Below are 57,671 nucleotides of genomic sequence, written 5' to 3'. Positions count from 1 at the left end.
ACGAGCGAATGTCCGCGTCAGTCCTTCGGCAGCAAATCGATGATGCCTTGGGGCGCAATAGCTTCGAATGCTTCATACCAACCGAATCAGAGCAGGTACTCTGGCCCGTTTCGCCGGGGCAGATGCGCAATTGGCTGAAGTTGATGAGAGTGCATCAATGGACGAAAAATTTTCTGATATTCGTTCCGATGGTGACTGCTCAACGGATCGACCCGAATTCCCTCCTTTACGCGATACTGGCCTTCGTCTCGTTCTCGCTTATCGCCTCCGGCGCGTATATCATCAATGATCTTGTCGATATCGACGCTGATCGAGCGCATGTCCACAAGAAGCACAGACCTCTTGCCGCAGGCACGCTATCAGCGTCGCGCGCGCTGATTGTTGCTGCGCTGCTGACTATGACGGCTATCAGCCTCGCCATCTCGGTCTCAATGCATTTTGCGGCGGTAATCGCCTTGTATCTGCTGGTTACGACGGCCTATTCGCTCGTGCTCAAGCGCAAAATGCTTGTCGACGTGATCGTGCTGGCTGGACTCTACACAATTCGAGTAGTAGGCGGCGCTGTCGCAATCGTTGTTCCCCTATCGGAATGGCTGCTCGGATTCTCGATGTTTGTCTTTGTGGCGCTCGCGTTGGTGAAACGTTACGTGGAATTGACGGCTAGGATCGAGGCCGATTTGCCGGAGATGTCGAATAGGAACTACCGTAAGTCGGATTTGGGCGCTGTCGCTGCGCTGATGGCAGCGGCGTCGTTCAACGCGGTCACGGTGTTTGCTCTCTACATTTCGTCGGATACAGTCCACCATCTTTATCGGCATGCCCACTATCTCTGGTTAATTTGTCCGATTCTCATCTATTGGTTCGGCCGACTCCTTATGCTGGCGCACCGACGGGAGTTGGATGATGACCCGATATTGTTCGCCCTCAGGGACAAAAACAGTCTGCTCGCATTCGTGATGATTTGTGGAATTCTGATTAGCGCGATCTGAGGAGCTCACTGACTCGATTGGACGGTCGTTGGGCGGAGTTGGCTGCTTACAGGATTTGATTCGCGGTAAGTGATAGATCGCATGCCGCTTTACGTGACGTGTCGAGAATTCGGAAGCGACCTCATGGACAATTTTGTCGTTGCCAAACCTCCGCGTGCCCTTCCGCGAAAGGAGAGACGCGAACGACGTCTCGGCGATCTTGCAACAAAGGATGATTTCGTAGCCCGAGGAACTTGGTTCGCCGTGACATTGGGTATCTCCACGGTGCTGGGTGTCCAGATCGCTCTCGTTTTCATTGTCACCGGCGGGCATTTCGCATACAGCCTTGAGGCCCCCTACACGCACCTTGCCCTTGCCGACCAGATTGCACTTGGAAATTACGGACTCTTCGCCGGAGAACATTCGGCGCCCAGTTCGACGATCATTTTTCCCTTTCTGCTGTCTGCGTTGCGCTTTCTGGGCCTGGGCGCACTCCTTCCGCTTCTCGTCAACGTTGCATCGACGGTGGCTACAGGTGTTCTTGCCGTACGCCTCGCCAAGGAGTGCCAGATACCGCTGGCGCGCCTTTCGACCCAGTACTTGTTTGTATTGGCGGCCGTTATTGCCGTCGCACTCAACCTGCCAGGCTTGGCGCTGACCGGTCTTGAACATTCGCTGCATGTCGCAATGTCTGTCGCCTATCTGCTCGGTCTGGTGCGATTCGTGAGATATGGCCGCTGCGATTGGTGGTGGTTTGTCTGTATCATTGTTCAACCGATCATACGCTTTGAGGCGGCGGGGATGCTGGTCGCAGACACACTGATTTTCATCGCGTTCCGTCGCTATGGCTATGCGTTGGCAATCCTGGCAATTGGTGTGCTGTTGGTTGCGGGTTATTCCGCATTTTTGCATTTGCTCGGTCTGCCCCTGTTACCAAGTTCGATTTTGGCCCGTTCGGATTGGTCTAGTGCAGCGGTCGCCGATCACAGCGGTTTGGTGGCAGTCGGCGTTGCTCTGGCCAAGAACGTCTACTCCAATCTGAACAGTTTTGGAGCTGCGCAGATCCTTGCGGGAATTGCTCTTGGCGTAGTTTGGCTGGGAGGGGTAATGCGGGAACTTCAATGTCGCCCGATCACGAAATCGGACCAGGTCAAGCTGGCGACGCTTGCCTTCATTACCTTCGTTTCGCTAGCGCAAATAACGGGCGGCAAGCTAGGCTGGGTTCCACACCGTTACGAAATTTACGTGCTTGTTCTCAATGTGTGCGGCCTCGCCATTATCTTCGGCGAGGCGCTCTCTAAGTGGTGCACGAATGCGTCCTGGCGAGGCGTGGCGATCTTCTGCGCAGCTCTCACGATGATCTTTGCCGGATATGCCACGCAGTTTGCCTTCGCGATTCACTTGGCGCGCAGCGAATATCTTGGCGGCGCCCAACTCCACAGATTCGTCACGGATTTCTACCGCAAGCCTGTCGCCGTTAACCAACTTGGCTACGTCAACTACGGCAATTCCCAATATGTGCTGGATCTGTCCGGCCTGGGCTCCGAGTCCGCACGTATAGCGCGCATGACGGAGCACTCACTTGACTGGATGGATGTTCTCATGGAACGTCACGGAATTGGACTTGCGATCATGACACCTGGGATGGTTCCTCAGCATTGGATTAAGATCGCGACCTTGTCACGCAACGGGAGCAGTACCGAGAATTCCGACAGCGGCTTCGTTTTCTTTGCGCGTAAGGCAGACGATGTCGCTGAGATCGTCCAGGCTCTCGACAAGTTCGAGAGCACCTTGCCTAAGGGGGTGCAGCTAAAGCGCGACTATCCTCGGACGGGATAAAGGTCATCGTCGCGGGAGGTCGGATTAGGAATCGAAAGGAACGAGCATCTGGCGCTCTCCGTTATCCCGCATTGCGCCGCGAAGACCATCAAACGTCTCGCGCGCGGGCCCCAATTGAAAAATTCCGCTCAGGGTATTGCGAAGAACTCGATGTGAGTAGATCGGGTCCGATACACCTCGCTATCCGGGCCTCGACGAGGCGTGCGGACACTTCGCCTCTGGGCCGATTCCGATGAAAAAGGCGGCAGTAGTCCTGATGTATTGGCGCCAGCGCCGATGGGGCCCACCGGCCGTTATGCGGGTTTGAGTGATTGCGTCGGGATCAGCTTGGCCATCTTACGAAGGTTCCGGGCGGTGGCTGCGAGGGTGAACTCATCACGAGCACCTTTTGGACCTCGTCAACTTAGACGGTCGAGCTTGAGAATGCGCTTGAGGTGCGCGAACAGCATCTCGATCTTTTTGCGGAGCCGACGCGAGGTGCCTCCTTCCCACGACCTTGCGATCTGGCGGACCATGTCGCGAGCGCCCTCTTAGATTGAGCCCGGCACCCTCCGTGAGGGCTGCTTGGGCAACACCGGGACTTCAGTGCGCACCGATCGCAATCGCGCTTGCTGGCCATGTAAAGCATCGTGGCGCCATCGTTCACCAGCGCTCCGGTCGTGGTGAGTACCTTGCCGCCAGGACAGCGATACACGCCACCTGCGTGGTCATAGGTGAAGTCCTCGCGCGAGAATATCCCATCTGTGCGGACCGACTTGTCGAACACTGTGACGTGTGGCTCGATGCCGTGCTCGTATAGACCAACCATCCGAGATCTCGGCCGAGCCATAGCCGCAGTCGCCGAGACGAATGATCTGCACGTAAAATCCACGGCCGTTCCGACAAATGGGTCGATAAACCTGCGTTGAAACCGCAATGGCTTTTCTCCTTCGGAATGACGGCCTCTCGATCGACGAGCACGACGGGCTAGCCACTCGCCAATGCGGCGAGCGGAATACATGGGTCCAAGTCAATGGTCCGCTGCATCGCGAAACAACGCCTCGCTCGGACAAATCCAAACCATGGGCCCGCGACACCGATTCTAGCGACCAGCAGGGAGGCTAGCGCCTCCTTGCGCGCCCCTGGGCCATCGGTAACGACGCCGAGTGATTGTGGCGTCTGCAAAACGCAGCAATTGCTCTACAAGTGCAGCAATCGCTCTGGAGCGACGTAACACCGGGTTCGCTAGACCGTTGCGGTGTCAAACTCAAGATCCCGCCATGTCCCGAACGGCAGCGCCACGGCCGCGTCGATCGTCAACGCCCTGAAAGCGGTAGCCGGTGATCCACCGGAGGTACGTGCGAGCTTTGCCAAGGGCCAATGCGTCCATGGCGCTTATATCCCCTCGGATCAGGCAGAGGAGATTACTAAATCCCAGAGCTTCACAAGACCATCGCGCGTACTGGCCCGCTTCTCGGTCGGCGGCGGCAATCCCGGAGTGGTGAATACCGACGAGCGCGCGCTGCGCGGCTTCAGCTTCAGGCTCGGGAACGTTGATCATCGGTCCGACATTCTCACGCAGAGCGCTCCGGTGCACTATGCGAGGACGCTCGACCAGATGCTGGCGCTCCTCAACGCGAGCATTCCGGGAGCGGACGGCAGGCCGGATATGGAGAGAATCAGCGCATTTGCCGCCGCCAATCCCGAAACGCTGCACCAGGCCAATTACATCGCCACGCGTCCGGTGCCGGCGAGCTTTGCTGGAACAACCTATTGGGGCGTGCACGCCTTTCCCACGACGAATTCGATGGGGGAGACGCGGTTCATCAAGTTCAAGGTCACGCCGGTCGGCGGAGACTTCGCGCTGGCGGAGGACGAGGCCAGGACGAAGTCTGCGGATTTCCTGCACGAAGATCTCCAACATCGGATCGCCGCAGGCGATGCCCGCTTCAGCGTGATGGCGCTGCTCGATCGTCCCCGGGATCCCACTATGGACGTGACCATCCGTTGGCCGGACGAAGAACGACGAGAAGCAGTGCGGCTCGGAACGATCGTCATCACAGCTATCGAGCCAAACGATGCGTGCGACGCCTTCTTTTTCGATCCGGCAAATCTCGCCGAAGGCATCAGTCATCCGCCTGACGAGATCTTCGCGGGGCGCAGCGCCGCCTATGCCATCTCGTTTGCGAGGCGTCGTTGATCAGGTGAGTTCCCACTGATGGCCGCGGACTATGTCTCGCCTTCCGGCGTCCCAAGTGTTTCGCGGCGCCACACGGCTGGGCTGACACCGAGGGCTGCCGAGAACACCCGCGTAAAATGGCTTTGATTGGCGAACCCGACCGATAGTGCAATCTCGGCCAGCGGCAACTCGGGCACCGTCATCAACTGCTTGGCCGCCTTCACGCGCTGACGAAGCAGCCATTGGTGCGGCGGCAAACCAGTTGAGACCCGAAATGCACGTGAAAAATGGCTGACCGAGAGGCCGAACTCGGCCGCGATCTGCTGCAACGAAAGCTGCCCGCCGAGGTCGGATTCGAGTTTTTCGCAGGCGCGTTTCACTTGCCAAGCAGCGAGACCGCCGCGACTCGATACGGTGATGGGCTGCAGCCCGCCATAGGCCTGGGCGATGTGCGCGCTGAACGCGAGCATCATGTGGTCGATGAAAAGCTGGTTGACCTCGGCCGGCCGACTGAGCGCTTGCAACAGCGATGCTCCGATATGACGCATGACCTTGTCGTCATGGCCGAAGCCGAACTGACAGGCGAGGTCGCCAACACGCCGTGTACGGGATTCCTTGGCGACGGCGTCAAGCGCTGAACGCGGAAGATAAAACTGGAGGGAATGGAACGGCTTGTCGATGACAAAGCCCGGATCGCTCCTGAGGTCGTAGAGATACGTTGTACCGGCTCTGACATCCGCCTTAGTGACGCACTTGCCGTGATCCCAGAGTTCGCAGTCCGGGTAATTGTGAAGCTTAAGGCTGACGAGATAGGCCTCATCGGCCACCGAGCCCGAAAGGCCCGGCACGGGGTTATCGTCCTGGGTTTCCGTAACGGCGAGGTCGACGCCACGCATCGAACGCGTGATCAGCGAGGGCGGTGCATCCCTCAGGCGCAACTGCTGCCTAACCCTTTGTCCGAAGGTGCTCGCCTGTGCCATAGGCGCGGTCCCTTAGGTTTCGCTTCCCGTTGCACCATACGCTTGGCGGCGCCACGCGCCCGGGCTGACCCCGACCGCGGCCGAGAATACCCGCGTGAAGTGGCTTTGATTGGCAAACCCGACCGAAATTGCGATTTCGGCCAGGGGCAGATCGCGGACAGTCATCAACTGCTTGGCCGCTTTGACGCGCTGATTGAGCAGCCATTGATGCGGCGGCAGTCCGGTGGAGATTCGAAACGCGCGCGAGAAATGACTGACCGAGAGGTCAAACTCGGCCGCGATTTGTTGCAATGAAATCGTCCCGCCGAGGTCAGACTCGAGCCTTTCACAGGCTCGCTTCACCTGCCACGGCGCAAGACCGCCGCGAGCCAACTCGCCACTTCGCCTCAGCCCGCCATAGGTCTGGGCGACATGCGCGGTGAACGCAAGCATCATGTGATCGATGAAGAGCTGGTTGGCCTCGACCGGCCGACGCAGCCCCTCCAGCAACGACGCTCCGACATGACGGACGACCGCGTCGTCGTGTCCGACGCCGGGCTGATAGTCAAGTTCGCCGACGCGTGGCGCGCCGCTCTGTCTGGCGATATCGTCGAGTGCCGAGCGCGGCAAATAGAAAAAGACCGAATGGAACGGCTTATCTATGACGTAGCGTGGATCGCGCTTGAGATCATAAAGATACGTCGCACCGGCGCGGATGTCCGTCTTGACGATGCTCCGCCCGCGTTCCCAGCATTCGCAGTCCGGGTAGTCGCGAAATTTAAGACTGACAAGATAGGCATCCTCAGATGGAAACGAGCCCGAAAGATCGCGCACGGGATCGTCATTCCGGGTTTCGGTGACCGCGAGTTCGGCGCTGCGCAGGGAGCGCGTGATCAGCGAGGGCGCGTCCTTCAAGTACAAGGGTCGCCCGAGCCTTTCTCCGTAGACGCCCGCTTGTGTCATCTGAGGTCAGTCTTATCAGTGGAGTTGGATTGGGCGGGCTATCCTCGCGCCCGCAAGATCGCAGGACAGTATCGGAGGTGGATGGCTACCGTCCAGACTCGCTCGTGGAACGAGTGGCTGTGTTAGCCGCAGCCCGATCAATTCGCAACAGAACGATTTTCACAGTGATTCCAACGTAGTTTCGCTTTTTCGGCGAGGCTTCTCCAAATCACAGCTCGGTTCCATCGTGCGTTTGTGAATGCTAATGGCGCTTCCCCCCCGCATTGACCACGCCGTCAGCCGTGTACAGCGCTCGCCGAGGCTTTGAGCAGAATCCGGCAAAGCACCGCCGGTTTGGGAAAGAACCCGTAGTTCTCCGCGCCTAGAACACGCGCCGAAAGCTCGCGGCGCCCAGGCGCATCGATACAGGCTATACCAAGCGTCGGCTTCGCGCAGCCCGCAAGTCACGCCTGGCGACGCGAGTACTGGCCCCAACGCGAGTACCCCCTCATGAGCAAGCCGATCTCGCACGATCCTCTGCAGACTCCGCCGGCTACGCCCGTCGCGCGCCAAAACGACTTGCCGGTCTCCGACCGTCGCGCCGCCGACGCAGAGATGGCGCGTGTGCTCCACACCACGCCATTTCGCATGGCATTGGATGCCTCCGGCGCCGGGATAGCTCACTGGAAGCATGAACCATTGCACGACGTCGTCGAACCCATGAGCCACCATGTCGTCATGGCTTACAACGGCGTGACGCAGCACATGGAGCGGCGGTCGGGAAGATCGGTTGTGAGTGGAACGTTTCGTCCCGGGGTCGTGATCATCATTCCGGAAGGATCGAGCTCCCGATGGGATATCCCGAAGCCTGTTGATGTCGTGCAGCTTTATCTTCCTCACGCAACCCTGAAGCGCGTTGCCGACGAAGCCGCGACCGGCACGTCGACTGATCTCCTGGAGCGAACGGCACATCCCGACCCCATCACATCCCGATTGCTCCTTAGCGCGGCCGGCGTGCTGGAGAGCAATCGAGCACTGGATGCCCTGTTCAGGCATCAGCTGACAGACCTCCTGGCCACGCGCCTTCTGGCCGCCCACACCAGTTCGCCGACGACGCTGCAGCCGCCCGTGGGTGGGCTTTCGCCGAAGGTCCTGCACCGTGCGATCGAACGCTTGCGTTCGGACAGCGACGCGGATGTCTCCCTCGATGCCCTGGCTTCGGATGCCGGCCTGTCGCGTTTCCACTTCTGCCGCGCCTTCAAAGAGAGCACTGGGCTTTCGCCTCTTGCCTGGTTGCGGCAATACCGGCTCGAGCAGGCCATGAACCTGCTGCGCAACACCGACGCTTCGATCGTGTCGGTGGCGGTAGAGCTTGGCTATGCCTCCCAGACGGCTTTCGCCGCAGCGTTCAGGCGATTGACCGGGGAAACGCCGAGCGATTGGCGGCGACGCGTGCGCTAGCTCCTCCTGCAGTTGATGAAGTGCCTTCAGAAGCGAGGATAGCTCCATGAACAAGCCGATCCTGCACGATCCGCTGGAGGCTCTGCTCGTTGCCCCAGATGCGAGCCACAGCGACTCCCCGGTCGCCGAGCGACGCCGTGCCGACGTGGAGATGGCGCGCGTCCTCAAGACTGCACCGCTCCAGATGGCTTCCGACCCTTCCAACGGCGCCATCGCGCATTGGAAACATGGGGCTCTGCATGACGTGGTCGAGCCCATGACCGACCACGTGATCATGACTTACCCCACAGGCGTTCAGCGCCTGGAGCGGCGCACCGGGAAGTCGGTTGCGATTGGAACGGCGCGTTCCGGAGTTGTGACGATCATTCCGTCCGGTTCAAGCGCCAGATGGGATATTCCCGGCTTTGTCGATGTCATTCAATTCTATCTTCCACACGCGGCGCTCGAACGCATCGCCCGCGAGGCCAACGCGCCCGCTCCCGGCGATCTTCTCGAACGAACGGGGCATCCCGACCCCGTCGTATCCGGGTTGCTGATGAGTGCGGCGGAGGTGCTGGAGGGCAATGCAGCCCTGGATCTCCTGTTCAGGCAGCAACTGACCGATCTCCTGGCTACACGTATCCTGGCTGAGCACACCGGCGCGCCAACCACGTTCGAGCCGATCACGGGCGGGCTGTCTCCCCATGCTCTGCGACGCGCGGTCGAACGCCTGCGCTCGAACACCGATACTGACGTGTCGCTCGCTGCGCTCGCATCAGACGCCGGGCTCTCGCGCTTCCATTTCTGCCGCGCCTTCAAGGAAAGTACCGGGCTTTCGCCTCATGCCTGGCTGCGCCAGCAGCGGCTCGATCAAGCCATGAACATGCTGCGCGATACCGATGCGTCGATCGCGTCGGTGGCCGCACAGCTTGGTTATGCTTCCCAAACAGCGTTCGCCGCAGCGTTCAAGAAGTTGACCGGCGAAACGCCGAGCGATTGGCGACGGCGCATGCGGTAGCAGCAATCTCTATGCAGGCACCGCAATCGCGCTGGCGCAGCTGGAGCTCCGGTTCGGTAGATGATCAAGGTGCCCTACGCTCCCCATAGACGGAGACAAACGATGACCTCGAAGACCTTCGTCAGCCTCTTTGCAATCCCGCCGCGACGAAGACTCGTCGCAACGACAATCGTGTACGGACTTTCGTTGGCAGTTCGCTTCACCTCTGCAACCGGCGAGGAGGTGGAAATTCCACAGCAATCCCTGCAGAGGACGAACCCGGCGATGTCCATCGTAACCAACGATGACGTGCAGCTTCCCTATGCCAACTGGCGCGGTCCGAACGCCACCGAGCCGATTTTCTTTCGCCGCCGCTCCGCGGCATCGATGCCGAGCTGCCCCTCCCCCTAAGACCTGACGATTCCGTTTCACCTCTTCGCGTCGTCGTCGATCACAACGAGCCGCTACTTCGGGAGCGGCGGCAGCAACGCGCGTATGCCCGAAGACCAACAACAGGAGAATATCACATGCGACTTGTCATCATAGGCGCCGGCTTCGCCGGCATGTACGCTGCACTTTCCGCCGCCCGGCTGCGCGACATCCAGGGTGCTTCGCCCGACGAGCTCGAGATCGCGCTGGTTGCACCGGAGCCGACGCTGGTGGTTCGCCCGCGGCTCTACGAGCCGAAGCCGGAAACCCTGACGGCGCCTCTGCTGGATGTCCTCAAGTCCATCGACGTCGTCTACGTGCAAGGCAGTGCCGAAACGGTCGATACCAAGTCCCGAATGCTGCAGGTCGCTACTGCCAAGGGCCCGCGAAAGACGCTCTCCTATGACCGGCTGGTCGTGGCCACCGGCAGCCGGCTTTTCCGCCCGAATATTCCGGGCCTCGCCGAACACGGCTTCAGCGTTGACCAGCTCGACGAAGCGATTGCCCTCGACCGGCATCTGCACAGCCTGGCGGATCGGCCGGCAAGAAACGGACGCGACACCGTCGTCGTCGCCGGCGGCGGCTTCACCGGCATCGAAGCGGCGACGGAGATGCCCGCGCGGCTTCGTGCGATCCTCGGCAAGGATGCCAATCCGCGCGTGATCATCGTCGAACGTAACGGTGCGATCGCTCCCGATATGGGCGCTGGCCCTCGTCCCGTCATCGAGGATGCCCTGCGTAAACTCAGCGTAGAGACCCGGGTCGGCGCTGGCGTCACCTCGCTCGATGAAACCGGTGTCACGCTCTCAAATGGCGAACGCATCGACGCGGAAACCGTAGTCTGGGCGGGAGGCATTCGCGCCGCGCCATTGACCCAACAGATCCCGGCCGAGCGCGACAATTTCGGACGTCTGCTGGTTGATCAGGATCTGCGTGTGACGTCGGTGTCTGGCGTCTTTGCCACCGGCGATGCCGCAAAGGCAGCGTGCGACGATGTCGGCAACTTTGCGCTGATGTCCTGCCAGCACGCTACCAGGATGGGCGCCTTCGCGGGCAACAATGCCGCTGCAGAGCTGTTGGGCGTCCCGACCAAGCCGTATCACCAGAAAGCCTACGTCACGTGCCTCGACCTCGGCGAAGCCGGCGCGCTCTTCACGCGGGGCTGGGAACGGAAAGTCGAGATCGTCGGCGAGGTTGCAAAGAAGACGAAGCACGAGATCAACACCGTGTGGATCTACCCGCCGCGGGCCGAGCGTGCCGCCGCGCTGGCGTCGGCCGATCCGGAGCACGTCACCGAAGTCTGAGGGCCTCACGCGATACGGCCGCGCTTCCCACGCAGAAGCGCGGCTCCCTCGCCATCGATCAAATTGGAGCTCATCACGATGAAACACGAGACCGTGCGCGCGAGCGCGTTCGCCATGCCGCTGACGAACCCGGCTTTTCCACCCGGCCCCTACCGCTTCATAAATCGCGAATACTTCATCATCCAGTACCGGACGGATCCCGAGGCGCTGCGCCGGATCGTACCGGCGCCGCTCGAGCTGGCCGAACCGGTCGTAAACTACGAGTTCATCCGCATGCCGGATTCGACCGGCTTTGGCGACTACACCGAAAGCGGCCAGGTCATCCCGGTTTCCTATCAAGGGCAGACCGGCAGCTTCACCCATCAGATGTTCCTCAATGATCATCCGCCCATCGCCGGCGGGCGTGAGCTGTGGGGCTTTCCCAAGAAGCTTGCGCAACCGAAGCTGGCGGTCGAGATCGATACCCTGGTTGGCACCTTGAACTACGGCTCGGTGCGCATCGCGACCGGCACCATGGGTTACAAGCACCGGGCCCTCGACATCGAAACCGAGGCCAGAAAACTCGCCGCGCCCAATTTCCTGCTCAAGATCATCCCACATGTCGACGGCTCGGCTCGCATCTGCGAGCTGGTCCGCTACCACCTCGAAGACATCACTGTGAAAGGCGCGTGGACCGGGCCAGCGGCGCTGGACCTGTATTCGCACGCCCTCGCCCCCGTCGCCGAACTGCCCGTCCTCCAAGTGCTGTCGGCCAAGCACCTCGTGGCCGACTTGACGCTCGGGCTTGGCACTGTCGTCCACGACTACCTGTCGCCCGCACAACGACGCGAATCCAGGTCCGAGATCCTTATCGAAGCGAACGCTGGCTGACCGGATCAGCCGCGATATCGGGAGATTGAAAATGCTGAAGGTGATGCGCGAGCAAATCAGCTGCGTGCCGCAAGCGTCCACGCCGCTGCCATATGACGTCGTCGCCCTGGTGCTGCAGGGTGGCGGAGCTCTGGGAGCCTATCAGGCCGGAGTGTATGAGGGCCTGCACGAAGCCGGTATCCGGCCGAACTGGTTGGCCGGCATTTCGATCGGCGCGCTCAATGCGGCGATCATTGCCGGATCGCCGGAAGATCAGCGAGTCGAGCGGCTACGCGAGTTCTGGGAGACCATCTGTGCATGGCCGGTGGGATGGCCCGCCGGCGAAGGGCTGGCCGATGCCCTCCCATTCGCGTTCGATATGCGCTCGTTGCACAATGCGATGGCAGCGATGAGGGCCTTATTCCAGGGGCAGCCCGGCTTCTTCAAGCCACGCTTCCCGTCGCCGTTCTGGTCGCCCTTTTCGGGTGATGCAGCGACCAGCTTCTACGACACCGCACCGTTGCAGCGGACGCTGGAGAAGCTCGTCGATTTCGATCGGCTGAACGCGGGCGAGGTGCGCGTCAGCGTCGGCGCGGTCAACGTCCGCACCGGCAACCTGACCTACTTTGACACGACCGAACGTAAGCTGGGGCCGAAGCATTTCATGGCTTCCGGCGCGTTGCCACCCGGCTTCCCTGCCGTCGAGATCGAAGGCGAACACTATTGGGATGGTGGCGTCGTCTGGAACACGCCGCTCTCACGCGTGCTGTCCAGCGAGCCGCGCGACACGCTGACATTCCAGGTCGATCTCTGGTCGGCCAGGGGGCGCGTTCCCAACGACATGATGGAGGTATCGAGCCGGCAGAAGGACATCCAATATTCGAGCCGTACGCGCGCCATCACGGACCAGGCGCTACGCATGCAGAAGATGCGTCAAGCGCTGCAGCGGACGATCCAGGCTTTGCCGGAACGCGCAAGGCAGGATCCGGAAATCCGCGCCATCGCGGACATGGCCCGCCATCGCTCCTACAACATCGTCCACCTCATCTATCAGTCCAAGATCTACGAGGGCCAGTCAAAGGACTACGAGTTCGGGCTGAACGCGATGCGCGCGCATTGGCAAAGCGGTCTGGACGATATCCGCCGCACGCTGGCCGACCCACGCCGCCTGGACCCGCCAGCTCCCGAGGTCGGCATCATCACACATGACGTCCACCGCCCCGATTGAAATCTAGCGTCCCACCCGACTTCGGAGAGAATCATGTCGACCCTTTCGTATGCTTCCGAGCAGGAAACGAAAACCAGCATTCGCCCGTCGCGTCAGGCGATCAGTCGCGCCGCGCTGGCATTCGCCGCCGCCCTCGGCGTCGCCGGGGCTGCCGCTTTCAGCCACTACTACATCACCACCGGCCGCTATCTGGAAACGACCGACGACGCCTACGTCAAGGCCGACTCCACCATCATTGCGCCGAAGGTTTCCGGTTACATCGCCGAAGTGCTGGTCGCCGACAATGAACCGGTGAAGGCTGGCCAGGTGCTGGCGCGCATCGACGATCGTGATTTCAAGACCGCGCTGAACCAGGCCAAGGCCGACATTGCGGCTTCGGAAGCCGCGGTCAAGAACCTCGACGCGCAGATCGAACTGCAGCAGCCCTTCATTCAGCAGCAGACGGCCGAGGTCGACGCGACCGAAGCCAATCTGAAATTCGCGCAGCAGGAGCGCGCCCGCTACGACGACCTCATGAAGTCGGGCTCGGGAACGATCCAACGCGCCCAACAGACTGACGCAGCGCTGCGCTCGCAGACTGCACAACTTCAGCAGGGCAAGGCGGGTTTGCTCGCAGCCAACAAGAAGGTCGAGGTGCTCTCGACCCAGCGCGCGCAAGCAGTCGCGCAACTCGACCGCGCACGTGCGGTCGAACACCAGGCTGCCCTGAATCTCTCCTATACGCAGATCACTGCGCCCGTCGACGGGACAGTCGGCGCGCGCACGCTGCGGGTCGGCCAATATGTTCAGGCCGGCACGCAGCTCATGGCGGTGGTGCCGCTGGATGCGGTCTACGTCGTCGCCAACTTTAAGGAAACTCAACTCACGCATGTGCGCAACGGACAGCCGGTCGAGCTACGGGTCGACAGCTTCCATTCGACCAGACTGAAGGGCCATGTCGACAGCCTGTCGCCGGCGAGCGGGCTCGAATTCGCCCTGCTGCCGCCGGACAACGCCACCGGCAATTTCACCAAGATCGTGCAGCGCGTGCCCGTGAAGATCGTGCTCGACGACCAGCACCTGAGCGGCCTCTTGCGTCCCGGAATGTCGGCGGAGCCGACGGTCAACACAAAATCGGCCGTCATCGCCGAGCGAGACGCCGAGAAACGGCTTGCCGCTCGTGGCGCCGAGCCCCGCACCTGAACAACGCACCTTCTCCTGCACGCGAGGAGACCGCCATGACGACACTGCAAACCGCCGTTAATGCCGTTCCTACCGGCCAAGGCCAATTATCGGCCGCGGCTCCCGCCGTCTCCGCAAGGACCTGGCTCGCGGTGATCGGTGCCACCCTGGGCGCCTTCATGGCGGTGCTCAACATCCAGATCGTCAATGCCTCACTTGCCGACATCCAGGGCGGCATCGGCGCAGGCATCGATGACGGCGGCTGGATCTCGACGTCTTATCTGATCGCAGAGATCGTGGTGATCCCGTTGAGCGGCTGGCTTGCTCAGGTGTTCTCGGTCCGCATCTATCTTCTCACCAACGCCTTCCTGTTTCTGGTGTTCTCGGCGGCCTGCGCGCTCCCGCAGGACCTGCCTCAGATGATCGTGCTGCGCACCTTACAAGGGTTTACCGGGGGTGTGCTGATCCCCATGGCGTTCACGCTCATCATCACGCTCCTGCCGAAGCCGAAGCAGCCGATCGGGCTGGCGATGTTCGCGATCTCCGCGACGTTCGCGCCAGCGATCGGTCCGACCATCGGCGGCTATCTCACCGAGAATTTCGGCTGGGAGTACGTCTTCTACGTCAACATTGCGCCCGGCGCGGTCATGATCGCCATGCTGTTCTTCTCGCTGGAAGCTGCGCCCATGAAGCTGTCGCAGCTTGCGGAAGGCGACTGGACTGGCATCATCACGATGGCGGTCGGGCTCGCCGCACTTCAGACCGTTCTGGAGGAGGGCAACAAGGACGACTGGTTCGGCTCGCCCTTCATCGTTCGGCTGGCCATCGTCGCCGCGGTTGCGTTGACGCTGTTTCTGGCCATCGAACTCACGGCAAATAAGCCGCTGCTCAACCTGCGAATTCTGTTCCGTCGTAATTTCGGCTTCGGCGTGCTCGCGAACTTTTTGCTCGGCGTATCGCTGTATGGCTCCGTCTACATCCTGCCGGTCTACCTGTCCCGCATCCAGGGCTACAACTCCGAGCAGATCGGCATGGTGCTCGCTTGGACCGGCCTGCCGCAGCTCCTGCTGATCCCGCTGGTGCCTCGCCTGATGAAGCGGTTCGATCCGCGCCTCGTCATCGGTATCGGCTTCGTGCTCTTCGGCGGATCCAACTTCTTGAACATCTACATGACCAACGACTACGCGGCTGATCAGCTTTTCTGGCCGAACGTCATCCGCGCGTTTGGTCAAGCCCTCGTCTTTGCTCCGCTCTCGGCGGTCGCCACCGGCGGAATCGAGGCCGAGAATGCCGGGTCCGCGTCCGCCTTGTTCAACATGATGCGCAACCTTGGAGGCGCGATCGGCATCGCTGCGCTTCAGACGCTGCTGACCAAGCGTGAGCAGTACCATTCCAACGTACTTTCGCAGTCGGTATCGATGTTCGAGCAGGCGACCCGCACCCGGCTCGATCAGCTCACGCAGTATTTCATGAGCCATGGCGTGATCGACCGTGCCGACGCCGCTCACCGCGCCTATGTCGCAATCGGCAAGGTCATCCAGAAGCAGGCGTTCATCCTCGGCTTCAGCGACACCTTCTATCTGCTCGGCGTCTCACAAATCGTCGCCCTGACTGCGGCGCTGATGCTCACCAAGCCCGACCGCCTCGACGCCGGCGGCGCCCACTGACCGTCTTTCTGTTGTGTCTCGAACATCGAAGGGAATCCCCATGTTGAAGGGAAAAGTAGCTATCGTCACCGGATCGACCAGTGGCATCGGACTGGGCATCGCGAAGGAATTGGCAAGGCTCGGCGTCGAGTTGGTGTTGAACGGCTTCGGCGACGCTGGCGAGATCGAGAAGATCCGCATCGGCATCGAACGCGAGCACGGCGCGCGCGTGGTCTACGACGGCGCCGATATGTCAAAGGGAGACGCGGTGCGCGGATTGATTGCCGCAACTGTCGAGAAATTCGGACGCCTCGACATCCTGGTGAACAATGCCGGCATCCAGTTCACCGCTCCGGTGGAGGAATTTCCAGCTGCGAAGTGGGATGCAATCCTGGCGATCAATCTGTCCGCAGCGTTCCACGGCATTGCCGCGGCGGTGCCCCAGATGAAAAAACAGGGTTGGGGACGGATCGTCAACATCGCTTCGACGCACGGTCTTGTCGCCTCGACTCACAAGGCCGCCTACGTTGCGGCCAAGCACGGGCTGGTTGGCCTGACCAAGGTGGTCGGCCTGGAAACCGCCGGCAGCGGTGTCACTTGCAACGCCGTCTGTCCCGGTTGGGTGCGAACGCCCCTGGTCGAAAAGCAGATCAGGGACATCGCCGCAGAAAGAGGCATCGATCAGAAGGAAGCGGCCAAGGAGCTTTTGGCCGAGAAGCAACCCTCTCTGGATTTCGTCTCTCCCTCGCAGCTTGGCGGCACCGTGGCTTTCCTCTGCTCGCCTGCGGCGGACCAGATCACGGGCACGGCAATCGCCGTCGATGGCGGCTGGACCGCACAGTAGCCAAGCGACACCGCACCGGCGCGCGCCGCTCCAACCGAAGACATTGAGGCCATCATGAATGCGGAGCAGAAAGTCGCTATCATCACCGGCGCGTCGCAGGGTATCGGCGAGGCCTTGGTCAAGGCATATCGCGATCGCAATTTTCGTGTCGTCGCGAATTCACGCTCGATCGGACAACCGTCTGATCCGGATATCCTTGCAGTTGCCGCGACATCGCCGATCCGACCACCGCGGAACGCATCGTGTCGCAGGCGATCCATCGCTTCGGCCGCGTCGACATTCTCGTCAACAACGCCGGCATCTTCGTCGCAAAGTCATTCACCGAATATACGGACGAAGACTATGCTCACCTGCTGAGGATCAATCTCGACGGTTTCTTCCATGTCACCCGGCGCGCAGCCAAGAACATGCTGAAGCGGGGATCCGGACGTATCGTGCAGATCACGACCAGCCTCGACGAACACGCGGTCAGCAGCGCGCCGTCGGCTCTGGCCGCCTCACGAAGGGCGGCTTGCACGCGGCAACGAAGTCGCTCGCAATCGAATATGCGAGCAAGGGCATTCGCGTCAACGCCGTGACGCCTGGCGCGCGGTCAAGACGCCGATGCATGCACCCGAAACGTACGACTTCCGACCTGCTGAATGTTCTAGTTCAACTTCCCTGCAGTTTCTATTGCGCTCGGCCGGCATATCGGGGCGATGAAACGAGTGGTGCGGGAAGATGGGACGGTGAGCCCTAGCGCATGCTCTACGACAAGCTGCCTACCGTAGATGATGACAAGGAGAGCGGTCGGTGAGTTCTCATCCAGGCAACTGACCATCTGCGCGGCAACTATCGTAGGCCGCCACGCTGATACTGGGTGATAATTATAACGCGGATGATGCAGTCCGAAATTGTTTCACCGCTACGCCGTACCTTCTGAAGCCGCTCCCACGTTTCCTCATTGATCGGTATCCGCCACTTACCGTTTGGTAAGCGTCGCCCGGTCTCGTCGGACGGAAACTCAGCCGCAATGAGGTCGCGACACTCGTCGGTGACGTCAATTTCCCGCATCGCTCTCGCGTATCGCCCGACCTACAACAATCGGCCAGTTAAATCGCAGCAATCTTTTCCGCGCCCTCAATCAACAATAGTGGTTCCAGTTACAGAAGAGGCCCTGCGTCTCGCCTCGAAATGACGCGATGAGCAACGCGTCAACATGTGACTCGCAGCACGATGGACCCATTGATGTATCGCAAGGCTTTATCCGAAACGCCGGCCCAAATTACCTTCGGAAGGCAGCCATACGTTCGGACAATCAGGAGTGAAACATGTACCGGCATATTCTCATTCCGACAGATGGGTCGGTGCTGGCGGAGCATGGGGTGGCGCACGGGTTGGCGTTGGCGAAGTTCGTTGGAGCCAAAGTATCCGTAATCAACGTTGTGGAACCGCTTTTTGCAGTGACAGGCGACTTTGCGAGCGTGTTGGATAACGCGGCAAATGCGGCCAAGAAGGCTGGCGTTCCCTGCGAGACAATTCAGGTGGAGAGTGGGCAACCGCATCAAGCCATCATCGCAACAGCCCAGGACAAAGACTGCGATCTCATTGTTATGTCATCGCATGGGCTCAGCGGACTTCCCATGCTCCTAATGGGCAGTGTGACAAACAAGGTGCTGACCTACACGAAAATACCCGTGCTGGTTTGTCACTGAATGTTGCAGACCGCCTGGGTCATTTCGGGACCGACCACGCCAGCGGCAAGTCCGGTGCGCTCGCTATGCCGCCGAAAGCGGAAGTGAGCTATATCATCCAGCTACGCAACAGCGAGAGGCTCCAACCACGTGTAGGATAGTTTTCCTGCGCATTTTTCAATTCGCAGAAGCTATAGCGCAAGCGCCGCTCCGAACCCTTCTGATTCCACTTCCAGAACCCGATCCCGCGCCCTTGCTTAATTTCCCGGCAAGCGGAAATGGCCGATCTTTAATTTGAGCGCCGGTCGGGCTTGCGGCAGGTATCGCGTATGACCCACCGTACAATGCCTGCTGCCGAGTATCGTTCGATTGCATCCGCATACAGGGCTCAAGCGAGGCAGGCCGGAATTTCTCGAAGGCGAGCCTCCCTTCTGACGAATATAAGCCGGACTTTCAGCGGCCTGGCGAGCCAGCTTGAAATGCTCGAAGCCGACGTGGCGGTGGAACAAAGGACGCTGCGATCCGGAGCGTAAATTGGAATGAGCGCGACGGCATCTTGATCACCTTGCCGCTCCTGCTGAAACCGGCAATTCTCGCCCCGGCTCTCATCCGGGTGATGCACTTCTTACCGTCGACGAGATGTGGATGCTGACGGGTGGCGGGCCGGCTGCAGCGACCCGCTGTCGGACCTTACATCTGTCGTCTCACACTTTCGAGAAATCGTTGCTTCTCGCCAGGCGCGTAACCTTGGGAAGCTCCGTAATACGGTTCATAGTAGTTATTGTACGGTGCTGCCCGGTAGTGGATCGGCGGGCGAGGCGGCGCGTAGATCATGCCCTGATTGGGACGAACATTAGCGTGCCGCCGGTGGGGATGCGCCGTAGCCGCATTCGCGGAACCACACAGGGTGACCAAAAGGCCTAACGCCAAGATGGAACGCATCGCTTGTCCTCCAATCGGCCATGCCGTCCAACAAAATAGCAGCTTCACGATTGGTCACACCTCTTCAGCCAAAGGTGCGTCGAGCAATAACTTAAGCACTGGCTACAGGGCGCGGCAGTTGATCCAAGTCAAAAGCGCGCCGGGCTAATGGCCTGCAGCCGGACAGAGTGGCGCGACCTGCCGTGTCGACGCGGCACACTATGATCGGTTCCGCGGCATAGACCGCTGGATGCGGGCCAGTGCCGCCGATTTGAACTTCCCTGCAGCATCTGCGGCAAGCTCGTTCAGGAACTTCAACAGCGCTAAAATCATAAACTTGTCGGCGCCCTTTGCTTCCCCGGGTCCGTCTCAGAACGTTCTTGTCATGTTTCACCAACCTCAGCGTGGGGCAATGGCCGCGCTTTCCGGCAGTCTAGGGAAAGCCGGCTTTTACGGAGGTCTGGCCAGCCGGGTCGCGGTAGCTGCTGGTCGTCGGGAGGAGCGCCATGGAGCGCATCTGGCTCAAGCACTACCCGCCGCGGATTCTCGACGGAGATCGACCCGTCGCGATCCGCATCGCTCGTTGCGATGCTCGAAGAACGCTTCGCCAAATATCGCGAGCACACTGCATTTATCTGCATGGACAAAGGGCTGACCTACGGCGAGACCGACGAGATGTCACGCGCTTTCGGGGCTTGGCTGCAGAGCAGAGGGGCTCTACCCGCTATCTCGGAATCAGGAAACCGAAACGACGCGCAGATTGTTGGTTGTCCCGCCCTCACCTAACGGTATTCCGGCCACGACCACCAAAGTATCGTCGGTGCTGGCGAACCCTTCCCGTTTCGCAAGCTCGGTCGCGCGGCTCACCATGTCTTCGTAGCTTTGCACGTGCTCGGAAAGCGCGCTGTGTGCACCCCACAAGAGGCAGAGACGACGGGACACTTCTACACTCGTCGTGGTGGCCAGGATCCGCACCCTGGGTCGCTTCCGAGCGACACGTGCGGCCGTTGTCCCGCTTGAGGTATAGGCGACGATGGCCGCCGCACGGATCGCCGACGCCAAGTCGGCCGCCGCCGCAGCAACCGCATGCGGCAGAGTCTGTTCCTCATCGGGCTGGGTTGCTTCGATGATCGAGCGATACATCTTGTGCTGTTCCGTGCTGCGGATGATGCGGTCCATCATTTCGACGGCTTCGCGCGGGTACTGGCCGGTGGCCGACTCCGCCGACAACATTACGGCATCCGCGCCGTCGTAGATTGCGGTTGCGACATCTGAAGCCTCGGCGCGTGTAGGCGTCGGGGCTGCCACCATGGAATCGAGCATTTGAGTCGCAACGATCACCGGCTTGACGGCCAGCCTGCAAGCACGCACCAGCTCCTTCTGACGACCAGGTACCTCCTCATGTGGAATCTCGACCCCAAGATCGCCGCGCGCGACCATGATCGCGTCCGACATCTGGATGATGTCATCGATCCGCTCGAGTGCAGCCGGTTTTTCGATCTTCGCCATGAGCCCTGCGCGTCCGCCGATCAGCGTTCGTGCTTCGATCATGTCCGACGGTTTCTGAACAAACGAAAGAGCCACCCAGTCCACGCCAAGACGCAAGCCGAATTCCAGATCGGCACGATCCTTGGCGGTGAGCGGCGACAGATTCAGAACCGTTCCGGGCAAATTGACGCCTTTGTGGTTCGAGATCGCTCCACCAACAATCACTTCGGCCTCGATGTCGTCATTGCTCAGGCTAGTCGCGCGAACGCGTACTCTGCCGTCGTCGATCAATAGATCGTCGCCAGGCGCAAGCGCTGCGAAGATTTCCGGGTGCGGCAACGGTATGGCTCGGCTATCCCCTTCCGATCCGGAGCGAACAAACCGGATGGAGTCGCCGGACCGGACCATGAGCTTCTGATCACGCAACGTGCCAATGCGGATTTTCGGGCCCTGAAGATCCATCAGAATGCCGATCGGTCGCTGCAGCTTCTGCTCGAGCGCGCGGATCGCGGCATGGACACTTGCATGATCTTCCTGGGTTCCGTGGCTGAAGTTGAGACGGAATGTGTCCACGCCTGCAACAAAGAGCTCCTTGAGCATCTCCGGCGAAGCGCTGGCGGGACCAACGGTTGCCACGATTTTTGCCCGTCGAAGACGCATAAGCGATTAATCCTTTATGCACACGACCCATTCCGGCACGATGACTGTTGCTCACATAAGCAAACTCACCCTTCATAGAAGCGAGATCGTCGCAACCGCGCCGCCAATGGAGGACTTTGAACCAGCTTCGTACGAAGGCGCGCGAATTTTCCTTCGCCCCTGACCCGATCAGGCTTTCTGATCGTCAGCAACGCCTTGCGCGCAGTTTCTGCAGACACTTCTAGCATTTTTATGCCGGGCTCGTACACTGCGGGTTGTGTAGATTGTTCGCTAGAGCGGTGCGGGATTCTGATCTGGAACGTCTCGCCATCCTATCTGTTACGTGTGGTTGGATCCACTAAGTGGGATCACCTGAAACAGGGAATAGGATTGCGAGGCAAAGGAAGCGACTTCCTTAACGGGCTTGCTGCGCAGGCGGCTAAACGCTCACCTCTTGAGGGGATTGCTGGCCAATGAAGGACATACTCGTTTTCCTTTCTCCTTCGGCGGGCAGAGATGATCTCTCTGGCGGCACGCGTTATGCGATCGGCCTGGCTCGCATGTACGGGGCGCGTCTGTCTGCATTGATCACGGAGATCGAGGCCGACCTCGCCGATTTGCCGCCTGAGCCGGACATCCGACAAGCCGGGAGCGCTCCCAGGAAGCAAACATCACGAACTGAACGGGCCGCACGAACGGCGGAGCTCGTTCAGTCCGCCCTGGCAGAGGCAAACGTACTGTGACATTCTACCAGCCGAAAGCCCGTCCATATCACTTCGCGAACGCGTCATCCATTGTACCCAGGTGCGTGATATTCTGATTATCGATGTGCGCGGACCACTCGATTCGCCCCGCAAAGACCTCGTCGAGGCAGCCCTGTTTGGCAGTGGTCGACCAATTGTCCTGGTGCCACCAGGCACCCTTGCACTCCCAGAAAGCCGGATTGTCATTGCGTGGGACGGGACACGCTCCGCGGTTCGTGCAGTTCACGATGCCTTGCCACTTCTCGTTGGAGCGCGCGAGGTGCTCGTCGTATCGGTCATTGATGACAAGCCGTTTTCGACGCCGCATTCTGGAGACGCACTCTGCCGCTATCTGGCGCGCTGGCAGGTTAATGCCAAGTTCAGTACCATCCACCGTGAGGCTCTGAACGTCGGCGCAACCCTTCTGGCCTATGCGCGGCAAGCAGACGCAGATCTGCTTGTGATGGGCGCATTCGCGCACGGATTCGAGCGCACCCTAATGCTCGGTAGCGCAACTCGAGATGTCTTCGAGGCCAGGATCGCAATTCCCGTACTCTTGTCGCACTAGCACCCCTTGGGTTGTCCGACGAATGCCCCTGCGCTGAAGAAGCCCGATATCGGCGTTGCGATGGGGCTCAAGGGCATCGAAGTCACCAAAGAGGCGGCGGACAACCTCGCCTCGATCACCGCGGCCGTAAAGAAGGCCGCACCGTCTACAACAACATTGAAACGGCGACCGCTTGGTCTGTCTTCATCCGGCTGTCCGGGCGGGCTCGGAGCGACTTGCGAGATCGACGCCACGCTGCCAAGCAGACTGACGTTCTCAAAGACATCCGCGCGCTTTCATCGCGCTACGTGGTTGCATCGATACGCGCGCGCTCGGCCACCACTTCAGCATGGAGACGCTCGACATCCTCCCGTCGGCACAATTGGGTGCCATGGGTCAGGACGGCCGCGGCTCCGGCGGCCATGCCGAGCATGAAGGCGTCCTCGACACTTTGTCGGCGCGCAAGCGCGAAAGTCATGGCCGCCACGAAGCTGTCGCCAGCCCCGACGGCGCTCACGGCCTTCACCTTGGGACCTCTCAGGCGCAACGTGCCGGAGGGATACGCGAGCAACGCACCATCGCGCCCCATGCTGACAGCAAGGTTTTCGACGGAGCCATTGGCCACCAAAGATGTCGCCGCCTCGACAAGTTCCTCGGCGGATTCAATCTTTCGGTGTGTCAGAATCTCGAACTCCCCGAAACTGGGCTTGGCGAGATAAATGCCCCCTGCCGATATCGCGGCGTGGAGTGCAGGCCCTGACGTGTCAAGGATCAGGCGTGCTCCCTTACGCCTCACAATGCGCGCCAGGCGGGCGTAAAAATCGATGGGAACCCCGGGCGGCAGGCTGCCGCTCGCGACGACATAGTCTGCATCGCATTCGCCAAGTTCGGATAGAGCCGATTGCCACTCCGCCTCGACAAGGGCCGAGCCCTCGCTTACGAAACGATACTCTAGCCCCGAAATCTCTTCCAAGACCGTGAAACTGATGCGAGTGCCGCCGGCTACCTCGATGCATTTTCCCGGCACGCCCAATTTCGCGACGAGTTCGTTCAAGACGAGTCCAGTTGCGCCGCCGGAAAGGTAGATAGCATAGGACCCAAGGCCCAGTTCCTTCAGCACGCGCGCGACATTGATGCCGCCACCCCCAGCGTCAGTGCGCTGTCCTACCGCTCGGTTCTTACGGATCGGTCTGATCTCGTTTGACTTGAACGCGAGATCGATGGTCGGGCTCAGCGTCAGCGTAACGATCGGCTTTGAGGCTATCTCCGGCTGCTGTATCATGGCGTAAGCCTTCTCGCCTGGGGATAGAAAGGTTGAAAGTTATCACCGTTGGAGGCTGAGAGCCATGCGGCTAGTCGGCGACATTGGTGGAACCAACGCAAGGTTTGCGATTGCAGAGCCGGGCAAGTGTCCCCGCGACGTACGCAAGCTCCCTGCTGCTCAATATCCCAATCTCGCTGACGCAGCAGAGGACTATCTGTCTCGTGCTCCGAAGGTGGAAGATGCGGTGCTTGCGGTAGCCGGTCCCGTATTGGGTGATGATGTCTGGTTCAGCAACAGCACTTGGCGATTCTCGATCGAGGATGTGCGCCGGCGACTCCGCTTGCGCAAGCTGATCGTCATCAACGATCTCGTCGCCCAAGCATTGTCCTTTGCTGCGTTGCAGCCCGATGAGATCGGCGCGGTGAAATCGGGAACCCGCAATCCGGAGCACCCTAGCCTGGTGATTGGACCCGGAACCGGCCTCGGAGTCGCTTTTCTGCTGAACAATGCGGGTACGTTTGTCGGCCTCCCGAGCGAGGCCGGACATGCAACATTCGCCCCGACGGACCGCCTGCAGGCGGAAATCCAGTCGCGTCTTCAGGATCAACATGCACATGTGTCAGTTGAGCGGTTGCTGTCAGGATCGGGACTGTTGTCGATCGCGACGGCTTTGGCCGAGATCAACGGGCAGATCATCGACGTTCAGGATCCAAGAGACGTTTCGGCGCGCGCTGCAGCAGGTCAGTGCCCCACCTGTCGTGAGGCAATAAGGATCTTCTCATCCATCCTCGGTTCTACGGCGGGCAGCCTCGCGCTGACCCTTCTGACCAGCGGCGGAGTCGTCATCACTGGCGGACTATGCCGCGGGCTGCGGCCACTATGGGATGTGGAAGCATTGACCGGAGCTTTCGTCGCAAAGGGACGGTTCAGCTCATACCTGGACGGGATACCGATCGATCAGATCTTGCGTCCTCACGCAGGTCTACTCGGCGCGGCACGGTACGTAGAGCGAAGCCGCTCCATTTGAGCTGAGCCAGAACGGGCGCGCGACGAAACTCAAGCTGAACGGCTATTGAGGGACCTGTGATGTCTTCACAAACAAGCCCGATGCCGAGCCCAGGGATGTCTCGCATTGCCGGTCTTATTCCGTCGCGATTTGATGCCGCAGCCTTCGATCTTGATGGCGTGATTACGGATACCGCGCGCATCCATTTCCAGGCGTGGCAGCAAACCTTCGATGCCTTTTTCGAAGGCGCCACCCGCCGCACCGGCGTTAGCTTTGCGCCACTCACGCTCCAGGATTATCACAGCTACATCGACGGGCGTCCCCGCGAGGAGGCTATTCGTGCCTTTCTGTCCGCTCGAGTTATGGAGATAGCGGAAGGCGGCGAAGCGGACGGCCCCGAAGCCGAAACCGTCCACGGCCTCGCCAAGCGAAAGGACGGGCTGTTTCTGGAGCGGATGCGCAGCAAGGGGGTAGACATCTATCCGTCCACGCTGGCGCTGATACGGCGTCTACGCGCCCTCGGCCTCAGTACGGCGGTGGTTTCGGCGAGCCGAAACTGCCGAGAGGTTCTGCAAGCCACGCGACTCGACCGGCTGTTCGATGCTCGCGTCGACGGACAGGATGCCGCGGCGTCGGGGCTGCGAGGGAAGCCAGCGCCGGACACGTTTCTTGAGGCGGCGCGACGCCTCGGGACCTCGCCCGAGCGCACCGTCGTCATCGAGGACGCGATTGCCGGAGTGGCCGCGGGACGCGCCGGCGGCTTCGGCCTTGTCATCGGCATCGACCGGACCGGCCATGGGACGGCCCTGAAAGACGCCGGCGCCGATATCGTTGTCGCCGACCTCAACCAGATCGATTTGGAATGGGAGGATGGGCTGGCACGGCGGCGCACGACTCGGCTGGATGTGCATCGGCTCGACCCGTTCATCGCGCAACCAGGGACAGAGACCTGCCATCCGGCAGCACAGGCTAGACCGGACCCGTGGCTGTTTGCCCATGAGGGTTTCGATCCTTCCTTGGAAGGCCGTCGCGAAACCCTGTTCGCCGTCGGCAACGGGTACTTCGTGACTCGCGGAGCGGCTGCCGAGGCACGCGCTGATGATCTGTATTATCCCGGCACGTATCTTGCCGGCGCCTACAACCGGCTCACGACGCTGATCGATGGCCGTCCGATCGAGAACGAGGACCTGGTCAACCTCCCCAACTGGCTGCCACTGACGTTCCGAATCGATGAAGGAGAATGGTTCGACCTGCGTCGCATCGAAATCCTTGGGTATCGGCTAACGCTCGATCTGCGCCGCGGCCTTTACTTGCGAACTTTGCGGGTACGCGACGCGCACGGGCGGGAAACCAGCCTCGCCGAGCGCCGGTTCGTGCACATGGACGCCCAGCACCTCGCCGGCCAGCATGTCACCATCACTTCGGAGAACTGGTCGGGCCGGCTCACGGTGCGCGCCATGCTGGATGGCGACGTCGCCAATACCGGCGTGCTGCGCTACAAAGCGTTTGCAAGCAGGAATCTGCGCGTGTGCGACGCGACCACCATTGCACCCTGCTCCATGCTGCTCCAGGTCGAGACGACGCAGTCGAAACTGCGGATCGCGCAGGCCGCGCGGATTGAGGTAAGCGTACGCGGTCTCGATGTCGCCGTCGACAAGCGCCCGATCAAGGAAGCCGCACGTGTTGGCTACGACGTCATGCTTGACGTCATGCCGGGCGTCAGCACTGAAATCGAGAAGATCATCGCGCTGTATACCTCCAGAGATCGCGCCATCGCGGATCCAGAAACTGCGGCGCGCACTGCGATCGTGCGGGCCGACGGCTTTGATGCACTTCTGAAAACCCATGAACGTGCCTGGGCATACCTGTGGGAGCGCACTGATCTTGATCTGCTCGATGTCGGCAGCGACGAAGCGGAGGAGACGCATTTGGCTGTGCGCCTGCACCTCTTCCATCTGCTCCAGACAGCTTCCAGTCACAGCATGGAGCTGGACGCCGGCATCCCTGCCCGCGGCTGGCATGGCGAGGGATATCGCGGCCACATTTTCTGGGACGAGCTATTCATCTTCCCATTATTGAGCTTGCACCTGCCGATCCTCGCTCGTGCGCTGCTGCTCTACCGCTACCGGCGCCTCGACGAAGCACGATGGGCCGCCCGGCAAGCTGGATTCCGCGGTGCAATGTACCCGTGGCAGAGCGGCAGCGATGGGCGCGAAGAAACCGACGTCATGTACTTCAACCCTCGTTCCGGCAACTGGATCAAGGACGACACGCATCTTCAGCGCCATGTTGGCGCGGCGGTTGCCTACAATGTCTGGCAGTACTACCAAGCGACCGACGATGCCGATTTCCTTTACTCCTTCGGCGCCGAGTTGATGTTCGAGATCGCCCGCTTCTGGGGCAGCATCGCGCAATGGGACGAAGCACGCGGCCGCTACGATATTCGCGGCGTCATGGGCCCGGACGAATTCCACGACGGCTATCCTGATCGCGATGCGCCGGGCTTGGACAACAACGCATACACCAATGTCATGGCGGCTTGGTGCATAACGCGCGCGCTCGACCTCTTTGAACTGTTGCCGCAAGGACGCTGCGAGGAGCTGTGTCGGGACCTGCGGATCGAGCAGGAGGAACTCGCACATTTGGAACATGTCAGCTGCAAGCTTTACCTGCCATTCCATAACGATGGCATTCTCAGCCAGTTTGAGGGCTATGAGGCTCTGCAGGAGTTCGACTGGAATACTTATCGGCACAAGTATCCAAGCATCATGCGCCTCGATCTGATCCTCGAGGCAGAGAACGACACGCCCAATCGCTACAAGCTCTCCAAGCAGGCCGACGTCCTGATGTTGTTCTATGTGTTTTCTGCAGAAGAACTGGCGGAGCTCTTCGACCGTCTCGGCTATGCCTTCGATCCTGGTACGATCCCCAGAACCATCGACTACTATTTGCGGCGCAGCTCGCACGGCTCCACCTTAAGCGCAATTGCGCATGCCTGGGTATTAGCGCGCTCCTGCCGGCAGCGCGCCTGGTCGCTGTTCACGGAGGCTCTGCAAAGCGACATCAGCGACGTTCAAGGAGGAACCACGCGCGAAGGCATCCATCTTGGCGCCATGGCTGGCACGATCGACCTATTGCAACGCTGCTTCACAGGGCTGGAGCTGCGCGGAGACGAACTACATTTCCATCCGGCACTGCCGGATGAATTGCGTCGGCTTGCTTTTCGGCTCCGCTATCGCCAGCACACGCTTAGCGTGGACATAACTCAGGATGCACTAACGCTGTCGAGTGATCCCAGTGGGGCGGAACCGATCTCTATCGCGGTCGGCGACCGTCATGTCGTCCTCCGCCCGGGCGAGCGCACCAGCCTGACGCTCGTTCGTCCCTCGTGACCACACGGGCACTAGCTCGGCAGCCCGTTGTGGGCGTCCTGAACAACGAAGATCCTGGTTTGAGAAGTGAAATCGCCTGCAACGAGAACCTCAATGCCCCGATACAACGTTCTGAGGCGTCCCCCGCGCAAATGCCTCGATGTTAGAAAGTGTCGTCGCGACGATTCGCTCCAGTGCCGCCTCGGTGTTGTAGGCATTGTGCGGCGTACAAATCACATTCGGAAAGCGCAGCAACACGTGGTTTGCTACTAGCGCTTTGAAATCGTCGGCGTCCGGGGCCGCCTCCTGGTGGAAGATCGCCGCCTCTTCACGGATCAAGGGTTCCTGCGGCAGGACATCGAGGCCAGCGCCGCGAAGCCTTCCATCAGCCAGCGCCCGCACCAGCGCTTCAACGTCAACGATGTGGCCGCGTGCGGTATTGATCAGGATTGCACCCGGCTTCATGCGGGAGAACTCACGATCCGAGAGCAAGCGAGCGGTGCCAGACGTTGCAGGCACGTGCAGCGTTACGACGTCGGAATCGGACAATAGCTTGTCAAGGTTGGTGTAGGTGAACTTGAGCCGGGTAGCGGCCGCTTCGTCCGGTCGGAGATCATAAGCAAGAACATTCATGCCGAAACCGCATGCGATTTCGATCACACGGAGCCCGATCCGGCCGGTGCCGACTACGCCGATCACCCCGTCGCGGAGCTCAAAGCCCCGCAGCCCTGTCTGCGTGAACCGCCCGCGTCGCGTCTGCTCCACCGACTCCACGAGTTTGCGCGCAACGCCCAACAGCAGAGCGAAAACGTGCTCGGCCACTGTCGAGTCGCCGTAGTCAGGCACGTTCGACACAGTGATGGCGTGCGTGGCGCAGTAATTGAGATCGATGTGATCGTATCCGGTCGATCGCGTCGCAATCAGTCTTAGCTTCGGAAATTGTGAGAGGGCCGATGCGTCCAACCGCGAATTGACGAATGGGCTGGCAACCTCGGCGTCGGAGAACTCAGCCGCGTTCCGCTTGTCGAGCGGTTCAGCAATGCATCGTACGCGATGGTGTGGCTCAAGGCGCAGGAAGGCTGGTCGCTCCCATTCCTCGGTTTCAAATACGACGATGTTCATGGTGGCCTCCCGGGTCTGAGCACGGGTTCGCAGCGCCGATGAGCTTATACGGTCCTATCCCATGCAGCCTCACATTGATGGCAGGATTCGGTCAACGCGCCGGCTTCTGATAGGACAGAGCTGCTGAGACATTTTCCTTCGAGATGGTGGGCTAAAGCATACGATGTGTACCCTCCGGTCGTCTCTCAACCTCCAAATGGGAACCACCGCACAAGCGTCAGCGCCAGAGCGCCCCCGAGCGCCAGGCATCCAAGACAAACTGGTCCCGTCTTTCTCAGCACATCGCCTTCGCGTCCTTGCAGGCCGACCGTCGCGGCGCCTGTGATGATGTTGTGCAGCGCCGCGCAATTGCCGACGGCAGCTCCGAATCCTTGGGCGGAGACTAGCGCGAGCATCGGCAAGCCGAGCCTGGCGGCCGCCGCCTGCTGAAGATCCGTCAGGAGGATGTTGGAGACGGTTGTCGAGCCTGTGATGAAGGAGCCGATGGCCCCAACTGAAGGAGCAAGCAGCGGCCAGGCCTGACCGGTCCGCGTGGCTGTCTCCGCCAGCGCCTCAATCATGCCCGCATGGACCATCAGCCGGGCTATAGCGAGCATCGCGAATAAGGCAACTGCAACGGGAACTAGCCGTCGAACGGCAGTGGTGACGGCACCGGCCAGATCGTCAGTCTTGCACCCCTGTAAGAGCCCTCCGAGCAGAAATCCTGCGAGCAGCATGGTCCCGGGATGATAGAGGGGCTCTACGCGACCGCCGAACGGTCCAGGCAACCCCCATTCGAGCACAATGTGCCGGAGCGCATCGCGGATCTGCGGAACGAGTCGCGTCACGAGGATTAAACCAACCAGGACGGCATATGGCAGACCAGCAATGGCAAGCGATCTCGCGTCTAGGCTTTTAGATTGCTGTGCGTGCACCCGCCTGAGCACAAAAGCAAATACCGATCCGCCGGCAAGGGCGCCGCCGAGCGTCGGCAGCTCTGGTCCCACCCAAATGGCCAAGGCCAGGTAAGGCAGCAGGAAACAAATGGCGGCGACGATCGCCCATGCCACATATTTCGCCTGGAAACGTCCTGTGCCCGCGATGAACACGATCGAAAGCACCAGCAATGGCGCCAGGCTCGCGTGCAGCAATGCCGTCGGCGGCGCGATGCTGTTGCCGCTAACGCCTGACACGTCGGTCTGCGCGAAGATCGGAGTGCCGAGCGCGCCAAAAGAAGTGCCTGTGACATGACCAATAAGCGGTAACGCGACCGCCACGACGGGCGTGAAGCCGAGGCTGACCAGCAGAGGCGCAGCCAGAGCTATCGGCGTGCCGAACCCCGCCGCCCCTTCCATGAATGGCGCGAAGAACCAAGCGATGATGAGAGCAAGCAAGGTCTTGTCCGAGGACAGGCTCATCAGTCCCGTCCGGATAGCATCGATCGCGCCCGAACGCTGCTGCAGCTCATAGAGAGACAAGGCCGGCAGGATGATCCACAGGATGTCAACGGCCGAGAAAATGGCCTCCGCGCCGGTTCCGATGAGCGTTCCGGCGAGGCCTTGCTCAGCATAGATACTCGTTCCTAAGCCAAAGAATCCGATTGCGCCAGCCGTGGCCGCCACGAGTCCGACCAGTCCCGCGTTCGCGGCCGACCACCGCAATACGGCCATGAGAAGAACGATCAGGGCGAGCGGAGCAATCGCGACCAAAGCTGCCATTCAACTTCCCGTGGACTTGATTTGGCTCAAACCCCAACCAAACGTTACCATGCGCCGACCTTTCGCAGAACCAGGCCACCTGATTGCGATTGCAAAAAATCGCCTGCATACGCGAAAGATTCCTAAGCGATGCGATAGCTCTTGAAACGGTAGCCGGGACCAGGTGTCCGGATCGCACAGGAGGCTAGCAAGCGACCGCAGATCAAGGTCGGCCGCCACAGATCGCGTTTAAACAATCGTCGCAGTCTTCGCGATCCAAACACTGTCGAGCGTAGTGCCAGGAAAGGGAGCCGAAGAAATGACCATTCGCATCGCCATCAATGGATTCGGCCGCATCGGCCGCAATACTCTCAGGGCCATCATCGAAGACGGCCGCAAGGATATCGAGGTGGTCGCGGTCAATGACCTGGGGCCTGTCGAGACCAACGCGCACCTTCTACGATACGATTCCGTGCACGGCCGCTTCCCAGGTGAAGTAACGGTTGAAGGCGACGCCATCAGCGTTGGCGGCCGCAAGGTCAGGGTGACCGCGATCAAGGATCCCTCAAGTCTGCCATGGAAGGACCTCGGCGTTGACATCGCGCTCGAATGCACGGGCGTCTTCAACTCGAAGGCCAAAGCTTCCGCTCACCTCACAGCGGGCGCAAAGGCCATCCTAGTCTCTGCGCCCGCCGACGGCGCCGATATCACGGTAGTTTACGGCGTTAACCACGGCGCGCTGTCGAAGGAGCACAGGGTCGTCTCCGCCGCCTCGTGCACAACCAACTGTCTGGCGCCCGTTGCCAAGGTGCTCAACGATGCGATCGGGATCGAAAAGGGCTTCATGACAACGATCCATGCCTATACCGGCGATCAGCCGACGCTTGATACATTGCACAGAGACTTGTACCGCGCGCGAGCCGCGGCGATGTCGATGATCCCGACCTCAACAGGCGCGGCAAAGGCGGTCGGCCTCGTGTTGCCGGAACTGAACGGCAAACTTGACGGTGTCGCCATTCGCGTTCCAGTGCCAAATGTTTCGGTGGTCGATTTCAAGTTCGTCGCGAAGAGGGCCACATCGAAGGACGAGGTGAACGCCGCGATCAAGCGAGCCGCCGACCAGCAGCTCAAGGGGATTCTTGGCTATACCAACAATCCTAATGTTTCCGTCGACTTCAACCACGATCCGCACAGTTCCGTCTTTCACATGGATCAGACGAAGGTCTTGGACGGCACGCTGGTGCGCGTGATGTCCTGGTATGACAACGAGTGGGGATTCTCGTGCCGCATGGCGGATACCGCCGTAGCAATGGGGAAGTTGATCTGAACAAGATTAGACGCTCCGCTGATGCGCCGCATACGGATGGCACGCTTCGTTGAGGCGGAGAGTTCGATCGTGCCGCCGGTCCGCATTCAACCCACATAGAGGTCATCAAAGAATAGTCTCACGGGTCCCAGGCAGATGGGCGCCAAGAGCTGCCCATTAAGACCTCGCTACACGGAGCCCGGCAAGGCGCCAAGCGGAGACAGTGCTTTCGCCAAAATGCGCCTACGGATCAATCAGGACGCCCGGGTTGAGTATGCATAGCGGATCCAGTTCCCGCTTGGCTGCCCGCAATGCGGCTGCGAAAAGCTCCGGCCGTTGCCGGTCATACCACGGCCTGTGATCGCGGCCGACCGCATGATGATGCGTGATTGTGCCACCTGCCGCGATCAGCGCGTCGCTTGCCGCGTTCTTGATGGCCTGCCACTGCTCGAGAAGTCCGCCGTGGCGACCAAGAGCATGGAAAGTGAAATAGGGTGCAGGCCCGTCCGGGTAGAGGTGGGTGAAACGGCAAGTGACTTCACCCCTGACGCCAGTTGCTTCAAGAATGGCGCGCTCGGTCGCCCCTTTGACGTTGTCGTGAAAGCCTTCGAACTGATCCCAGGTGACGGCAGTCTCGAACGTATCGTTGATGAGGCCTGCGGGCGTTAGAAATTCGCGCGCATAGGGCATCCGAATGAATGCATTGCGCCAGATGCCCGCCGCACCTTCCAGATGCGCGCCGCTCGCCTTTGCCGGCTCCGGCGTTCCCCGATGGTCGGTGCAGCATTCCAGCGCGCGCGCTATCCAGGCGTCCATCGGATGATCGCCCGACTCGAACGCGAGCACCATGATGGCAACGCTCCCATCGGCTGCACCAGTGTTAAAGGCCTCCTGTGAGTCCAGGATCCGACAATTTGATGGATAGAGGCCCGCTTGCGCGACTGCACGCACGGCGCGCGCAGCATCGAAGAACGACGGAAAACGAACGGACGCGCCGGCGCGGAATTTTGGACGGGGCTGCAATCGCATCCAGGCGCGCGAAATCACACCCAAAACTCCTTCCGAGCCGATGAACATCCGGTCGGGACTCGGACCCGCACCCGACCCGGGAAGCCGGCGCGTTTCGACCACACCAGCTGGCGTCACGACGCGCAGGCTTTCGACGAAATCGTCGATGTGAGTGTGAAGGCTGGCGAAATGGCCGCCCGATCGGGTCGCAATCCAGCCGCCGAGCGTCGAATATTCAAAACTCTGCGGGAAGTGCCGCAATGTGAAACCATGGGGCTTGAGCTGGTTTTCCAAAGATGGGCCAAAGGTGCCGGCTTCAATCAATGCAGCGCGGGATACCGGATCCACTTCGACGACTTTAGCGAGATTGCGCAGGTCGAGGGTAACGGCAGATTTATGCTTGATGCCGTCAACCCGCGGCTCGACTCCGCCGCAGACACTGGATCCGCCCCCGAAAGGCGTCAGCGAAGCGCCGACAGAACCCGCCCAGTCCATCACAGCGGAAATCTCCGCCTCATTTCGCGGATAGGCCACGACGTCGGGCGCACAATCGTAGTTGCCGAGCATCGCTCTGACGTAGTCCGGATATGACTTGCCATAGGTGTGCGCGGCGCGATCGTAGCGTTCCGCCGTGCAGAAGGGTGACAGCGAAGCCGGCGGCAGCACGCGCGGCTCCCGCAGGAAGAGGTCTTCAAGGCGCGGGACTGCGATCGTATCGAACTCGCCAGTTCCAAACTTCGCATGATAGCGGCCGAGAACGAAGTTTCGCTCCTCTGCGCTCATGCCTTCTCCTTCACGGCCCCACCCGTAATATTTTAGCCTTGCGACATCCATGAGGGGTCCCTCCCGGTTCTTTTCGAGAGTTTCTGAGATCGACGAGAATCTTCTGAACCACGGGGCCGCTGAAGGCGACCTCGGTCGATCGAAACGATACGCTTCCAAGGCAGAACGTGAAAGAGCACGCCGATGACAAGGCTCTGTCTCAGCGTCGGGTCTAACCGCCGCTCGAACACATGCGGCCACGGGCATTGTTCGAGGAGCAGCATCGCATCCTCAGGATTTTTCCGCCAGCTCATTCAACCGGAGCCCCTTGGTTATCATGGGCAGCACGATGCCTCACCGCATTTCGGCATAGGGAGTTGCGTGTCGCTTCACTTCCGCTTGGCCCTTGTGTCGCACCTGGCCTTATCCGGTCGAAAATGGGCATTCGTCGCACCACCATAGCCATCCTGCACCCGGGCTGCGCGGGCAAACTGCGTTGCATAACGTTTGCGCTTACAAGTGGAGCTAGTCGCAAACTAGAATGCGCCGATAACGCCTGTAGACATATTGGCAGTCACTACCGGAATAATAGCCGTAGCGCGAGCTACACTACTAGACGCATAGCCAGCGTAAGCGCCGGTTATGTAAGCAGAAGCAGCGTAAGCCGCGCGACGACTATATTGCGCTCCACCGACATGGTAGCCGTAGGCTCCGGAGCGGCTGATGTTGACCGACGCGGCGCGCGCCGAGTTTACGACTGCCGGCGTGCCGCCAATGCTTCTGGCCGCGGTGAAATCAGCGCGCGGCCCGGCCGCCGGACCGAGGCGAGGCGCTGGATCGCCGAGGCCGGCGCGAGGGCCAGGCTGAGGAGGGCCTGCGAAGGCCGGCGGACCTGCGGCGGGCATCGGAGGAGGTCCGGCGGGCGCCATCGGCGGAGGTGGAGGAAATTGCGCAAAGGCCGCAGTGGGCACGGGCAAAATCGTTCCGAGCGTCACACCGACGGCAAAGGTCAAGAATCTCTTCGAGGGCATCGTCGTCTCCGTTCTAGATTTGCGTCTCGAGCAGCAGCTCTGGCGCGTCGTGAGCGGCTATCTGTTCGGCCTGCTTTTCATGCGCAAACGCTTCAGGTTCATGCGCAGGCGATTCATCGCCCTGGTCAGGGTGGATCCTGAACCACGCAACATACAGCGCCGGCAGGAACAACAGCGTCAGCAGCGTGCCAACGATGATGCCGCCCATCATGGCGTAGGCCATCGGGCCCCAGAAAATCTCGCGGGCGATTGGAATGAGCGCGAGACTTGCGGCGGCCGCGGTCAACAGAATCGGACGCATGCGGTGCTCGGTGGCCTCGACCACGGCATCCCAGGCCGGCCATCCCTCCTTCTTCAGATCTTCGATCTGCACGATCAGGATCACCGAGTTGCGGATCAGAATGCCGATCAGCGCCAGAACGCCAAGGATCGCGACGAAGCCGAGCGGCGCACCGCTCGGGACCATCGCCATGACGACGCCGATGAGCGCGAGCGGCGCAACGGCAAACACCAGGAACAGCCGCGAGAAGCTCTGTAGCTGGACCATCAGCACGGTGGCCATGACGAACAGCATGAGCGGAACGACGGCGAGGATCGGCGCCTGGCTTTTGGCGCTTTCTTCGACGGAGCCACCGATCTTCATCGAATACCCTGCCGGCAGTTCCTTGGAAAATTCTGCGACCTTCGGCGCCAGCGCGTCCACGATCGTCTTCGGCTGGACATTGGTGATAGCGGCAGCTTTCAGCGTGACCGTGGGAATCCGCGCTCGCCGCCAGATCGTCGGCTGCTCAAGCTCGTAGCGCAGATTGGCGACGGCGCCGAGCGGCACGGACCGCCCGCCGAGGCCGGTCAACTGCAGATCGCGGAGTGTATCAATCGAGGCCCGTTCCGGCGCAGTGGCGCGTCCCGTGACGTTGACGAGATAGATGCTGTCGCGCACCTGCGTGATCGGCGAGCCCTCGAGCACGGAATTCAGGGTCGTGGCAATGTCTTCCGACGTCACCCCGAGCTGGCGCGCCTTGTCCTGGAGGACGTCGACCTTGACGACGCGGGCAGGCTCCATCCAGTCGAACACCACGTTGCCAAGATCGGGACTGCTCCGGACGATGCCGGCGAGCTTCTGGGAAAGCTCGCGGACCTTGGCGATATCGGGCCCGCTCAGGCGATACTGAACCGGACGTCCCACGGGCGGCCCGACCTCCAGCAACTTGACGTAGGTGTCGGTCCCCGGAAACGTTTTCTTCAGATAGTCCTCGAACTCGGCCTTGATCTTGTCGCGCGCCTTGATGCCGCCCTTGGTCACGATTACCTGCTGTCCGAACCAGGTGTTTGCAGTCTGCAAGTCGAAGGACAGCACGAACCGCGGGGCTCCAACGCCAACATAAGTCGACCAGTGATCGACGGAAGCGTTGCCCTGCAACTGCTCGCGCTCAAAGCGAGCCATCTGCGCATTGGTGTTGGTAATCGAGGCGTTCTGCGGCAGGTTCCAATCAATCACGAGCTCGGCACGATCCGATGACGGAAAGAACTGCTGCTGCACGAACTGCAGACCCACCATAGCGAACAGGAAAGCCGCAACCGTCACCGCAATGGTGCTCCAGCGGTGGTGCATGCAGAACAGTAGCAGGTGCGCGAACATTTGCGTGACGCGGCCCTTCTGCTCATGATGGCCTTTTATCTTGGCCGGAAGGATGGTGACGCCGAGCAATGGCGTGAACAGCACGGCTACGATCCACGACACCAGCAGAGAGACCGCAATCACCACGAAAAGCGTGAAGGTGAACTCGCCGGCATTGCTGCTGTTGAGCCCGATCGGGATGAACCCGGCCACAGTCACCAGCGTACCGGTCAGCATGGGGAACGCGGTCGAGGTATAGACATGGGTTGCCGCCTTTTCGAGGGGATCGCCGACCTCGAGCCGCGCCACCATCATTTCGACGGCGATCATGGCGTCGTCGACCAGAAGGCCGAGGGCGATGATTAGCGCACCCAGCGAAATGCGCTGCAGGGAGATGCCGCAATAGGCCATCACCACGAACGTGATGGCAAGCACCAGCGGAATGGCGATGGCGACCACGAGTCCGGCGCGCAAACCGAGGCTGAGGAAGCTGATCACGAGCACGATGATTACGGCCTCGAACAACGCCTCCGTGAAGCCGGAGACGGCATGCTCGACCACCACCGGCTGATCAGCAACCAGGTGCACGCCGACCCCGATCGGCAGGTCGGCAATGATCTTCGTCATCTCCTCCTTCAGCGCCTCGCCAAAATGCAGCAGGTTGGCGCCGGACTTCATGCCGATCGCGAGCGCGATCGCAGGCTGGCCGTTGTACCTGAACAGAGTCTGTGGCGGATCGGCGTAGCCGCGCGTGATGGTCGCAACGTCCGTTAGCGGAAAGAAGCGATCGTTGATGCGCAGATTGACCGCCTTCAGGCTCGCCTCGGAGGTGAACTGTCCATTGACGCGGACGCTGATCCGCTCCGGTCCCTCCTGGAGCACGCCAGATGGCGCGACGGCGTTCTGCCCCTGCAGTGAGTTCATGATCGAGTGAACGTCGAGGCCGAGAGCCGCAACCTTTCGGGTAGAGAATTCGAGATAGATCACCTCGTCCTGTGCGCCGAGAATGTCGACCTTGCCGACATCAGGCACGGTCAGCACCTTGGCTCGGATATCCTCGACCTCATCGCGGAGCTGTCGCTGGCTCAAGCCGTCGCTGGTGAAGGCGTAGATGTTGCCAAACACGTCGCCAAAGCGATCATTGAAACCGGGTCCGATCACGCCTTGCGGGAAGTCGCCCTTGATGTCCGCGATCATGTTGCGGACTCGGACCCAGGTGGGCTTCACATCCGCCGCCTTGGTGCTGTCGCGCAAGTAGACGAAGACGGTGGTCTGGCCTGCGACCGTCACGCTCTTGGTGTAGTCGAGCGATTCCAGCTCTTCCAACTTCTTCTCGATCCGGTCTGTGACCTGGCGTGTCATCTCCTCGGGTGAGGCGCCGGGCCACTGGACCTGGATCACCATGGTCTTGATGGTGAAATCAGGATCTTCCTGCCGCCCGAGCTGGAGGTAGGCAAAAAGGCCTGCCGCCATGAAGGCAATCATGAAATACCAGACGAGCGAGCGATGGCCGAGCGCCCAGTCGGAAAGGTTGAACGACTTCATGGTTTCTGATCCTGTTCGATACGGACTTGCTGTCCCGAGTTGAGGCTGTGGACGCCGGCGGTAACGACGCGCGCGCCGGGAGCAAGTCCGGCGATGATGCGAATTCCGCTTGGGTCGGCGATGCCATCGATTTTCTGCAGCGACACGGTGCTGGCGGGCTGATCGACCACCCAGACGAAATTGGCGCCGTCCTTTGCGAGCACGGCCGATGCGGGCAGGCGCAGGATCGGGGTCTGATCCTTGCCCAACTTTACCGTGACGGTTGCGCCGAGACGGAAGCTTTCCGGGGGGTTGTCGAGCCCAATCCGAACTCGTCGCAGGCGCGTCACCGGATCGGCCTGCGGCGCGATTTCGCGAACCCTGCCTTCGACCTGAACCGCTGGAAGGAGTTGCAGGCTGACGGTGAACGGCAGACCGATTTCGAGCGGAGCAGGAAGATCCTCGCCGATATCGACGACGGCTTCGCGGATTTCGGGCCTTGCGACCGTGACCACGCTTTGGCCGGGGGAGACCACCTGGCCGACTTCCGCGCCGACTGCGGTGACGACGCCACCGAAGTCGGCCTTGATCTGCGCATATCCGAGCTGCTCGATCGCCTTGGTCAGGTTCGCTTGTTCGTGCGCGACGGTTGCTTCGGCACCGGCGCGGGCCTGCTCGGCATTGTCCAGCGTCTGCCTGGTGGTCGCATCGCTGGTGATGAGCGTGCGCTGCCGCTCCTCCGTCGCTTTTGCCGTTGCAAGCTGCGCCTGGGCCTTCGCAAGCTGCGCTCTTGCCAAGCGGACGGCAAGGTCGAGAGCCGTGGGATCGAGGGCGCCGACAATCTGGCCTTCGCTGACGAGATCGCCGACATAGACGGGGCGCGAGGTCAGCCGTCCGAGCACGCGGAAGCCGAGATTGGTCTTGTAGCGGGGCTCTACGACGCCGACGGCAACCGTCCGATCTCCGTGGTTCGGCTCAACGAGCATTGAGAGCACGGGTCGAACCGGCTCCGGCGCCTTCGTCTCCTCATGACACCCGGCGAGCAGCAATGCCGGCGCCAGCGTGCCGGCGATCATGACCTGGATCTTCATGACCGGTCTCCTTCAAAGGTCACAAGCTGGCCAACGCTCAATAGCTTGCCGCCGTCGATCACGACGCGTTCGCCGGGCTCGAGCCCCGCCTTGATCAACACCTCGCCCGCCTCGTAGCCACCGAGCGTTACCGGCTTCAGCGACGCGGTTCGTGTCGAGGGGTCGACGGTCCAGACGGCGGCCTCCTCGCCCGCCGCCATCAATGCGCTCCAGGGCAGCGCAATCTGCTGCTGCGGCACGGCCCTCACCGTTCCTGCGATGGCGCTGCCGAGCGTCATCGCGGCCGGCGGATCCTGGATCGACACCTTGACGCGGATAGTGGAGCTCTTCGCGTCAACGGCCGGCGAGACTTCCCTGACCTGCCCGATCGCCGTCAGGCTTGGATCGGAGACCAGCGCCAGCACGACGTTGCGGCTGGCGGTCTGGCCAAGGAAGGCGGATTCGTAGACGTCGAAGACGGCATCCCGCTCTCCGTCGTGCGCCAGCGAGAATACGGGTTGCGCCGCCGGCACCACTTGGCCGACCTCCAGGTTGCGTGCGGTGATGACGCCGTCCGCCTCGGCGCGCAATGTGGTATAGCCAAGCGCGTCCCTCGACGTGCCAAGCTGCGCTTTTGCCGCCTCCAACTCGCTTTCCGCAGCTCGCAAGCCTTCCTGTGCCTGATCGTAGACCGTGCGGGTGGTGAAGCCGCTTGCGATCAGCGCTTTCTGCCGCTCGAAGGTAGCTTTCGCCACACGCAATTGAGCTTCCGCGGACGCCACTGCCGCAGTCGCGGCATCGACATCGGCCTGCTGCTCCGCCGGATCGATAAGCGCCAGGACCTCGCCTGCGTTAACGTGCGCGCCGACATCGACCATGCGCGCAATCACGCGGCCACTGATGCGGAACGAGAGATCGGCATGGAAGCGCGCCTGGACCTCGCCGGTCAACGTGAGGGAGGCCTGCCGTTCCCGCGGCTGCACGACCGCCGTGCGGACAATCGCTGCGCGGCTGCTCGTCGGTGCGGCGTGGTCATTGCAGCCGCCCAGCGCGGTTGCGACAAGCGCGACCGCTACGACGAGAGCCTTCGACGCACCTCGAGATCGAAGGTTGCGGGTATTATTGGAAGCCTGGAATGTCATGGCGCGTCCGTGCGATGGGGAGGTGACAACAACTCGCCCAGCACATCAGGGGCCTGGCGCGGAACAGCCAATTCGCCCCCGTGCTGGCGAGAAAGCTTCCGTTCGGGTTGGCTTGCAACAAGGCGGCTGCCTTGATCGAGGGCGATCGCTCTCGCAGCGAGCTTTCCAATCGCTCGCGTACTGCGCGGGGGCTTCAACTGACGCGTTGCGATAGTCCAGTTCGCGCCTCGCTCGCGCTCGGTCAGTGGGAACGACAGGACAACCGACGTGAACTCGGTTCCAAAACCCTGCTCGATTCGACCACCGAGGGCTCTGGCAAGGTCTTTGGCAATTCGCAATTTATTGTCCGAGGCGTCCCGTGCGGAGCGCGAGCCGTTATCCACGATCACGCAATTCGCCAGGGCACCGATGCGCGTCAGCTTGATCTTGATCTGTCCGGCACGCCCTTCGAAACAGGCGTGCCTTGCCGCATGGGTCACGAGTTCATGGACGATCAGGCCAAGCCGCCAGCAACGCTCCGGTTGAAGCGCGAGTGACTGGGTTGCAAATGCAAGCTGAATGTCCATTCGATCCAGGAGCGCCCGGCGCATGGCGCAGCCCAGTTTGCGGACATAGGTCGAAGCCTGGATTAGCGTCTCGCGCCCCGGCATCGCCAGCGCCCGGTGCACGTCGGCGTAGCCATGCAGCAGTTCGACGACGTCGCTTAAGGCGTGCTTCGCCTCCGGTCCCTCGACTCGAATGGCCGCGGCAGAAACCAAGCTAATGGCCGAGGCGACTCCATTGGAGACCCTGTGATGCAGATCGCGCAGCAGGGCACCTTCCTGCAAAGCCTGCGGGTCTGGGGTGAACATAGTCACGACAATCTCCACAATCGATTCGGATGATCGGGCCGAACGCCTACCCTTTGCGCCCCCGACCATCCGGCGCAGCCGCCGATGCCGCCAGGGCAGCGTTAAATATACTACACCGTATATTTTCTTTTTCTTGCATTTTTCCAAGGCCCGTGTCAAGTCGGAAGCAGACGCGCACAGACTCGTGACTGGGAGTTCGACGTATGAAGAAGACCATCAGCCCGAAGCGGGGCCGGCCGCCCAAGGATCTTGCCGGCGACGCGCAGACCCGCATTCTCGATGCGGCCCAGCAGCTGTTTCTCGAGAAGGGCTATCGGAGCGCCAGCATCGACGACATTTCTGAGATGGCTCCCGCGAGCAAGCCGACGATCTATGCCCACTTCCCCGGCAAGGAAGCGCTGTTCGCGGCGGTCGTAGCCCGCACCATCAGCGGGTTGACGGATTTCGAGGGCTTCACTCCTGAAGGCCGCACGCTCCATGACAAGCTCATGAGCCTTGGCACGGCAATCGTGGAAAGGGTGATTGAGGAATCTCTTGGCATGGTTCGCGCCACGATTGCCGAGGCGCAGCGCTTCCCAGAGTTGAGCCGCAACGTGCACGACGCTGCGCGAGACCGCTCCGTAAGCGCCGTTTCCCAGCTTTTGAACGAAGCAACTCAGAGGCTCGCGCGCTCACCCAAAGGTCCCTTTAGCGGGAAGCGAAGTCTCGCCACCGCTCAGATCTTCCTGGATTTGATCCTGCTTCCGATGCTGTTTCGGTCTCTGGTGGGCGAACCACCGAAAGATTTGAAAAAGGAGCTGCCCTCTTTCATGCGCGAACGCGTCGGCTTTTTTCTCGCAGCTTGTGAGGCAGACTGGACGCCATGAGTAGGCAGGCCGATTAGCTCTGGTAGACCGTCGCTCGACGTAGATCAGGCTGCACATCCACCAATTGGAGGGGCATTCCATAGCGGAGCGCGCCCATGCAAAACTTCATCATCTCTTCGAAGGTTGGCCGGACCGTCAACGATCTGGTCTGTGACGGGTTGACATAGGTATCCATCGCTTCCAGCAAACAGCATGTCAGCACCGTCGGATTGCCCGGTCGAAGCTCGCCGCTGGCTTGTCCAGCAGCGATGATGGACCGCACCACTCCGCGGACCCTGTCGGCGTAGGCAAGACTAACCGGCCAATTGGCAGCCACCGCAGCAGCCACCAGTTCGTGCAATCTGGTGTCGTTCGCCACCCGAAAATCATGCACTTGCGACAATGCCCTGAAGGTACCGGCTAGCCGCTGCAAAGCCGAGGCATCCCTGCGAACCGCTGTTGCAGCTGCCATGAATGTTTCCTCCAGCAGTTCCGCTACGACGGCCTCTTCAAGTGCTCGCCTTGAGAGAAAGAACCGATAGACGTTGGCCGAAGACATCGATGCTCCTCGCGCGACATCGGCCACCGTTGTCTTCCTGTATCCGAAGTCGCGGTATGAACGAACCGCCGCATCAATGATGCGTCGATGCGGACTAGACGAACTATTCCGAGGCGCTGGCTGTCGTTTCATCACGTCTGGCCTCAGCGGGACGGAATGATCTGCAGTTCGCGCCTGCACGCTTCCCCGAACTCTCGCAACGGGTCCATCTCTTCCATGAAACTGGGCAAGTCGACGAATGATCTGTTCGGGGCAAGGTAGGCTTCGACGATCAGACGGCCTACCCGCTCTGCCGCGCGAACCACCTCATCGCTGGACAAAACACGCATGCGACCAATCAGCGCGTACAGATGCACGAGCGCAGGGATCTCGGATCGATCGCTGACGAGCGCGTCGGCGTAAAGTCGCGAGGCCTCCTCGATAAAGCTACGATACAGCTTTTCGCGCTTCGAGAAGGCATGGGCATGGTGGCGCTCGCGCAGCGTCCGGCGCCTTGTCATCCACCCGCTGATGATTGTCGAGACTGCCCCAAAAGCTGAGCCGCCGAAGGCGGCCAAGGCAGGAACATACATTGTACTCATGGCGCTCATCCTTGTTTGGTGCCCGACAGGACCGAGAATCGCGGCGACTTTGCCGAGAAACGCTCCCATCCGCCGCTTCGGGCACACGTCCCTCTATCTGGCTTTAACCGCGGCAGCGGCCGCACCCTGCTCGAACACCGATCGGCAGGCCTCGCTGAGATCCGACTTTCGTTGCCTCAGACAGGCCTCCACCCGCGTCGGGTCGGGGAAGTAGCTGGCACATAATCGAAATGCGTCCGGCGCACATGCCGCCCTTTGCTCGGGCGTCCCGCGCTCTTCCTGTGCGAAGGCACTCGCGCTGTTGAGCGAGGCCAGCACCACCACGGTGTAGACAAAGGCGGACTTGAACATAGCGAACCCTTTCCCTGCTTCACGCAGCCGTTTTTCGATCGAGAAGCGCAGCCTCAGGCTCCGCAATCCCCGCCGTTCCTCGCCCGAACACACGCTTGTGAGTCTGCAGACTTGACAGACCTAGGGGTCCAGGCTGTATATGAAATATACGGTATAGTTTATTTAGGAGTTGGGAAATGTCAACCTTGTTGTTGTCGCTTGCGAGGGAAAATCCCTGGCCGGCACTTGCGGTCGCGTTCCTCAATCTGGTCGTCGCGCTGTTTCTCGTAGGTGTGAGCCTGCTACTGGGCATCTCGATTTCATTGCTCGCCTGGGTACACGCGCTCGTCGACCGCGAACCACCGGCCTTGGCATACGCCGGCAAACGGAGGGCTGCCCCATGACGTCGGCGCTGCTACTCGTCCGCGATTGCATTATCTGTTGGGTCACGCTCTGGCTGGCACCGGTTGAATACGTATTCGACATGGTCGAGTCGGAGCTCGTGCGCAGGGGAGTTGAGCTCGAGGATGTCGACCAAACCGCGCGGCGCGCTGCCTGACGATTACGCCCGAGATCCACATGCTGAACTACATCGAAGTCTTCGACGTCATCGAAATCGATCCGACCACTGGGCGTGAAATCTGGACTGGGCTCACGGGCACTCGATCGGCTCTCGCGCGCGACGGATACACGAGCGACCCGGCGGCCACCACCTGTTGCCCAAGAGAATGGCTTGACGAGCGCGGCTACGTCGATGTCGCACTCGCGCGCAAACGTCCCCGACCCTGGAGCATCTGACAATGAACCACCGTCATTCTACCGTCGGGAGCCCGCTGTCATGAGCAGGAAATCCGTTCTGTCGCGGCACGCGAGCAGTTTGGTCGAGGCCGAACTTCCGTTGCGGAGTTATTTTCTCTCGGTCGGGGGAGCGTTGCTGTTGCTGCTGCTGGCAGCGGATTGGGTACTTCCCGCGCCACTGCCCGGCAGGTTCGCAGAATCGGCCCCGGTCCTCCCGCCGATCCGCATCCATTCCGATGCGAAGCAACCAGAAGCGGCCATCATCGACACCAACCAGCCCGTCGCGGTGTTCGCGGACAACGCAATCGCCGGGGCTCTCTCGAAGACCCCGGGCGCGGCCGTGGTCGATGCCGCACAACCGCCGGGTCTGCCCGGGCACACCGATGTCGCCGACAGTAGTCGCGCCACGGCACCGACTAACTTACGCCTCCGCGAAAGCATGGCGGAGCTGAGACCGCCTGCTACCGATCCGACGGGTCCAGACAGGAGACGCGGCGGGCTCAGCTCGGCAGCAGAGCACAAGCCCACTCAGTCACGGAAAGGGAAGCCGCGACGATCCGTTCGTGGTCCGAGGTTGGATAGGCCTGTCGGCTGGTGCCATTGGAGCCGCGAGCGCGGTTCTTGCCTCAATGCCTTCTCGTCCCCTCACGTCAATTTACTCGTCACCGTTAGTGGCTGAAACTAAGGACTTACCAATGCGGAAGAAGCTCCTATTCGCCGTCCTGCTAATGTCTGCCACGCTCGCCGCGACCGGCGCGGCCGCCGAGGTTAGCCGCGCGCTTGTGGACGCCGAAAGTCGAGGCGCAGTCGCGCAGAGCGAGAGCGAGGAGAAGGCGATTCGTCGCGTGCTCGAGCAATTTCGGGCGACGCAGGTGCCCCTCAGCCAGGCGATTGCGATCGCCGAGCACCTGCATGAGGGCTCGAAGACCGCGGACGTCAGCTTCGAGACACCCGGTCCATCCGTCTATCGCGTGCGCACAGTGAAGGATGAGCGGGTCTGGGAAAACGTCATAGATGCGAACACCGGAAGCGTGACAAATAAGGAAGTTGCTTCGTCGTTGAAGGAGCTGGATCGAGAAGACCTCTCCAACATCATCGCCTTGAAGTGGATCAAGCATGAGCTGTCGGATGCCGTGAGGGTCGCCGAAAAGGCCGCCGAAGGCAACGCGCTGGCCGGAGGACTGATAAAGCAGGACGGCAAATTGAACTTCGTGATCGTCGTCGCCAGCGGCGATCGCCTGAAGGAGGTCATGCTCGAGCCGCCCAAAGTCGGAAAGCAGGCGTCGCCCCAGCTCGACCGGTGACACGACCGACCAACGCACGACCTCGTGAGTTGCTTTAGCACCCTATCCGCTAGTAAATAAACTATACGGTATATTTTCTTTCTGAGGTCAACCTGTGTCCATCATTCGAAATCTGGCCGGTCGGTTGAGACCGGAGCCGCGGCTCGCATGCCTGAGCTTCGCCCTGGTCGCCACGCTTGCATGCGCGAGCTTGCTTCCAGATGCGCCACCGGGCCATCCGCTGCCCGATTCGGCAACTGACCACCCGCGCCACGGCAAATCTGCCTGCACTGCTGTCGGCCGGCCACCTCTGCATATCGGCGCGAAGCCCCAAACTGACGGCAAACAGCCACACGAGGTGGAGTCGCCAGCAGCAGTGACGCACGCGAAACCACTCAGGGAGTGGTCGCTTTAGTTATCTCCTGCTCAGCACCTCGGACGATCTTCTCGTATCCGATCAGCCGACATCATCGGCCTCACGCCATTGCAAACTCAAGAGCACGCCCGTCATGAACTTCCAACCTCGACCTCACCTCACAACCGCTCAGCGGCGGTTACCCTTTGATTGCATCGCTCTGCTCTTGCAGGGCGGCGGCGCCCTCGGAGCATATCAGGCCGGCGTCTACGACGCCCTGGCGGAAGCCGATATCCACCCCGATTGGGTTGCCGGCATTTCGATCGGAGCCATCAATGCTGCCATCATTGCCGGCAATCCGCCCGAAGCCCGGGTCGAGCGACTGCGTGAGTTCTGGGCGCAGGTGACGTCGACGGGCCCGTGGAACTGGTCCGGCGGTCCCCTCCTCGATTGGACGCGCAGCGACAATACGCGCAATCTCATCAACCAGATGAGCGCGGGCTTTGCTGCGGCATGCGGCGCAACCGGATTTTTCTCCGCGCGCCCCCTTCTACCCTGGCTTCACGCCGATGGAACGAGCGATGCCACCAGCTTCTACGACACCGGTGCGCTCAAGACCACGCTGGAACGACTGATCGATTTCGATCGCATCAACGCAGGAACGACGCGCTTTAGCGCGGGTGCGGTGAACGTGCGAACTGGCAACTTCGTCTATTTCGACAACACGTCGCATACGATCCGGCCGGAGCATATCATGGCGAGCGGCGCGCTGCCTCCTGGCTTTCCCGCGGTGGAGATCGAGGGCGAGCATTATTGGGACGGAGGTCTCGTTTCCAATACGCCGTTGCAGTGGGTGATCGATTGGGGCGCCGCGCAGGACATGCTTGCGTTCCAGGTCGATCTCTGGAGCGCGCGCGGTCAAATTCCCCGCAACATGGCCGAAGTCGTCACTCGCCATAAGGAGATCCAGTATTCGAGCCGTACGCGCGCCAGCACCGACCAGTTCAAGCGTGTGCAGCGCCTGCGTCGCGCGCTTACCGATCTATTAGGCCGCCTTCCCGAAGATCTCAGCGAACACGAGGACGTGAAGCTCCTCAGCACGGCCGTCTCCCAGAATGTCTACAACATCGTTCACCTGATCTATCGCGCGCGGAACCACGAGGGCCACTCCAAGGACTACGAATTCTCCCGCCTCTCGATGCAGGACCACTGGCGCGCTGGCTATCACGACGCGCTGCGCACGCTGCGTCATCCCGAGGTGCTTGCTCGTCCTTCCAGCCCCGACGGCGTCTTCACCTTTGATCTTGAGCATGATGGCCGCGAGTAGCTCGGCGGACCAACCTTTTGGGAGAACGCGAATGCGTGAAATTGACGTCAAACAGCGGGCTTTTGCGATGCCGCTCACCAACCCGGTCTATCCGCCGGGGCCTTACCGGTTCACCGATCGCGAGTACCTGATCATTACCTATCGCACCGATCCGGCAAAGCTGCGCGCAGTCGTGCCCGAACCGCTCGAAATCGACGGCCGCGAGGCACTCGTCAAATACGAGTTCATTCGTATGCCGGACTCCAACGGCTTCGGCGATTACACGGAAAGCGGCCAGGTCATCCCCATCTCTTTCCGCGGGCGCAAGGGCGGCTACACGCATTGCATGTTTCTCAACGACGAGGGGCCCATTGCAGGTGGACGCGAGCTCTGGGGTTTTCCGAAGAAGCTCGCGCAGCCGACCTTACGAACCGAAATCGACACGCTGATCGGCACGCTGGATTACGGTCCAGTCCGGATCGCAACGGGCACAATGGGCTACAAGCACCGTGAGGCCGAGCTGGCGAACGTCAACGCCGCTCTCAACGAGCCGAACTTCCTGCTCAAGATCATTCCTCACGTCGATGGCAGTCCGCGCATCTGCGAACTCGTCGAATACCACCTCGAGGACATCGTGCTGAAAGGAGCCTGGACTGGGCCGGCAGCTCTCGCCTTGATGCCCCACGCTCTGGCACCCGTTGCCGAGTTGCCGGTCCTGGAGATCGTCTCCGCCGTTCACATCCTAGCAGACCTCACGCTCGGTCTCGGGAAAGTGGTCCACGACTATCTGCAACAACCGGTTCGACGCTCGCTTCGGGCCGAGGAAAAAGCTCTGGTCTTCTAAAAAGAACGTCGCGGGAAGCCGGAAGGACGTTCCGGCTGGCAAATCTTCGATTTTTCTTGCGAGCCACAGATAAGGTAAACGAGATGGGAATTCTGAAGGGTAAAACGGCCGTCGTAACCGGCTCAACCAGCGGCATAGGCCTTGCGTGCGCCCGCGCATTCGCGGGCGCCGGTGCCAATATCGTGCTCAACGGGATGGGTGCGCCGGCCGACGTCGAGAAGGAGCGCGCTGCGATCGAGCACGATTTTGCGGTAAAGGCAATCTATTCGCCCGCGGACATGGCGAAGCCGAAAGAGATCGCCGATCTCGTCTCCCTTGCCGAGAAGACGCTTGGTAGCGTCGACGTCCTCGTCAACAATGCCGGTATCCAGCACGTCTCTCCAATCGAGGAGTTTCCGGTCGAGAAGTGGGACGCGGTCATCGCGATCAACCTCTCCGCCGCCTTCCATGCCATCCGCGCTGCCGTGCCCGGCATGAAGAAGCGCGGTTGGGGCCGCATCATCACCACGGCCTCAGCGCACTCGCTGGTCGCCTCGCCGTTCAAGTCCGCCTATGTAGCGGCCAAGCACGGCATCGCCGGTCTCACCAAGACAGTCGCATTGGAGCTCGCCAGATCGAAGATCACCTGCAACTGCATCAGCCCCGGCTAGTCTGGACACCGCTCGTGGAAAAGCAAATCCCGAATACGATGGAGGCGCGGCGCATGAAGAGGATCAGGTGATTAACGACGTCCTGTTCGCAGCGCAGCTCACCAAGGAATTCGTCACTGTTGAACAGGTGGCCTCGCTCGCGTTGTTCCTGTGCAGCGACGACGCTGCCCAGATCACCGGCGCAAATCTGGCCGTCGATGGCGGCTGGACAGCCACGTAAAGCGGTACAATTCGGCTTCAGAAGCGCGCGACGGCACGTTAATGCCGTCGTGGGCTCGCAACCCGGACGTCAAAGCTATGTCTCCCACCGTAAGCAGCAACCAGACCGATGAACCCGACGGCAGCGAGGTCTTGCGCCGGCATAACCGCTCGGAGCGCAATGTTACGAGAGGCACGCTTCTCGCCCTCGCCGAAGATGAGAACGTGACTAAGGCCTTGCGCCTGCGCGAGGACGCCTTTAACGAGGACGTGCTGCCCGCCAGGGCAGAGCTGAAGGCTCCGCAGGATTTCTACGCTGCAATCGAGGCGGAGCGCGTGATGCGAAGCCAGCAGCAGCCATCACCCGAGCAAATTGCCTGCCACAAAGGACAATGTCCTTTCCTCATCTGGCAGCTTGAGGGCCAAGTTGATTGGCGCACAGCAGCTTGCAAGCCGAGACATGGTTGACGCAGGTCAACGCGAGCGAAGCCAAGCTCAGGGATCATTTCACTTCAGCAAGTCAACGGAGACGGCTATGTCACAGCAGAGCAGCATGCATTTTTATCTGAACTGGGCCAAGGAGCGGATCGACGAGATGGATGCCGCACTAGCTTCGTTCGAGATCAAAGCCGGTGAGGCCAAGGCCGAGTCCAAGGTCAAAGCCGATCAGATCGTCGCCGATCTGAAGGAGCGCCGCGACGAATTCCAGGCGCAGTTGAAGACGCAAGCGCAAGCCGGCGAAGCTGCCTGGGCGCGCACCAAGACGGACCTTGAGAAGCAGTGGAACGGGTTCGAGGCGCAGATGAAGACTTACTTCGAAAGCGCCGGCAAACAGATCGAGCAGCAGCAGGCCACGTTCAAGCAGGTCGCCGCCGCGCAGGCAAAGGCCTGGGGCGAAGCAGTGGACAAGTTCCGGGAGGCGGCCGGAAAAGTTGCCGCGGCCCACACCGGCGACTTCGACGCAGCTCTCAAGCAGATGAAGACCAACGCGTCCGAGGCGGAATCGCGTGTGCAGCAGCTAAAGCAGGCGGGCACTGAGTCCTGGTCGGTGTTGAGTGCGGCGCTCGCGGAATCCCGCAAGGCGTTCGACCAGGCCAACCAGGCCGCATGGAATGCCTTGAAGGGCTCGGCGCCCAAAGGCTAACACAATCTCTAGGGGATGTTGATAACACGCAACATTCCCCGGCTATCCCAAGGAGGGTGATCAGAACTCGGCAATCATTCCTGCGCGATCACCGCATCGAGCCACGCGCAGTTTAATGGCTGCACGCTGGGATCCGGCACGCGCACCCCGCGCGATGCCGCCGCCAGACGCATCTCGCGCAGACGCTTGCGCTGTTCCTCCGGCATGTACAACCGCTCATGCCCCCACAGCGAGGGCCCGTCAAAGGTCTCGTGGGGCTGCCAGCTCGTGGGATCAATGACCCGTCCGCCCCAGCCATACTCGATGAAGAAGCCGCAAGGCGTGCTGACGTAGAACGAGGTCATGTGGTCATTGGTGTGGCGCCCCAACGTATAGCCAATACGCTCTTCTTCTAACTGGGCAAGGTCATAGCCTTGGCCGACGTCATCCAGGCTACCGACCTCAACCATGAAATGATGCATCGCCTTCTTGCCCGAGCCGACCATGGCGAAGCTGTGATGGCGGCCGTTGACGTGGAAGAAATAGAGTCGATACGGCTTCAGGCCGAAGTCCGACACCTTGAATCCAAGCACGTCGCGGTAGAACGGCAGCAGCGCCTCGACATCCTCGACATTGAGCACGGCATGGCCCATCCCCAGCGCGCCGGTGCGAAAGCCCGAAATTGGCCGTCCCGGCCGGAACGGCTCGGAGGCAAGTTCGGGCTTGCAGAACGCTTCGAGCGGATTGCCGGCGGGATCGCTGAACGAGATCAGCTCGCCGACGTGGCGCTCATCAGCGAGCGCGCGCAAACCGCGCCTGACCTTGACGCTGGCATCCTCCAGGCGGGCAGCAAGGCGGTCGAGGTCCTCACTGGTCGCTACTTCCCAGCCCATCACACCGAGGCCGGCGTCGCTGCTGCCGTCCACGATCAGCCGCTGCTTGCGGTCATCCATGCGGAACGCGCGGATCGCGCCACCGCGGTCGACCTGCTGCATGCCAAGCAGGCGGGTCGCCATCTGGCTCCAGTCGTCGAGCTGCTGCGATTTGATCCCGATGTAGCCGAGTGCGCAAATTTCCATCCCATTTCCTCCGGCGACCGCACGGCTCCAACCCCCAGGCGCCAAGTTTGCCTCAACGCCATACACCACTAAGGTACGGTCTTGCAGTCGCCTCGCGTTTCCAACGAGGATATTGTCGGCGCGGGCGGGGACAAGAGAGGAATTTCGGGGTGTCCAAGGAGCGGACGCGGAGCGGACCGCCGCGGCAGTCGGAAGGCGTCCGCGCGTTCAAGCGGGGTCTCGACGTGCTGCGCGAGGTCAACCGCTCGGGCGGCATCCGGGCCGGCGACGTGGCGCGCCGGCTCGACCTCCCCCGCCCGACTGTCTACCGGCTGCTCGAGACTCTGGAGGAGCTCGGGTATGTCGCGCGCAGCGCCAGCGACGATCGGTTTCGCGTCACGCGCCGGGCACTCGGCCTCGGCGACGGCTACGATCCCGGCGTGGTGATCTGCCAGGCCGCCGCGCCTTACCTCGCCGACCTCAGCAAGAGCCTGGTCTGGCCGGTCGACCTTTCCACCTACGAGAATGCGGCGATGGTCATCCAGGAGACCACGCATTCGCGCAGTCCGCTCTCGATCGACCGGGGAATGATCGGCCGGCGGTTGCCGATGCTGCGCACGTCTGCCGGTAGGGCCTATCTTGCGGCCTGCGGCTCAAGCGAACGCGACCTAATCGTCAATCATTTGCGCCGTATCGACGAAGCCGACGATCGCCCGTTTCTCGAACAACCGCGTTTGCAGCGCATGATCGCCGAGACTGCCGAGCGCGGATATGGCGTCCGCAGCGAGGGAGAATTCAATTCAAGGACCTCTTCGATTGCGGTGGCGATCGTGCGCGACGAGATCGTATTCGGCTGCATCTCGATCATCTGGATCCGCTCGGCGCTTAGTTTGAATGAGGCGCTCGCCAACTTCGTCGCGCCGCTGCGGGAGGCTGCCGTGGCCATTCCCATCGACTCTTAGCCCGTCCGTCCGCGTGGCGGACAGTCTGTGCGTCGGGGGTTGCCGTCGCGGCCCGTCCGGAGAACAGATGCGGGCATGCAAGATAGATCCACAGGCTTGGACTTCGATGTTGTGATCGTCGGGCGCGGTCCCGTCGGTGCGACGCTCGCCAATCTGCTCGGCCTCTGCGGTGTGCGGACGTTGGTGCTGGAGCGCGAGGCACGAACCTATCATCTGCCGCGCGCGGTGCATTTCGACGACGAATGCATGCGCATCTTTCAGACCATTGGGCTCGCCGAGGCGATCCTGCCGCATGTCAATGTGAGCCCCGGGATGCGCTTCGTCGACGCCGAGGGCCGGCTCATCCTGGACTGGCCGCGCTCCCCAGAGCTCACGGCGATGGGCTGGCATCTCAGCTATCGCTTCCACCAACCCGATCTCGAATACATTCTGATCAACGGCCTGCGGCGCTGGTCCAACGTAGAGCTCCGCAACTGCTGCGACGTGTTCGCGCTCGATCAGGACGACCGCGGCGTGCGCGTGCGTTATGAGACTCTCACAAATGGGCAAATTTCGGAGGTCCGCGCGGCATTCGTGGTCGGTTGCGACGGAGCCCGTTCGCTGGTGCGGCGCTTCATCGGGTCCGGCATGGACGATCTCGGCTTTCACGAGCGCTGGCTGGTGATCGATGCTCTGCTGCAGCGCGAGCGGCCCGATCTCGGCAACCACAGCATCCAGCATTGCGATTCCCGCCGGCCAGCGACTTACATCCGCGGCACAGGAAAGCGCCGGCGCTGGGAGATCACCGTGCATCCGGACGAGGATGCTCAGACGATCACGCAGCCCCCGAAGGTTTGGGAGCTGCTGTCCCGCTGGATCTCGCCTGACGACGCCGAGATCGAACGCGCCGCCGTCTATACCTTCCATTCGGCCATCGCCAAGCAATGGCGCTACAGACGCCTCCTGCTCGCCGGCGACTCCGCACACCAGACGCCACCGTTCCTGGGCCAAGGCATGTGCGCCGGCATCCGCGACGTCGCGAACCTCGCCTGGAAGCTTGGCGAGGTCATTGCCGAGCGTGCCTATCCGAGACTCCTCGACAGCTATCAGACCGAACGTTCGCCTCATGTCCGCGAGTTTATCGAGCTCGCGATCCGCCTCGGCGGCGTGATCAACACCAAGGCCATGGATACCGGTCTATCGGCTGGCCAAGCGCGCGAGAATGCGCCGCTCAAGCTGGAGGTTTGCAAGCCCTTACTCGGGCCCGGCCTCGCGATTGATGCGCTTCCGCTCGCCGGACAGCTTGCCCCGCAATTTATGCTGACCGATGGCCGCCGTAGCGACGATCGAACCGGGTACGCCCCCGTCCTGCTGATCGAGAGAACCGCGGAGCTCTCCGCGCGCGCCTGTGCGTCGCTCACGCAGGCGGGAATGGACGTGCTGAGCGGTGAGGACGCAGCAGATATTCCCCACTGGTTGCGAGAGCACAACGTGCATGCGGCGCTGATTCGCCCCGACCGATATGTGCGGGGCGCGGCGCGAAGCGATCTCGAACTCGACCTGCTGGTCGCAACGGCGTGCGCCTCTGCTGAGGTGCCGAGTGCGGCCCGACCCACTTCAGAATGGTGAAGGATCTATCATGAGATTGCTTTCTTTTACGGTGGACGGCCGTTCGAGCTACGGCGCTCTCAAGGACGATGGCGTCGTGGATCTTGGCGCTCGCCTCGGGCGCGAAGGCTGCCCAACCCTGCGCAAGCTGCTCGAAGCCGATCGGTTGGCGGATGCGGCACAGATCGTGGATTCAAGCCGTCCCGATCATCCTCTGGACAATATCTCCTTTGCGCCCGTGATTCCCGATCCCGACAAGATCATCTGCGTTGGCCTCAACTATCGCGATCACGTTGCAGAGGTCGGTCGCGCTGTCACCGAGAAGCCGGCCCTCTTTGCCCGCTTTGCGTCCAGTCAGGTCGGACATGAGCAGCCGCTCATAAAGCCAAAGGTCAGTGACGATTTTGACTATGAGGGCGAGCTTGCCGTGATCATCGGCAAGACCGGCCGCCACATCCGAACAAGCCGTGCACTCGAACATGTCGTAGGTTACGCCTGCTACAACGAGGGTAGCGTCCGCGACTGGCAGCGCCACACCAGCCAGTTTCTCGCCGGCAAGACCTTTGCCGAGAGCGGCAGTTTTGGGCCCTGGCTCGTTACTTCCGACGAGATCCCTGACCCGTCCAAGCTGACGCTCCAGACCCGCCTCAACGGCAATGTCGTGCAGAATACGACCACCGATCTCATGATCACCGCCGTCCCTGAACTAATCGCATACATCTCGACCATATGCCCGCTCGTCCCCGGCGACGTGATCGTCGCAGGTACGCCCGGCGGCGTCGGCCTGAAGCGCACGCCGCCGTTGTGGATGCGCGCCGGCGACACGGTGGAAATCGAAATTTCCGGCATTGGGACGCTGCGCAATCCGGTGATCGCCGAGCCCACATAGCGGCCTCTCGGAACAAATGTCGCGACCGACGACGGGAAGAATTCTCACAACAACAGATCGAGGAAACGACATGGCCGGCCACCGCACACAGTCCACGCTTGCGTTGCTACTCGCCCTCATTCTCACCGGCTCAGTTGCCCACGCAGAGATCAAGGGCGATGCCATTCGCATCGGCGTACTCACGGACATGAACGGCATCTTTGCAACCGCCATGGGACTGGGTTCAGTTGAAGCGGCGCGGATGGCTGCGGACGAATTCGGCGGCAGGATCAATGGCAAGCCGATCGAGATCTTGCAGGCCGACCATCAGAACAAGCCGGACGTTGCGGCTTCGCTCGCGCGCAAATGGTTCAACGACGGCGTCCAGGCGATTGCGGATGGCGGCAGCTCCGGTGCGGCACTCGCAGTACAGGAGCTCGTGCGCGCGAACGCCCACGTTTTTCTGATCTCCGGCGCGGGCGCCAACCAGCTCACCGATGAAGCTTGCGCGCCGACCAGCGTGCAATGGACGCACGACGCCTACTCCACCGCCACCGCGCTCGTCTCGGGCATCATGCAGTCAAGCAAGGAGCCGTGGTTCTTCATCACCGGCGACTATGCGTTCGGACATTCCGTCGAGGCGACGGCGCGGGCACGGATTGCCGAACTCGGAGGAACGGTCGCCGGTAGCGTCAAGGCGCAGCTCGGCACGCCCGACTACGGCTCATTCCTGCTGCAGGCGCAGTCATCCGGCGCCAAGATCCTGGCCCTCAATGTCGCCGGCGACAATGCCACGGCCATCAAGCAGGCCGAAGAATTCGGGCTGGCCGCCCAAGGCATGAAGATCGTGCCGATGTCATTTCAGAATGTCGACATTCACGCGGTCGGTTTAAAGGCCACACACGGCGATCTCATCCTGACCAGCTTCTTCGAGGACGCCTCGCCGGCCGCTCGCCGCTTCTCCGACGCTTTTTATGCTCGGCGGAACGCCATGCCATCGCAGATCCAGGCGGGTGTCTATTCGGCCGTGCGACATTATCTCCAGGCCGTCAAGGACACCGATTCAGATGACGGTCCGACCGTCATGGCGAAGATGAGGGTTACGCCCGTTGTGGATGCCTATACGCAAAACGGCCGCATCCGCGACGACCGGCGGATGGTGCGCGATCTCTATCTAGTTCAGGCGAAGACGCCCGAGGAATCCAAGGGCCCGTGGGATTTGGTCAAGCTCGTCGCGACTGTCCCACCGGACCAGGCGTTCCGCCCACTTGACCGCAGCAAGTGCGGTCTTGTGGGAAAATAAAGTGCGTGCAAATCGGCCGCCTCCACTGCGCGCCGATCGTCAGATCTGCTTCGCTGCGTGAGCGGAATTGGCGGGGAGTGCTCAAGCGACTTCCGTCAAGTGCGGCGTAGAAAATCGTACGCTTGGTACAGGGGGAGCGAATCCAACCCTAGACCCGGATGATCCGATTCTGGTTCTGCAGCGAGCGGTACCTTGCGGCGAGGACAGAACAGATAGGGATCCGTCACTCATCGTCCGGGCTCTGGGTATTGCTCGGGCGCCTCTCCGATGGTTTTGAGAAGCCTCGGATATTTGCCCCCTGCCTGCTTGCTGTTCCGACCGATGGCTTCAACTCGGAACTGCCAGTTATCACCGTAGTCAAAAAGGAATGTCATTTTTGCGCCGACCGTCGGGAAGGCTTCGACGACCCGGGTTCGCTTCACGCTGCGAGCCTCACTCTCTCCCATGTCAGCGAACAGCTCGTACCTGACAGGCGAGCCGAAGACATCTCCAGTCAATTTGCTGTAAAAGCCAAAAGCGTGGTCAAAATCGAAGCCGAAGACTCGAATGATCTCTCCGGCTAAGTCGTAGAGATTTTTTGCGCTCAGTATCTCGAAATCTCGGTAAACCTTCGGACTTAATGACACGCGAAAAACGTGGGTCTGCGGCTCGGCCATCTCGCTATCCTCACTCACTCACGAACAGAAAACGTCCCCAAGATCAAATGTAACCCTCCGGTGCAGGCCGCGGGTTAGCTGCGTTTGGCGCGCTTGCCTGCCCATTTTTTGGCGAGGGCCTCAACTTGCGTGGTGAGCCACTCGGCCTCGTCGGCGTCAGGATCGAAGTCGTCGCCGATCCATTCGGTGAGTTCGGCGTGGCGTTCGTGGGTGGGGTCCTTGATTGCTTCGAGGAGTTCGGCGTAGCCCCAGGGACCGCCACAATCCTCGGGAGGACAGCGGCCGCTGACTTCGATCAGACGCGGATAGAGCACGCCCGGCTTGGGATCGATAAGGCGCTCAATCTTGATCGAGTGCTCCCAGCCGTCGCCGAAGTCATAGAGGTATGTGAGCTTCTTTATTCCGACATCTTCGAGGATATCGGTAAGCCGAGCCTTGCGGGCATCGAGGAACTCGCCGGCGCCCCAATCTGCATCCGGATAAGGCGTGCTCCACCCGACGTCGCCGGCGCGCAGCTCGTAGAGATGGCTGTTGGTCCAACCCATGGCCGCCTGGATGGTCAGGTGCAGGCGGTCGAGCTTGATGTCGAACGGCACATCGACCCGGCGCAGAACCACCGGCTTGACGTCATCGAGAGTAATTTTGAGGCGAGCGATGCCGACAGTCATGCCGCCAGTTTACGACGCTCCATCTCGACGGCCCAGCTCCATGGCAAGAGTTCCTCGAGCCTGTGGACAGCGTGATCGTTGATGCGGGCGAGCACGTCGGCGAGCCAGGCCTGCGGATCGACGTCGTTGAGCTTTGCCGTCATGATCAGCGTCGCCATGACGGCGGCGCGT

Annotated in this window: 50 protein-coding genes and 3 pseudogenes (1 of these 53 running past the window's edge); 34 read left to right on the top strand and 19 right to left on the bottom strand. The window is 61.2% G+C overall.

All coding sequences use genetic code 11. The annotated features are described in order from the left end of the window. A protein-coding gene (locus SO139_RS25390) for a UbiA family prenyltransferase (RefSeq protein WP_449381920.1) crosses the window boundary here: on the top strand, positions 1-989 show its 3' portion. The gene continues 400 nt to the left of window position 1, outside the view; 989 of the gene's 1,389 nt are visible here — the last part of the coding sequence; its start codon lies beyond the left edge, outside the window; it ends in the stop codon at positions 987-989. Between the two features lie 123 nt (positions 990-1,112). Next, positions 1,113-2,807, top strand: coding sequence for a DUF8728 domain-containing protein (locus SO139_RS25385; RefSeq protein WP_449381919.1), 1,695 nt, complete (start codon positions 1,113-1,115; stop codon positions 2,805-2,807). Positions 2,808-3,100: 293 nt separating this feature from the next. On the opposite strand, the pseudogene SO139_RS25380 reads toward SO139_RS25385, so the two are convergent. Beyond that, positions 3,101-3,646: pseudogene (locus SO139_RS25380) on the bottom strand (transposase); the annotation flags it as partial. 398 nt (positions 3,647-4,044) lie between these two features. Here SO139_RS25380 and SO139_RS25375 point away from each other — a divergent pair. Continuing rightward, a complete protein-coding gene (locus SO139_RS25375) occupies positions 4,045-4,986 on the top strand; it encodes a catalase family peroxidase (RefSeq protein ID WP_449381918.1) in 942 nt (313 codons plus the stop codon). A 29-nt stretch (positions 4,987-5,015) separates the two neighbouring features. Here SO139_RS25375 and SO139_RS25370 read toward each other — a convergent pair whose 3' ends face one another. Together SO139_RS25370 and SO139_RS25365 are read right to left on the bottom strand one after the other, a co-directional pair. Next, the gene (locus SO139_RS25370; RefSeq protein ID WP_449381917.1) at positions 5,016-5,945 is read right to left on the bottom strand and encodes a helix-turn-helix domain-containing protein; all 930 of its coding nucleotides are present in this window, start codon (positions 5,943-5,945) and stop codon (positions 5,016-5,018) included. Positions 5,946-5,957: 12 nt separating this feature from the next. Then, positions 5,958-6,887 (bottom strand): helix-turn-helix domain-containing protein, encoded by a 930-nt coding sequence (locus SO139_RS25365; protein WP_449381916.1) that lies wholly within the window; start codon positions 6,885-6,887, stop codon positions 5,958-5,960. 489 nt (positions 6,888-7,376) lie between these two features. On the opposite strand from SO139_RS25365, the gene SO139_RS25360 reads away from it, so the two are divergent. The 11 genes and pseudogenes from SO139_RS25360 (at position 7,377) to SO139_RS25310 (ending at position 18,458) form a co-directional block, all read left to right on the top strand. After that, positions 7,377-8,327 (top strand): helix-turn-helix transcriptional regulator, encoded by a 951-nt coding sequence (locus SO139_RS25360; protein ID WP_449381915.1) that lies wholly within the window; start codon positions 7,377-7,379, stop codon positions 8,325-8,327. Between the two features lie 46 nt (positions 8,328-8,373). Continuing rightward, positions 8,374-9,324 carry a helix-turn-helix transcriptional regulator gene (locus SO139_RS25355; protein WP_449381914.1) on the top strand — a complete coding sequence of 317 codons (951 nt, stop codon included), beginning with the start codon at positions 8,374-8,376 and terminating at the stop codon, positions 9,322-9,324. A gap of 102 nt (positions 9,325-9,426) precedes the next feature. After that, positions 9,427-9,714, top strand: a complete 288-nt coding sequence (locus tag SO139_RS25350; protein WP_449381913.1) for a hypothetical protein — start codon at positions 9,427-9,429, stop codon at positions 9,712-9,714. Positions 9,715-9,830: 116 nt separating this feature from the next. Beyond that, on the top strand, positions 9,831-11,036 hold the full coding sequence (locus tag SO139_RS25345) for an NAD(P)/FAD-dependent oxidoreductase (RefSeq protein ID WP_498540759.1): 1,206 nt from the start codon (positions 9,831-9,833) through the stop codon (positions 11,034-11,036). A 78-nt stretch (positions 11,037-11,114) separates the two neighbouring features. After that, positions 11,115-11,906, top strand: a complete 792-nt coding sequence (locus SO139_RS25340; protein ID WP_449381911.1) for an acetoacetate decarboxylase — start codon at positions 11,115-11,117, stop codon at positions 11,904-11,906. Positions 11,907-11,937: 31 nt separating this feature from the next. Further along, the gene (locus SO139_RS25335; RefSeq protein ID WP_449381910.1) at positions 11,938-13,113 is read left to right on the top strand and encodes a DUF3734 domain-containing protein; all 1,176 of its coding nucleotides are present in this window, start codon (positions 11,938-11,940) and stop codon (positions 13,111-13,113) included. Between the two features lie 33 nt (positions 13,114-13,146). Continuing rightward, entirely contained in the window at positions 13,147-14,295 is a 1,149-nt protein-coding gene (locus tag SO139_RS25330; protein WP_449381909.1) for an HlyD family secretion protein, read from the top strand. 35 nt (positions 14,296-14,330) lie between these two features. Continuing rightward, on the top strand, positions 14,331-15,941 hold the full coding sequence (locus SO139_RS25325) for a DHA2 family efflux MFS transporter permease subunit (RefSeq protein WP_498540758.1): 1,611 nt from the start codon (positions 14,331-14,333) through the stop codon (positions 15,939-15,941). Between the two features lie 40 nt (positions 15,942-15,981). Further along, positions 15,982-16,764: a 3-hydroxybutyrate dehydrogenase gene (locus SO139_RS25320; RefSeq protein WP_449381907.1), complete on the top strand. Its 783-nt coding sequence runs from the start codon at positions 15,982-15,984 to the stop codon at positions 16,762-16,764. Positions 16,765-16,818: 54 nt separating this feature from the next. Further along, positions 16,819-17,388 (top strand): annotated as a pseudogene (locus SO139_RS25315) (SDR family NAD(P)-dependent oxidoreductase); the annotation flags it as partial. A 686-nt stretch (positions 17,389-18,074) separates the two neighbouring features. Next, positions 18,075-18,458 carry a universal stress protein gene (locus tag SO139_RS25310; RefSeq protein ID WP_449381906.1) on the top strand — a complete coding sequence of 128 codons (384 nt, stop codon included), beginning with the start codon at positions 18,075-18,077 and terminating at the stop codon, positions 18,456-18,458. Between the two features lie 1,635 nt (positions 18,459-20,093). Here the strand turns inward: SO139_RS25310 and pyk are convergent. After that, positions 20,094-21,506, bottom strand: a complete 1,413-nt coding sequence (pyk, locus tag SO139_RS25305) for a pyruvate kinase (RefSeq protein WP_449381905.1) — start codon at positions 21,504-21,506, stop codon at positions 20,094-20,096. 452 nt (positions 21,507-21,958) lie between these two features. Here pyk and SO139_RS25300 point away from each other — a divergent pair, with 452 nt between their 5' ends. Together SO139_RS25300 and SO139_RS25295 are read left to right on the top strand one after the other, a co-directional pair. Further along, positions 21,959-22,228, top strand: coding sequence for a hypothetical protein (locus SO139_RS25300; RefSeq protein WP_498540757.1), 270 nt, complete (start codon positions 21,959-21,961; stop codon positions 22,226-22,228). A gap of 61 nt (positions 22,229-22,289) precedes the next feature. Further along, entirely contained in the window at positions 22,290-22,796 is a 507-nt protein-coding gene (locus SO139_RS25295; RefSeq protein ID WP_498540756.1) for a universal stress protein, read from the top strand. A 283-nt stretch (positions 22,797-23,079) separates the two neighbouring features. Here the strand turns inward: SO139_RS25295 and SO139_RS25290 are convergent, their stop codons facing one another. Next, entirely contained in the window at positions 23,080-24,057 is a 978-nt protein-coding gene (locus SO139_RS25290) for a 1-phosphofructokinase family hexose kinase (protein WP_449381903.1), read from the bottom strand. Between the two features lie 64 nt (positions 24,058-24,121). Here SO139_RS25290 and glk point away from each other — a divergent pair, with 64 nt between their 5' ends. Together glk and SO139_RS25280 are read left to right on the top strand one after the other, a co-directional pair. Next, positions 24,122-25,066 (top strand): glucokinase, encoded by a 945-nt coding sequence (gene glk / locus SO139_RS25285; RefSeq protein ID WP_449381902.1) that lies wholly within the window; start codon positions 24,122-24,124, stop codon positions 25,064-25,066. Positions 25,067-25,161: 95 nt separating this feature from the next. Further along, positions 25,162-28,437, top strand: a complete 3,276-nt coding sequence (locus tag SO139_RS25280) for a beta-phosphoglucomutase family hydrolase (RefSeq protein WP_449381901.1) — start codon at positions 25,162-25,164, stop codon at positions 28,435-28,437. Positions 28,438-28,527: 90 nt separating this feature from the next. Here SO139_RS25280 and SO139_RS25275 read toward each other — a convergent pair whose 3' ends face one another. Next, complete coding sequence (locus SO139_RS25275) at positions 28,528-29,538, bottom strand: hydroxyacid dehydrogenase (protein WP_449381900.1); 1,011 nt, start codon at positions 29,536-29,538, stop codon at positions 28,528-28,530. Between the two features lie 185 nt (positions 29,539-29,723). Then, positions 29,724-31,235, bottom strand: a complete 1,512-nt coding sequence (locus tag SO139_RS25270; RefSeq protein ID WP_449381899.1) for an L-lactate permease — start codon at positions 31,233-31,235, stop codon at positions 29,724-29,726. Positions 31,236-31,533: 298 nt separating this feature from the next. Here SO139_RS25270 and gap point away from each other — a divergent pair, with 298 nt between their 5' ends. Continuing rightward, a complete protein-coding gene (gene gap / locus SO139_RS25265) occupies positions 31,534-32,541 on the top strand; it encodes a type I glyceraldehyde-3-phosphate dehydrogenase (protein ID WP_449381898.1) in 1,008 nt (335 codons plus the stop codon). Between the two features lie 222 nt (positions 32,542-32,763). Here the strand turns inward: gap and SO139_RS25260 are convergent, their stop codons facing one another. From SO139_RS25260 to SO139_RS25240, 5 genes are all read right to left on the bottom strand, one after another. Beyond that, positions 32,764-34,362: an FAD-binding oxidoreductase gene (locus SO139_RS25260; protein WP_449381897.1), complete on the bottom strand. Its 1,599-nt coding sequence runs from the start codon at positions 34,360-34,362 to the stop codon at positions 32,764-32,766. A 972-nt stretch (positions 34,363-35,334) separates the two neighbouring features. Continuing rightward, positions 35,335-38,484 carry an efflux RND transporter permease subunit gene (locus tag SO139_RS25255; protein WP_449381896.1) on the bottom strand — a complete coding sequence of 1,050 codons (3,150 nt, stop codon included), beginning with the start codon at positions 38,482-38,484 and terminating at the stop codon, positions 35,335-35,337. Beyond that, entirely contained in the window at positions 38,481-39,554 is a 1,074-nt protein-coding gene (locus SO139_RS25250; RefSeq protein WP_254107483.1) for an efflux RND transporter periplasmic adaptor subunit, read from the bottom strand. Before SO139_RS25250 ends, SO139_RS25255 begins: the two co-directional genes overlap by 4 nt. Next, a complete protein-coding gene (locus tag SO139_RS25245) occupies positions 39,551-40,675 on the bottom strand; it encodes an efflux RND transporter periplasmic adaptor subunit (protein WP_449381895.1) in 1,125 nt (374 codons plus the stop codon). The genes SO139_RS25250 and SO139_RS25245 overlap by 4 nt, the downstream gene beginning before the upstream one ends. Then, complete coding sequence (locus SO139_RS25240; RefSeq protein ID WP_449381925.1) at positions 40,672-41,526, bottom strand: histidine kinase dimerization/phosphoacceptor domain -containing protein; 855 nt, start codon at positions 41,524-41,526, stop codon at positions 40,672-40,674. The genes SO139_RS25245 and SO139_RS25240 overlap by 4 nt, the downstream gene beginning before the upstream one ends. A 203-nt stretch (positions 41,527-41,729) precedes the next feature. Here SO139_RS25240 and SO139_RS25235 point away from each other — a divergent pair, with 203 nt between their 5' ends. Next, positions 41,730-42,392 (top strand): TetR/AcrR family transcriptional regulator, encoded by a 663-nt coding sequence (locus SO139_RS25235; RefSeq protein WP_449381894.1) that lies wholly within the window; start codon positions 41,730-41,732, stop codon positions 42,390-42,392. 13 nt (positions 42,393-42,405) lie between these two features. Here SO139_RS25235 and SO139_RS25230 read toward each other — a convergent pair whose 3' ends face one another. The 3 genes from SO139_RS25230 to SO139_RS25220 form a co-directional block, all read right to left on the bottom strand. Further along, the gene (locus SO139_RS25230) at positions 42,406-43,062 is read right to left on the bottom strand and encodes a TetR/AcrR family transcriptional regulator (protein WP_449381924.1); all 657 of its coding nucleotides are present in this window, start codon (positions 43,060-43,062) and stop codon (positions 42,406-42,408) included. An 11-nt stretch (positions 43,063-43,073) separates the two neighbouring features. Further along, positions 43,074-43,511 (bottom strand): hypothetical protein, encoded by a 438-nt coding sequence (locus SO139_RS25225; protein ID WP_498540755.1) that lies wholly within the window; start codon positions 43,509-43,511, stop codon positions 43,074-43,076. A gap of 93 nt (positions 43,512-43,604) precedes the next feature. Beyond that, the gene (locus tag SO139_RS25220) at positions 43,605-43,928 is read right to left on the bottom strand and encodes a hypothetical protein (protein WP_498540754.1); all 324 of its coding nucleotides are present in this window, start codon (positions 43,926-43,928) and stop codon (positions 43,605-43,607) included. A gap of 110 nt (positions 43,929-44,038) precedes the next feature. Here SO139_RS25220 and SO139_RS25215 point away from each other — a divergent pair, with 110 nt between their 5' ends. The 10 genes and pseudogenes from SO139_RS25215 to SO139_RS25170 all read left to right on the top strand — a co-directional run bounded on the left by SO139_RS25215 (position 44,039) and on the right by SO139_RS25170 (position 50,419). Next, entirely contained in the window at positions 44,039-44,245 is a 207-nt protein-coding gene (locus tag SO139_RS25215) for a hypothetical protein (protein ID WP_449381891.1), read from the top strand. Beyond that, a complete protein-coding gene (locus tag SO139_RS25210; protein WP_449381890.1) occupies positions 44,242-44,400 on the top strand; it encodes a hypothetical protein in 159 nt (52 codons plus the stop codon). Before SO139_RS25215 ends, SO139_RS25210 begins: the two co-directional genes overlap by 4 nt. Positions 44,401-44,420: 20 nt before the next feature. Continuing rightward, the gene (locus SO139_RS25205) at positions 44,421-44,639 is read left to right on the top strand and encodes a hypothetical protein (protein ID WP_449381889.1); all 219 of its coding nucleotides are present in this window, start codon (positions 44,421-44,423) and stop codon (positions 44,637-44,639) included. 40 nt (positions 44,640-44,679) lie between these two features. Continuing rightward, positions 44,680-45,318, top strand: a complete 639-nt coding sequence (locus tag SO139_RS25200; RefSeq protein ID WP_449381888.1) for a hypothetical protein — start codon at positions 44,680-44,682, stop codon at positions 45,316-45,318. 16 nt (positions 45,319-45,334) lie between these two features. Continuing rightward, entirely contained in the window at positions 45,335-45,943 is a 609-nt protein-coding gene (locus SO139_RS25195; protein ID WP_449381887.1) for a PepSY domain-containing protein, read from the top strand. 488 nt (positions 45,944-46,431) lie between these two features. Next, positions 46,432-47,604, top strand: a complete 1,173-nt coding sequence (locus tag SO139_RS25190; protein ID WP_449381886.1) for a DUF3734 domain-containing protein — start codon at positions 46,432-46,434, stop codon at positions 47,602-47,604. A gap of 31 nt (positions 47,605-47,635) precedes the next feature. Further along, positions 47,636-48,427 carry an acetoacetate decarboxylase gene (locus SO139_RS25185; protein ID WP_474798193.1) on the top strand — a complete coding sequence of 264 codons (792 nt, stop codon included), beginning with the start codon at positions 47,636-47,638 and terminating at the stop codon, positions 48,425-48,427. Between the two features lie 83 nt (positions 48,428-48,510). Beyond that, positions 48,511-49,297, top strand: a pseudogene (locus tag SO139_RS25180) (3-hydroxybutyrate dehydrogenase). A gap of 77 nt (positions 49,298-49,374) precedes the next feature. Next, positions 49,375-49,743 (top strand): hypothetical protein, encoded by a 369-nt coding sequence (locus SO139_RS25175; protein WP_449381884.1) that lies wholly within the window; start codon positions 49,375-49,377, stop codon positions 49,741-49,743. 67 nt (positions 49,744-49,810) lie between these two features. Next, positions 49,811-50,419: a sll1863 family stress response protein gene (locus tag SO139_RS25170; protein ID WP_449381883.1), complete on the top strand. Its 609-nt coding sequence runs from the start codon at positions 49,811-49,813 to the stop codon at positions 50,417-50,419. 74 nt (positions 50,420-50,493) lie between these two features. Here the strand turns inward: SO139_RS25170 and SO139_RS25165 are convergent, their stop codons facing one another. Beyond that, positions 50,494-51,477: a VOC family protein gene (locus SO139_RS25165; protein WP_449381882.1), complete on the bottom strand. Its 984-nt coding sequence runs from the start codon at positions 51,475-51,477 to the stop codon at positions 50,494-50,496. Positions 51,478-51,626: 149 nt separating this feature from the next. On the opposite strand from SO139_RS25165, the gene SO139_RS25160 reads away from it, so the two are divergent. The 4 genes from SO139_RS25160 to SO139_RS25145 all read left to right on the top strand — a co-directional run bounded on the left by SO139_RS25160 (position 51,627) and on the right by SO139_RS25145 (position 56,176). Next, a complete protein-coding gene (locus tag SO139_RS25160) occupies positions 51,627-52,418 on the top strand; it encodes a DNA-binding transcriptional regulator (RefSeq protein WP_474798190.1) in 792 nt (263 codons plus the stop codon). Between the two features lie 75 nt (positions 52,419-52,493). Further along, positions 52,494-54,026 (top strand): bifunctional 3-(3-hydroxy-phenyl)propionate/3-hydroxycinnamic acid hydroxylase MhpA, encoded by a 1,533-nt coding sequence (gene mhpA, locus SO139_RS25155; RefSeq protein WP_449381881.1) that lies wholly within the window; start codon positions 52,494-52,496, stop codon positions 54,024-54,026. Between the two features lie 10 nt (positions 54,027-54,036). Next, positions 54,037-54,894 carry a fumarylacetoacetate hydrolase family protein gene (locus SO139_RS25150; protein ID WP_449381880.1) on the top strand — a complete coding sequence of 286 codons (858 nt, stop codon included), beginning with the start codon at positions 54,037-54,039 and terminating at the stop codon, positions 54,892-54,894. 70 nt (positions 54,895-54,964) lie between these two features. After that, a complete protein-coding gene (locus SO139_RS25145; RefSeq protein ID WP_449381879.1) occupies positions 54,965-56,176 on the top strand; it encodes an ABC transporter substrate-binding protein in 1,212 nt (403 codons plus the stop codon). Between the two features lie 227 nt (positions 56,177-56,403). Here the strand turns inward: SO139_RS25145 and SO139_RS25140 are convergent, their stop codons facing one another. The 3 genes from SO139_RS25140 to SO139_RS25130 form a co-directional block, all read right to left on the bottom strand. Continuing rightward, a complete protein-coding gene (locus SO139_RS25140) occupies positions 56,404-56,832 on the bottom strand; it encodes an IS1096 element passenger TnpR family protein (protein WP_449381878.1) in 429 nt (142 codons plus the stop codon). A 74-nt stretch (positions 56,833-56,906) separates the two neighbouring features. Beyond that, entirely contained in the window at positions 56,907-57,500 is a 594-nt protein-coding gene (locus SO139_RS25135; RefSeq protein ID WP_474805182.1) for a plasmid pRiA4b ORF-3 family protein, read from the bottom strand. Beyond that, positions 57,497-57,671 (bottom strand): transposase domain-containing protein (locus tag SO139_RS25130; RefSeq protein ID WP_498540760.1); only part of this gene is annotated, 175 nt, incomplete at its 5' end. The genes SO139_RS25135 and SO139_RS25130, both read right to left, overlap by 4 nt.

It is taken from the genome of Bradyrhizobium sp. UFLA05-89, assembly GCF_059803475.1.
This window is presented reverse-complemented; position numbering and strand designations above follow the sequence as displayed.

What these genes read in the sequence shown, in the direction of transcription:
- SO139_RS25235 (WP_449381894.1), top strand. Translation starts at nt 41,730, where the DNA reads ATGAAGAAGACCATCAGCCCGAAGCGGGGCCGGCCGCCCAAGGATCTT.
- SO139_RS25145 (WP_449381879.1), top strand. Translation starts at nt 54,965, where the DNA reads ATGGCCGGCCACCGCACACAGTCCACGCTTGCGTTGCTACTCGCCCTC.
- SO139_RS25250 (WP_254107483.1), bottom strand. Translation starts at nt 39,554, where the DNA reads ATGAAGATCCAGGTCATGATCGCCGGCACGCTGGCGCCGGCATTGCTG.
- SO139_RS25310 (WP_449381906.1), top strand. Translation starts at nt 18,075, where the DNA reads ATGTACCGGCATATTCTCATTCCGACAGATGGGTCGGTGCTGGCGGAG.
- SO139_RS25215 (WP_449381891.1), top strand. Translation starts at nt 44,039, where the DNA reads ATGTCAACCTTGTTGTTGTCGCTTGCGAGGGAAAATCCCTGGCCGGCA.
- SO139_RS25340 (WP_449381911.1), top strand. Translation starts at nt 11,115, where the DNA reads ATGAAACACGAGACCGTGCGCGCGAGCGCGTTCGCCATGCCGCTGACG.
- SO139_RS25175 (WP_449381884.1), top strand. Translation starts at nt 49,375, where the DNA reads ATGTCTCCCACCGTAAGCAGCAACCAGACCGATGAACCCGACGGCAGC.
- SO139_RS25330 (WP_449381909.1), top strand. Translation starts at nt 13,147, where the DNA reads ATGTCGACCCTTTCGTATGCTTCCGAGCAGGAAACGAAAACCAGCATT.
- SO139_RS25290 (WP_449381903.1), bottom strand. Translation starts at nt 24,057, where the DNA reads ATGATACAGCAGCCGGAGATAGCCTCAAAGCCGATCGTTACGCTGACG.
- SO139_RS25270 (WP_449381899.1), bottom strand. Translation starts at nt 31,235, where the DNA reads ATGGCAGCTTTGGTCGCGATTGCTCCGCTCGCCCTGATCGTTCTTCTC.
- SO139_RS25350 (WP_449381913.1), top strand. Translation starts at nt 9,427, where the DNA reads ATGACCTCGAAGACCTTCGTCAGCCTCTTTGCAATCCCGCCGCGACGA.
- SO139_RS25280 (WP_449381901.1), top strand. Translation starts at nt 25,162, where the DNA reads ATGTCTCGCATTGCCGGTCTTATTCCGTCGCGATTTGATGCCGCAGCC.
- SO139_RS25140 (WP_449381878.1), bottom strand. Translation starts at nt 56,832, where the DNA reads ATGGCCGAGCCGCAGACCCACGTTTTTCGCGTGTCATTAAGTCCGAAG.
- SO139_RS25230 (WP_449381924.1), bottom strand. Translation starts at nt 43,062, where the DNA reads ATGAAACGACAGCCAGCGCCTCGGAATAGTTCGTCTAGTCCGCATCGA.
- SO139_RS25300 (WP_498540757.1), top strand. Translation starts at nt 21,959, where the DNA reads ATGAAGGACATACTCGTTTTCCTTTCTCCTTCGGCGGGCAGAGATGAT.
- SO139_RS25345 (WP_498540759.1), top strand. Translation starts at nt 9,831, where the DNA reads ATGCGACTTGTCATCATAGGCGCCGGCTTCGCCGGCATGTACGCTGCA.
- SO139_RS25260 (WP_449381897.1), bottom strand. Translation starts at nt 34,362, where the DNA reads ATGGATGTCGCAAGGCTAAAATATTACGGGTGGGGCCGTGAAGGAGAA.
- gap (WP_449381898.1), top strand. Translation starts at nt 31,534, where the DNA reads ATGACCATTCGCATCGCCATCAATGGATTCGGCCGCATCGGCCGCAAT.
- SO139_RS25150 (WP_449381880.1), top strand. Translation starts at nt 54,037, where the DNA reads ATGAGATTGCTTTCTTTTACGGTGGACGGCCGTTCGAGCTACGGCGCT.
- SO139_RS25245 (WP_449381895.1), bottom strand. Translation starts at nt 40,675, where the DNA reads ATGACATTCCAGGCTTCCAATAATACCCGCAACCTTCGATCTCGAGGT.
- SO139_RS25205 (WP_449381889.1), top strand. Translation starts at nt 44,421, where the DNA reads ATGCTGAACTACATCGAAGTCTTCGACGTCATCGAAATCGATCCGACC.
- mhpA (WP_449381881.1), top strand. Translation starts at nt 52,494, where the DNA reads ATGCAAGATAGATCCACAGGCTTGGACTTCGATGTTGTGATCGTCGGG.
- SO139_RS25170 (WP_449381883.1), top strand. Translation starts at nt 49,811, where the DNA reads ATGTCACAGCAGAGCAGCATGCATTTTTATCTGAACTGGGCCAAGGAG.
- glk (WP_449381902.1), top strand. Translation starts at nt 24,122, where the DNA reads ATGCGGCTAGTCGGCGACATTGGTGGAACCAACGCAAGGTTTGCGATT.
- SO139_RS25370 (WP_449381917.1), bottom strand. Translation starts at nt 5,945, where the DNA reads ATGGCACAGGCGAGCACCTTCGGACAAAGGGTTAGGCAGCAGTTGCGC.
- SO139_RS25185 (WP_474798193.1), top strand. Translation starts at nt 47,636, where the DNA reads ATGCGTGAAATTGACGTCAAACAGCGGGCTTTTGCGATGCCGCTCACC.
- SO139_RS25255 (WP_449381896.1), bottom strand. Translation starts at nt 38,484, where the DNA reads ATGAAGTCGTTCAACCTTTCCGACTGGGCGCTCGGCCATCGCTCGCTC.
- SO139_RS25355 (WP_449381914.1), top strand. Translation starts at nt 8,374, where the DNA reads ATGAACAAGCCGATCCTGCACGATCCGCTGGAGGCTCTGCTCGTTGCC.
- SO139_RS25225 (WP_498540755.1), bottom strand. Translation starts at nt 43,511, where the DNA reads ATGAGTACAATGTATGTTCCTGCCTTGGCCGCCTTCGGCGGCTCAGCT.
- SO139_RS25165 (WP_449381882.1), bottom strand. Translation starts at nt 51,477, where the DNA reads ATGGAAATTTGCGCACTCGGCTACATCGGGATCAAATCGCAGCAGCTC.
- SO139_RS25335 (WP_449381910.1), top strand. Translation starts at nt 11,938, where the DNA reads ATGCTGAAGGTGATGCGCGAGCAAATCAGCTGCGTGCCGCAAGCGTCC.
- SO139_RS25365 (WP_449381916.1), bottom strand. Translation starts at nt 6,887, where the DNA reads ATGACACAAGCGGGCGTCTACGGAGAAAGGCTCGGGCGACCCTTGTAC.
- SO139_RS25360 (WP_449381915.1), top strand. Translation starts at nt 7,377, where the DNA reads ATGAGCAAGCCGATCTCGCACGATCCTCTGCAGACTCCGCCGGCTACG.
- SO139_RS25200 (WP_449381888.1), top strand. Translation starts at nt 44,680, where the DNA reads ATGAGCAGGAAATCCGTTCTGTCGCGGCACGCGAGCAGTTTGGTCGAG.
- SO139_RS25385 (WP_449381919.1), top strand. Translation starts at nt 1,113, where the DNA reads ATGGACAATTTTGTCGTTGCCAAACCTCCGCGTGCCCTTCCGCGAAAG.
- SO139_RS25195 (WP_449381887.1), top strand. Translation starts at nt 45,335, where the DNA reads ATGCGGAAGAAGCTCCTATTCGCCGTCCTGCTAATGTCTGCCACGCTC.
- SO139_RS25275 (WP_449381900.1), bottom strand. Translation starts at nt 29,538, where the DNA reads ATGAACATCGTCGTATTTGAAACCGAGGAATGGGAGCGACCAGCCTTC.
- SO139_RS25240 (WP_449381925.1), bottom strand. Translation starts at nt 41,526, where the DNA reads ATGTTCACCCCAGACCCGCAGGCTTTGCAGGAAGGTGCCCTGCTGCGC.
- SO139_RS25135 (WP_474805182.1), bottom strand. Translation starts at nt 57,500, where the DNA reads ATGACTGTCGGCATCGCTCGCCTCAAAATTACTCTCGATGACGTCAAG.
- pyk (WP_449381905.1), bottom strand. Translation starts at nt 21,506, where the DNA reads ATGCGTCTTCGACGGGCAAAAATCGTGGCAACCGTTGGTCCCGCCAGC.
- SO139_RS25210 (WP_449381890.1), top strand. Translation starts at nt 44,242, where the DNA reads ATGACGTCGGCGCTGCTACTCGTCCGCGATTGCATTATCTGTTGGGTC.
- SO139_RS25320 (WP_449381907.1), top strand. Translation starts at nt 15,982, where the DNA reads ATGTTGAAGGGAAAAGTAGCTATCGTCACCGGATCGACCAGTGGCATC.
- SO139_RS25190 (WP_449381886.1), top strand. Translation starts at nt 46,432, where the DNA reads ATGAACTTCCAACCTCGACCTCACCTCACAACCGCTCAGCGGCGGTTA.
- SO139_RS25325 (WP_498540758.1), top strand. Translation starts at nt 14,331, where the DNA reads ATGACGACACTGCAAACCGCCGTTAATGCCGTTCCTACCGGCCAAGGC.